Source organism: Dermabacter sp. Marseille-Q3180 (genome assembly GCF_940792985.1).
GTDB lineage: Bacteria > Actinomycetota > Actinomycetes > Actinomycetales > Dermabacteraceae > Dermabacter > Dermabacter vaginalis.
The window spans coordinates 172,648-230,318 of the sequence record NZ_CALNWU010000002.1 but is presented as its reverse complement, the minus strand read 5'-3'; the positions used below and the strand labels follow the sequence as shown (position 1 = coordinate 230,318).

Sequence of the window (57,671 nt, the reverse complement as noted above, 5' to 3'; positions counted from 1 at the left end):
AGCCCGGGCGGTGCCGCAAAGCTCGGCCCGCAGCCGTTCGACCACGAGGTCATTGCGAAGCTTCCACCGCAGGAGAATCCGCTCGAGGGCTGAGGCACCGTAAGATGAGGGAGTGAATACGCGCACTTCCCTCGTTTCGTCCCTGCCCGCCTTCCCCTGGGATTCGCTCGCCTCGGCGCGTGCGAAGGCCGAGAGCCACCCTGGTGGGATCGTCGATCTCTCCGTTGGCACTCCCGTCGATGAAACTCCGGACGTCGCACGAGAAGCGCTGGGCGCGGCTTCCGATGCCCACGGATATCCGACGGTTGCTGGCACGAGCGAGCTGCGTGAAGCGATCGCCGAGTTTTGCCGCACGCACCGCGGTGCTCCTTCCTCCTTTGACGTGAGCGGCGTGCTTCCGACCATCGGCTCGAAGGAACTCGTCGCGCACCTCCCATTCCAGCTCGGCATCGGGGCGGGCGACGCGGTCGCCTTCCCGCACATCGCCTACCCGACCTACGACCTCGGCGCACGGCTCGCGGGGGCCCAGCCAGTCCCGCTCGATGTGCGAGCGCTTGCACGCGAGGGGGAGGGGGCGCTCGGTTCCGACGTCTGCCTCGACTCGGTGCGGCTGCTGTGGCTCAATTCCCCTTCGAATCCAACCGGAGCCGTTCTTCGCATCTCGGAGATGCGTGCGCTCGTGGCGTGGGCGCGCGAACGCGACATCATCGTCGCCTCCGACGAGTGCTACGCGCCGCTCACGTGGGAGGTCGACGAGGCCCCCTCGATCCTCGACCCCCGTGTCAATGACGGCGATCTCACCGGGCTCCTTTGCGCGTACTCGCTCTCGAAACAGTCGAACCTCGCGGGCTACCGCGCGGCCTTCGTCGCAGGCGATCCGGCCCTCGTGGGGGAGCTCCTTCAGGTCCGCAAGCACGCCGGACTCATGATGCCCGCTCCCATCCAAAACGCAATGGTGGCGGCGCTCGGCGAGGAGGCGTCGGCCTCCCGCCAGCGCGAAACCTACCGCGCTCGCCGCGAGATTCTCGCCCCCGCTCTCGAAGCGTTCGGCGGGAGCATTGAGCATTCCGAGGCGGGCCTCTACCTGTGGACGACGTTCGGTGAGTCGAGCGAAGCGAGCATTGAGCACCTTGCAAAATTGGGAATCCTTGCTGCCCCCGGTACCTTTTACGGCGAGGCAGGTGCACGCCACGTACGCGTGTCCCTCACCGCTACGGACGAGCGGATCGCTAGCGCCGCCGAAAGGCTCCGAGCCGCCCGCTAAGAGCGCTGCGACAGACACGAAAGGAACGCGATGACCGCACACTTCAGTGTGAATGACCGAAGCCTGGATCTGCCGCTCGTCGAGCCGACCGAGGGGAACCTTGGTGTGTCGGTCGCGGGGCTGCGCAAGGAAACGGGGACGGTGACGTTTGACCCGGGGTTCATGAACACGGCTCCCACGACCTCCGCGATCACGTTCATCGACGGCGAGGCGGGAATCCTCCGTCACCGCGGCTACCCGATCGAACAGCTTGCTGAGCACTCGAGCTACCTCGAGGTGGCCTTCCTCTTGATCTATGGCGAGCTGCCCACGAAAGGGCAGCTCGACCAATTCGTGCATTCGATTGAGCAGCGCACACTTCTCGACGAGAACCTCAAACGCGTGTTTATCGCCCTGCCGCGCGATGCGGCGCCCATGGCGGTGCTCCAGGCGGGTGTGAGCGCACTGTCGACCTTCTACCAGGACTCCCTCGACCCGAGCGATCCAGAACAGGTGCACATCTCGACTCTGCGTTTGCTCGCGAAGATGCCCACGATGGCGGCGTACGCTCATCGTGTCGCGAACGGGCAGCCGCTCATGTACCCCGATAACTCGCTGAGCCTTGTGCAGAACTTCCTGCGGCTCATGTTCGCTTTTCCCGTCGAGGATTTCGTGGCGGACCCGGTTGTGGTGCGTGCACTCGAGCAGCTGTTTATTCTCCACGCCGATCACGAGCAGAACTGCTCGGCGACCGCGGTGCGCCTCGTCGGCTCGGCGGGAGCGGACCTCTTCTCCTCGATCTCGGCGGGCGTTGCGGCCCTGTCTGGGCCGGCGCACGGCGGCGCCAACACGCGCGTCATGCACATGCTCGACGACCTTCGAAAGTCGGGGCAGGATCCGCGAGTGTTCATGGAGAAAGTCAAGAGCAAGGACGATTCGACCCGCCTCATGGGCTTTGGACACCGGGTGTATAAGAACTACGATCCGCGTGCGAAGTTCGTGAAGGGCATTGCCGACACGGTGCTTGAGCGGCTTGGCATCCATGATGAGCGCCTCGAGCTCGCGATGAAGCTCGAGGAGATCGCGCTTCGCGACGAGTACTTCATCGAACGCCATCTCTACCCGAACATCGACTTTTACACGGGCATCATCTACAAGGCGATGGGTTTTCCCACGCACATGTTCACGGTGCTGTTCGCGATCGGGCGTCTGCCCGGGTGGATCGCCCAGTGGCAAGAAGCAATCAACGATCCCGACACGAAGATTATGCGGCCGCGGCAGATCTACACGGGCGAAGCCGAGCGCGCATACGTGCCGATCGAGGAGCGTACGGGCACTTCGGAGCTCCTGCTTCACGATCTTCGCGAGGAACTGAAGGCGCGAGAGAAGAAGGCCGAATAAGCGAGGCTGTGGCCGCGGCTCACGCCCCCTTCGCAAAGTAGATCACGATCGCGTCATCCTCGCCGCCTGCGCCGCCCGTTGCGTCGCTGTCCCACTGCGACGACGTCTGGGAGACGTGCCGTGAGCGGTCCCAGCGCTGGCCGCGGTAGTCGACCCCCACGATGTTGTCGTGTGCAGCGTGTGCAACGGCCCAGTTCGCGAGCGCCCAACCGCGCTTTTCGTCGGCCGTCTTGATGACGACGGTCGTCGCACCCGCGCCTTCCGGTGCGTTTGTTCCCGCGGCGCCGAGCGAGCTTTCCACCTCGCCTGACTCGCTCATCCGGGTGAACTCGCTCGCGAGGGACTCGCGAAGTTTCTCTGGATGCGCTGGACCGCCTGCAGCGGCGAGATCGCACTCGAGCTCGGGGCCGCTTTGCCCCGTCAAGGCCGAGGCGAAGAGGCGCCCCTCAACCTCGTGATCCGCGTAAGCATTGGGAAATGCCGAGCGTTGGACCTTTTGGGCTGCGACCGTGATCTCCATGTTTTCGTAGCCCTTAACCTTTGCGAGCTTCTCGTAAAAGGCCGTCGAGGCATACACGGGGTCCATAATTTGTTTTTCGGTGCCCCACCCCTGAGAGGGGCGCTGCTGGAAGAGTCCTACCGAATCGCGGTCGCCGTAGTCAATGTTCTTGAGCTTCGACTCCTGGTAGGCGGTCGCGAGGGCGATCGACGCGGCGCGCGGTGGAAGCCCCATGTCGATCGAGACCGCACTGATCGTGGCGGCATTGAGGGTTTGCTCGGTCGAGTACGAATGCGATGTCGAGAGCCCACTCGCGGTGCAGCGGCCCGTGCGCTGGCCGCCGTCAAAGAGAGTGAGCGCAGCGAAGCTCCCGCCCACGACCGCGAGAAAAACCGCGAGGAGCGTGAGCGGGATGACCACGCGAGACAGCGCGGGGCGTTTGGCCATGATTAGTTCGCGTGAAGATCGGAGTTCAGCTCAACGCGCTTGTTCGAGCGCGAGACGGCCTCGACGGCGCCCGATTGCGAATTACGGCGGAACAGGAGACTCGGCACCCCGGAGAGGTCACGAGCCTTGACGACGGAATGACTCTCGCCGTCGATGAGGGTGACCTTCGTGCCCGCGGTGACATACAGGCCGGCCTCGACGATGCAGTCATCGCCAAGGGCGATGCCGACGCCGGCCTCCGCTCCCACGAGGGAGCGCTCTCCAACGCTCACGCGCTCCGTGCCACCACCGGAAAGGGTGCCCATGGTGGACGCGCCACCGCCAATATCAGAGCCATCGCCCACGACGACGCCCTGCGAGATGCGACCCTCGATCATCGAGGTGCCAAGGGTGCCCGCGTTGAAGTTCACGAAGCCTTCGTGCATCACGGTTGTGCCGCTTGCGAGATGGGCCCCGAGGCGCAAACGATCAGCGTCGCCAATGCGAACGCCCTCGGGCACAACGTAATCGACCATGCGGGGGAACTTATCGATCGAATAGACCGTGGGGCGGCGGCCCTCGCTTATGAGGCGAAGGCGGGTGTCCTCGAAGCCTTCCACGGCGCACGGTCCCTCCGAGGTCCACACGACGTTCGCGAGAGTGCCGAAAAGCCCCTCGAGGTTCTGCTCGTTGGGTTTGACGAGGCGGTGGGAAAGGAGATGGAGGCGCAAGTACGCATCCGAGGCATCATGCGGGGGTTCGTCAAGGGAGATCACGCGCGTGACAACCTCCTGGCGCGTACCGCGTGCGGCATCATCGCGCGCGGCTTTTTTGAGTGCTTCGGAAAGGGGACTCTCGGCGAAGTTCTCGGGAGCATTGCCGAGTTCGGGGGCCGGGTACCACGTGTCGAGGGTCGTGCCGTTGCTCGCAATGGTCGCGAGACCGATTCCCCATGCGCTCTTGTTCTCAGTCATGGCCACAGGCTATAGGGCGCCGCTTCGCATTTCGTTAGAGCACGCCGAAAACCTCTAGGCTTGTGCGCATGACGAACTCAACACCCCTACCCCTCGAGGCGGGCCTCACCGAACTCGCGCGCGCGATTGTCGATACGGAGTCGGTCTCGGGAAATGAAACTGCGCTTGCGGACAAGGTGGAGACGACCCTTCGCGCCGCCGGTCATCTCGAGGTCATCCGTGATGGCGATACCGTGATCGCGCGCACGCATCTCGACCGCGCGGAACGGGTGATTCTCGCCGGGCACCTCGATACCGTTCCCGTCGCGGGCAATCTTCCGTCGTGCGTGCAGGTCGTGGACGGGCAGGAGCGGCTGATCGGCCGCGGTGCGTGCGATATGAAGGGCGGCGTTGCGGTATTCCTCGCGCTCGCGTGCGCCCTTGAGACGCCGCGCCACGACCTCACGTGGATCTTCTACGACCACGAGGAGGTCGACGCGAGCCTCAACTCGCTCACGCGCCTTGCGCGCGAGAGGCCGGAGCTTCTCGAGGCAGATTTTGCGATTCTGGGTGAGCCTTCGAACGGGGGAGTGGAGGCCGGGTGCAAGGGCACGATGCGCGTGCGTCTCACGGCTCGCGGCGTTGCGGCACACTCCGGGCGCGCCTGGATCGGGAAGAACGCGATTCACGGTCTCGCCGGGGCACTCACGCGCCTTGCGGAGTATGAGCCGAAGGACGTGGAGATTGACGGGCTCGTCTACCGCGAATGCCTTAACGCGGTGGCGATCGACGGGGGAATCGCCACGAACGTGATTCCCGACCGCGCCGAGATCCTTGTGAACTACCGTTTCGCGCCGAACGTGACCGAAAACGAAGCGCTCGCGCACGTGAAGCACGTTTTCGCGGGCCTTGACCTCGAGTTTGAGGTCACGGACTCCTCGGGTGGCGCACTCCCAGGCCTCACACGGCCTGCAGCACGGGATTTTCTTGCCGCTCTCGGTAACGACGTGAGTGTGGAAGCGAAGCAGGGCTGGACCGATGTGGCGCGTTTCAGCGCACTCGGCACCCCGGCCGTGAACTTTGGCCCGGGTGACCCGTTACTCGCTCATACGGATGGGGAATTCATTCCGACGGTTGCTCTCACTCAGTGTTACGAGTCTCTTGAGCGGTTCCTCCGCTAACGTGGAAATCATGAAAAAGCATCATCACGGCTCTGGGAGCGACTACCGAAAAGGCCCCGTGTTCCTCCGCGGCAAGCAGCGACCCACCGAAACTACCGATCAGCGCCTTCTCCAAAACGCGGAGAAGGGCGATTGGGTGCACACGGATCCCTGGCGGGTGATGCGCATCCAATCGGAGTTCGTGGAAGGTTTCGGCGCCCTTGCGGAACTGGGGCCGGCTGTCGCGCTCTTCGGGAGTGCACGCACGAAGCCTGAGCATCCGCACTATGAGCTTGCGCGCGAGGTCGCAAAGCGCATCGGTGAGATGGGCCTCGCGGTCATCACGGGCGGTGGCCCGGGCATCATGGAGGCCGGCAACCACGGCGCGGTCGAGGCCGGCACGACAAGCGTAGGGCTCGGTATCGAGCTCCCCTTCGAGCAGGGCATGAACGAGTACGTCGAACTCGGTGTGAACTTCCGATATTTCTTTACGCGTAAAACGTGCTTCGTGAAGTACTCACAAGCCTTCGTCGCGTTCCCCGGTGGTTTCGGGACGTTCGATGAACTGTTCGAGGCCCTATGCCTTATCCAGACCCACAAGATCAAGAAGTTCCCCCTCATCCTGGTGGGAAGCGAATACTGGAGCGGTCTCCTGACGTGGCTCGAGCACACCGTTCAGCAGGGCTACGGGTACATTTCTCCGGGCGATACCGATCTGATCCATATCGTCGATACTGCCGACGAGGTCATCGAGGTTCTGAGGCGAGAGATGGAGTAGCAGCTCAATGCGCGTGTTTTGCCCTCTCCCAGGATCAAGCGAATGGTAGTGGAAGAATAGAGGGGATAGATCCATTGCCAGAGAAAGGGCGAACGATCATGGCAGCGATGAAGCCTCGTACGGGCGACGGTCCCCTCGAAGTGGCCGAAGAGAGCCGGAGCCTCATCATGCGAGTTCCGCTTGAGGGCGGCGGTCGCCTGGTCGTCGAGATTTCGGCGGATGAAGCGCGCGAGTTGCGCGATGCTCTCAACAAGGTCGTTCCCGCCTAAGCCCCTCCGGAACTTCCCGGATTGCATCGAGGTTGTGGGGGCTATCTTTCCCTCACAACCTCGTGAAGCTGCAGCCTCACCGTTCGGAGAAGCTTTTCCTCACGGCGGTGAGCACACCGTCGCCTGCGGGTGACATCGCCAGCACGAGATCCTCGCGCTCCTTGAGTGCGGCCACCACGTCCCTAATGTGCACCGTCTGCGGATCACGTGCAGAAGCATCGCCGAGTCGGTCGTGGTGCATGACATTCATGATGAGGAGCGCCCCTCCCGGGCGCAGAACCTCGAGCGCCGCTTCGACGAGCGCGCCGAGTTCTCGTTCGCTCGCATTGACAATGATCATGTCGTAAGCGCCGCGCGTAAGACGGGTGAACACCTCGAGCGGGTGGGCGTTGATAGTGCGCACGCGCGCCTCGGGAATTTTTGCCTCCGCGCACGCGTCACGCACAAGCCTCACGTTTTCGGGCTCGGGATCGATCGCGGTGAGGGTGGCGTCGGACCCCATGGCGCTCGCGAGGTAAAGGCTGAGCGCTCCCGCCCCCGCTCCCACTTGCACGATCGCGCGCGCCCCGAGCAGGGCAACGACACTGCGGGCGTGTGCAGCCGAGCCTGCAAGAACCGGAGGGAGTCCGATCGCGCTCCCTCGCTCGCGCGCTCTCTCGCACACGCCGGGCACGGCGAAGAGCCGCTCCTCGTCGAGGAATTCCTCGCTGAGCGTCCAACTCGCCAACTTGCCCGTTGCCATTCCCGCTCCCTCTTTCCTCGTGAATTTCGTGGCACTCAAGCTTAGGCCACGACGCGCGAGTTTCCCACCCGTGCGTGCAATAATGGCGGAGCACCATTTTTACGAGCGGAACGAGACAAGGCAGGCACAGCGATGGGTCAAGAGTTCTTCCTCACCTTCGGAGGATGGGAACTCCTCATCATCGCCCTGCTCTTCGTGATCCTCGTGGGCCCGCAGCGCCTCCCGGAGTACACCCGGAAGGTGATTCACTGGGTTCGTGACCTGCGTAAATGGGCGGATGAATCGCGAGCGTCGATCGAAGACGAGATGGGTATCGCCGTCGATGACCTCAAGAAGTACGATCCTCGCCAGTACGATCCGCGCAAGATCATTCGTGAGGCGTGGGATTCGACCGGCCTCGAAGACGACGTCAACGATTTTCGCAATGCCGTGAAGAGCTCCACGAGCGCCACGTCGGCTGCGGTTGCGGGCGTCGGTGCAGCGGCCAAGGGCGGCTCGGGCAGCAAGGCGAGCGCGAGCAAAGCGGAGGAGAAGGTGCCCGACGGCACCCCGTTCGACCCCGAAGCCACATAGACCGGTGGGGCGCCGTACCTTCGCAGGTGCGCGTTAGGCGAGCGACAGCGGAAGCTTGCGGCCCGCGAGACCACGCGGCTTCGCGAGGTGCTCGGCGATGCGCATGAAGGCCTGAGAAGCCTCGCTCGAGGAATCGGAAGCGGTAAGAGGCTCACCGGCGTCGGACCCCTCGCGTACGCGGGGCGAAAGTGGAACCTGACCGAGAAGCGGAACTTCCGTGCCCTGATCTTCGCTCAGTTGGGACGCAACGCGCTCGCCGCCGCCGGTCCCGAAGATCTCAAGGCGCTCGCCGCCGTCGACGCTCAGCCAGCTCATGTTCTCGACGACCCCGATGATTCTCTGCTCGGTCGAGCGTGCGAGCGAGCCGATTCGTGAGGCAACGCCGCTCGCCGCCGAATCCGGAGTTGTCACGACAAGAAGTTCTGCCGTGGGCAACACCTGCGCAACGGAGATTGCGACGTCGCCCGTGCCTGGTGGGAGATCGAGGAGAAGAAAATCGAGATCGCCCCAGAACACGTCCGTTGCGAACTGTTCGATCGCGCGGTGCATCTTCGGGCCGCGCCACACGACTGCTTGGTGCTCGGGCACGAAAACGCCGATAGACATGACCTTGACCCCGTGCGCGATTGGCGGCATGAGCAGGTCGTTCACGCGCGTTGGTTGGGTGCTCACGCCGAACATTCCAGGCATCGAAAATCCGTGAATATCGGCATCGAGCACGCCCACGCTGTACCCGAGTCGAGTGAGGGCGAGGGCGAGGTTCGCGGTCACGGTGGACTTTCCGACGCCTCCCTTGCCCGAGCTGACCGCTATGACCCGCGTGAGAGAGCCCGGCTTATTGAAGGGCACCTCGCGGCGCTGAGCTCGCAACTCGTCGACGAGCGCGCGGCGCTGCTCCTCGCTCATCGTGCCTGACGTGACGCGCACCTCCGTGAGCCCAGCGACACGAGAAGCGGCCTCGGCGGCATCTTTTTCAATGCGCGAGCGCATGGGACACCCCTCGACAGTCATGACGAGGTGGATCAGGGCAACGCCTTCCGCCGTGACCTCAACCGACTCAACCATGCCCACATCGGTGATGGGACGGCCAAGATCAGGGTCGATCACGCGCGTGAGCGCAGAGCGGACCTGGGAGGAGAGGTCAGGATTCACCGTGGCTCACTTTGCTTCTTCTGCGCGCATCTGCTCGAGCTCTTCGCGGAGCACGGTGCGGATGTCCTCGCGAAGGAGCGAACGCAAGTGCGCATGGTCGCGCGAAGGCTCGAGGGGATTGGCGCCGTCATCGGTCTCGGCGGCCGGCACCAGATCGTCGTCGCCTGCCTGGATCTCCTCGAGCAGATCGCGAAGCTCGCCGCGCACATAATCGCGGGTCGCGACATCTGCCATGGCAATGCGGAGGCTCGCGATTTCACGCGTGATGAACTCCGTGGTGGCGTGCGCCTTTTCATTTGACTGGCGATCCTGCTCAGCCTGCACGCGGTCGCGATCGGCTTGGCGGTTATCCGAAAGGAGCAGGAGGGGAGCGGCGTACGACGCCTGGAGCGAGAGGATCAGCGTGAGAAGCGTGAAGTTGAGCGCTCGAGGATCGAACTGGATCGATTCGGGAAGGAAGGTGTTCCATCCGAGCCAGACGCCACAAAAGATCGTCATCCCCACGAGGAACGCGGGCGTACCCATGAAGCGCGCGATCGCCTCGGCCATGCGACCGAAACCGTCGTTGTTGTCGTCTTTCGGGCGTCGCCTCGAGAACATGCGCCACAGGCCACGTTTCTTCCGTGCCGGGTCGTCGAGCTGGGGGCGCTTCTTTTTGCTGCGTGCCATAGTGCTCACCCCTCCTGATCCGAAATGGCCTTCGCGATTCCCGTGAGATCAATCTGCCCCGTCGTTGTCGTCGCGACAGGTTCATCGCTCTCGCGCCAGTCCTCGGGGAGAACGTGGTCGAGAACATCATCGACGGTGACGGATCCTAAAAGCCGGGAGTCCTTATCCACCACGGGAAGTGACACAAGATTGTACGTCGCCATCTCGCGCGTGACGTCATGGAGATGGCTCGTGGGGGCCATCGTCACCTGGTCCTGGTCGATAATCTCTCCCACGGGCCTTTCAGGTCGCTCACGGAGGAGGTGCTGGAAGTGCACGCCGCCAAGGAGCTTCCCCGTGGGCGTTTCGAGCGGCTGGCGGCACACGTACACCATCGACGCGAGCGCGGGGGAGATCTCCTCGCGCGAAATGAGGGCGAGACAGTGCGCGACCGGGGTCTCGGGAGCCACGATGAGCGGCTCGGTCGTCATAAGGCCACCGGCGGTGTATTCGTCGTACGCGAGGAGACGGCGAACGTCTTCCGCTTCCTCGGGTTCCATGCGCGTGAGCAAGTCCTGGCCGAGTGGCTCGGGGAGTTCCTGGAGGAGGTCCGCGGCGTCATCCGGGTCCATCGCGTCAAGAATGTCCGCGGCGCGCTCCGACTCAAGGCCTTGCATGAGCTCGACGCGCGTGTCTTCAGGCAGCTCCTCGAGAACCCAGCCGAGACGCTCATTCGAGAGGTCGCGCACAATGTCGGCGCGACGCTTCGGTTCCATCTCTTGGATGAGGTCTGCGAGGTCAGCGGGCTTGAGATCCGAATAGGAGGCGAGCAGGATTTGAGCGGACTGCTCGGCTTGTGTACCGAATAAACCGCTCACATCGTCGACGCCCACCGTGAGGGTTTCATTCCGTCCGACGAGCTTGGAGAACGCGTTCTTCGCCTTTGCCCGGCGCACGTGAAGCTTCGAAATCTCCCATTCCTTGGAGATTTGATCCTGCTCGAGTGCCACGTCCTCGACGAAAGCGTTGCCCGTGCCATCGACGAGACTCACTTCGCGGTCGAGAAGATCACCGATCGCGAGAATCTCACTCTTGCGCATCTCGAACCGACGCATGTTGAGGGAGCCGTCGGAAATCACCTGGCCGGTCGAGATCGAGGTGACCTTTGTGATGGGCAAAAAGATGCGTTTCTTGCCCGGAACCTCGACCACGAGACCAACCGCGCGCGCGGTGTGGGTCTCCTGCGGGATGAGGACGACGTCTCGGACTTTGCCGATGCGATCGCCGAGCGGGTCGAAGAGACCCGTGCCCGCAAGGCGCGCGGCAAAAAAACGCTCGTGGGTGCTCACTTGAGCAGCTCCGCCATCCAGGCCTCGATCGCGTCAATTTCGCGGGGGAGTTCGCGCGAAAGGTTCTCAACGCCGTCCTTCGTGACGAGAACGTCGTCTTCGATCCGCACGCCGATGCCGCGCAGCTCTTCGGGAACGAGCAGGTCGTTTTCCTTGAAGTACAGGCCCGGCTCGATCGTGAAAATCATGCCCTCCTCGAGAGTGGCGTCAAGATACATTTCCCGGCGTGCCTGCGCGCAATCGTGGACATCCATGCCGAGGTGGTGGCTCGTGCCGTGCACCATCCAGCGGCGGTGGTACTGGCCCTCGGGCTTGAGGGACTCCTCGGCGCTCACGGGCAGAAGGCCCCACTTATCGAGACGATCCGCAATGACCTCCATCGCGGTCGCGTGCAGGTCGCGGAACTTCATGCCGGGCTTCGCGACGGCAAACACGGCGTCAGCGGCGTCGAGAACGGCCTGGTAGACCTTCTTCTGCGGCTCGGTAAATGTGCCCGTCACGGGGAGAGTACGCGTGACATCGGCAGTGTAGAGCGAATCCACCTCGCAGCCAGCGTCGATGAGGATCAGGTCGCCTTCCCTCACCGCGCCGTTATTACGCACCCAGTGCAGGGTGCACGCGTTCGGGCCCGAGGCGGCAATCGTGTCGTAGCCAACCCCGTTTCCGTCGGCGCGTGCCGTGCGGTTAAAGACAGTCTCCACAACGCGTTCGCCGCGCTCGTGGGCGATTGCTTCGGGGAAGTTCCTCACGACCTCGTGGAAGCCCTTGATCGTCGTCGCGACCGCGGTACGCATCTGCTCAACCTCCCACGCATCCTTCACGACGCGAGATTCGGAGGCGCTCTGCTGGAGGAAGTTATTGACGGCGTGGGCTTTTTCCCCGCCTTCGAGACCGTTTTGCTCGCGCAACTCTGCCACAAGCGAGTCGATGCGTTCATCGACGCCCTCGATCACAGCGAGATCGAGATTGTCGCCGAGGTCCTTCGCGAGCGCGTCGCGGAGGTCATCGATGTGGCGGCACGGCACTCCGATCTGCTCCTCGACTTCTTCGAGCGTGGGGCGGCGCCCCACCCACATCTCGCCGTAGCGAGAATCGGCGAAGAACTCGTGCGTTTCGGGGCCGGAGCGCGGCTTGAAAAAGTAGGTCGCGCGGCTCTTGCCGGGGTTGTCGGTATCGGGCTCCACCACGAATACCGAATCGGGCTCCTCATCGGTGCGAAGGCCCGAGTAGTAGGCGAACGACGTGTGGGGGCGGAACTGGTAGTCGCAATCGTTACTGCGGACCTTGAGACCGCCAGCGGGCAGCACCATGCGGGTTGCGGGCATCGTCTCCACGAGGGAGTCCCGCCTCGCGGGCGTGTAATCGGCGACGGCGCGACGGCCCGACGGTGGCAGGGTCTCATCCCATCCTTGGGTGAGGAAGTCGAGGAAGGCCTGGCTCGTGGGGCGCTGACTGCGGGTATCGCCCCTCGACTTCAGATCGTCGGTGGTGTCGGTGACGCTGGACTTTGAATTCTTGATCTCACTCACCCTTCGATATTCTCACGGGGGAGCCTCAAGAGCCACCCTGGCCACCAACTACGAGGTGTGAGAGGAAGAACGATGCACGCAATTGACCTTCATACCCACTCAGCAGTGTCCGATGGGACGGAAACGCCGACTGCCCTCGTTGAGCAGGCACGGGCCGCGGGCCTTGAGGTCATTGCCCTCACCGACCACGACACGGATCGCGGTATCGAGGAAGCACGCGAAGCCGCGGCGAGAGCGGGACTCGGGTTCCTTCCCGGAATGGAGGTCTCCGCGAAGCATCGCGGGCGCAGCATTCACCTCCTCGCGCTCGGCAATACCCCTGCCCCCGGCTCTCATTTTGCGCTGGCACTCGAAGAAGTGCGCGACTCGCGTGAAAAGCGCGCCCAGCGCATTGTCGAGCGGCTCAGTGAGGATTTCCCCATCTCATGGGAGGCGGTGCTCGAGATTGCGAGTGGGCGTGGTGTGAGCGTCGCAAGCGTCGGGCGCCCCCACATTGCCGACGCCCTCACCCGCGCCGGCGTCGTCGCGGACCGCTCAGAGGCCTTCCAACGCATGCTCGCACCCCACTCGCCCTACTACGTGCCCTACCGGGCCCTCGATGCCGCTGAGGCGATTGCGGGGATCCACGATTGCGGTGCGCTTGCGGTGGGGGCACACCTGATGACCGGCACGCGGGGCAAGGGACTCAGTTCCGACGCTTGCCTAGAACTCGTTGAATCCGGTCTTGACGGTCTCGAGGTCTACCACCGCGAGCACGGTGAGGCTGCGCGTGAGGCGCTCTTGACGATCGCGCGCGAGAAGGACCTCATCGTCACGGGCGGGAGCGATTATCACGGAAGCGGAAAACCCAATCGCCTTGGCGAGAACACCACGAGCGAAGAGAACCTTGAGCGGCTTCTCGAGTCGACCTCTGCAAGGTTGTGATGGGTAATGGTGAGCTCTCGTCGCGCGAGGCACACGGATGACCTCCGTGAAATGGTCCGGGTGATCATCGGCAAACCGTCGGTATCTATTCCCATGACCGTTGGAACCTTTGCGCTCATTGCCCTCGCTCTTACGGCAACGTCGAGCGTGTGGATTGGGTGGGGGCCAAGCGTCTTTGTGGCTACCCAAAACATTGCGTGTCTCATTGCGAGCGTGGCGGGGGCACTCGTGTTTGCCTGGCGAAGCCTTGCCGAGCGCGCCGACGAAGAAGCGAGAGAAAAGCAAAATTGGCTTCAGCGCGGGGCTGGGCGCGTATCCCGGCGAATCTCCCCCGCGTTCGTGATCGCCTCCATACTGTGGGGTGCACTTTTTACCTTTGTTCCGGCACTCGTGGTGTTTGCCTTGAGCCTCGCGTGGTGGGGCGTTGGTGATATGAGTGCCATCAATGTGCTCCTGTGGGTGCTGTGGAGCATCGGCACGTGGGCTTTTGTGTCGAGCCTGACGCTTGGCGGAGCCGTGCTCACACTGCGCATCAACAGTGCTTTCGCGATCTTGGCCGCGGGCGTGCTCGCGTATCTCCTTGCCTGGTGGACGCTCCTGTTTGGCGCCTCGGCCGCGCTTCCGGCGCTCGGCGGCTACGTGGATACGCCCTGGTTCTTCTATGAGCCGACGCTTACGAGCGCTGCGCTGCGAGCGCTTTTGTGGCTCGGCGTGGGCATCATCGTGCCGGCGATCGGCGAGCGGTCGCTCACGTGGGCGAGCGGGGGCGTGCTCGTGGCGGCTCTCGCGCTAGCTGGGGGGATCTCGAACGATGGTCGCGTGCAGCCCGTCAAGTCGGCTTTTGAGGCGAGTTGCGCGGGGGAGAACCCCAAAGTGTGTACGCCGCGCCCATTCGAGACCTCGCTTTCGAGGCTTCAGGCTCAGCTTGCGCCCGGGGTCGATCTCTTGCCGAGTGACATGATCCCGAGTGTTGTGGGCACGCACCGGTTCGTCGAGTCGGACGTCTCTACGGCGACGCTCCTCGTTGATCCAAGCGACCGCGAGGCCCTGCCCTCGAACAGGCCGAACCTCGTGCAAACCGCGGGGGCGCTCGGCATGAGCCAATTCATTTCCCCGTGCGGCGGTTTTGCCACGGCAAGCGAAACCAACCTCGCGGCTTACCTGGCGTTCTTGAGCCTTGCGACAGGCGGCGAGATCGATCTTGACAAGAGCGGTTCGGCACCGGCGTCGGTTGTGCCCCGCACCGAGGCGGTAAGTGCGGCCCTCCCCGACGCTCGTGAGAAGGCCGCGCTTAACCCGAGTGAGTTCACAGCGTGGCTCGCGAGTCACCGCACCGAGATCGCGAACTGCGGTTAGTCGCGTAGTGGCAGTGTGCGCTAGTCGTTCTTGCGCTCAACGACTTTGCCGTTGACACGGCGGGTGCGCGAGCGGCGGCGGCGCTTGCGAGGCGCCTTTTCGCCCTCGGTCTTCGCGGCGCGCTCGGTGGAGTTCCGCTCCGCGCGACCGCTTCCGCGGCCACCGCGACGGTTCCCACCGCGGTGACGGTGCTCGCTGCGTCGATTACGTGAATCGGGCCCGCCGAGATCCTCGATCTTTTCTGCCTCGAGCCCCGCGCGCGTGCGCTTGTCCTTCGGGAGCGTGCCCTTCGCTCCCTCGGGGATGTTGAGGTCGCTGAAAAGGTGCGGCGAGGTCGAGTAGGTCTCGCGCGCCTCGGTTGACTCGAGGCCGAGCTGGCGGGCGATGAGCGCCCAGCGTGCGAGGTCTTCCCAGTCGACGAACGTGACCGCCGTGCCGCGTTTGCCGGCGCGGCCCGTGCGGCCTGTGCGGTGAAGGAAGGTCTTGTCGTCTTCCGGCGCCGTGTAGTTGATGACGTGGGTGACGTCGTCGACGTCGATACCTCGCGCCGCGACGTCGGTCGCGATGAGCACGTCAATCTTGCCCGTGCGGAACGCGCGCAGTGCTTGCTCGCGCGCGCCTTGGCCGAGGTCGCCGTGCAGGGGAGCGGCGGCGAATCCGCGCGACTCGAGGTCGTGGGCCGTGCGATCGGCCTCGCGCTTGGTGCGCGTGAAGACGATGGTGAGCCCGCGGCCTTCCGCTTGGAGAATGCGCGCGAGGACCTCGATTTTGTCGAGTTGATGGGCGCGGTAGACGACCTGCGTGATGTCGGCCTTCGTGCGGGCCGTATCGCCTGGATCGTGGGCACGAATATGGGTGGGGTGCGACATGAAGCGACGCGCGAGCGCCATGATTTGCGCGGGCATCGTGGCCGAGAAGAGCATGGTCTGGCGTTTTGCGGGTGCGGCCTTGAGGATTTTTTCGACGTCCTCGAGGAAGCCGAGGTCGAGCATCTCATCGGCCTCGTCGAGAACCGCGACCTTCACGTGCGAAAGGTCGAGGTACTTCTGGCGCATGAGGTCAATAAGGCGCCCCGGGGTGCCCACGACGATGTCGACGCCCTTATTGAGGGCTTCGATCTGCGGCTCGTACGAGCGGCCGCCGTAGACCGTGAGCACACGAGCGCCGCCTCGCTTGCCCGCGGCCTGAATGTCGGTGCTCACCTGAACCGCGAGTTCGCGTGTGGGCACAACGATGAGGGCCTGCGGCTTACCGAATGCCGAGTCGTTCTCGGGAATATCGCGGTCCACCGTTTCGAGCGCGGGGATGCCGAAGCCGAGAGTCTTACCCGTGCCGGTCTTGGCCTGGCCGATGATGTCCCGCCCCTTCAGGGCGATCGGGAGGGTCATGGCCTGGATCGGGAAGGGGGTGGTAATGCCTATTTCCGCGAGCGAGGAGACGATGTCCTCACGCACGCCGAAGTCGGCGAAAGTTTGGTTGTCAGTCACGTTCCGGTACTACTTTCCGTTAGCCCAGGAAACCGACGCGGCGCGGCTCTTCGGTCGAGTATTCGACGTAGTTGATGCGCGCCCCGGGCACGAGAACCGTGCGACCCTTGGTGTCTTTGACCGTGAGGAGCGAGCTCTCGGCGATGGCCTTTTCCACGAGTGCGGAGAGATCCTCTGCGCTCATGTCGGTTTCGAGCGACAGTTCCCGCGACGAATGCGTGACGCCAATGCGAATTTCCATGGGGTGTCCTTTTCTCATGTGCGCACTGGGGCGCACGGTTTGCGAGCCGCACTCACCGCACGAACCTCGGTGAAATCGTGGCGAGGATCGGGGGCGCGGCAAAAGGTCAGCGGCGCTCGGCGGGCTGGCCGCGCAGCGCACACTGATCCCAGTGTATCGACCGTGGGCGAAAAAGAGTGCAGCGTTCGCTGAGAGCGGTTACTCGGGATTCTTGGTGAGTTCGTCGTTGCGCGGCTCGAATGCGCGGATGCCGCCCGTGAGCAGCTTCGCGAGTGACGACAGCATCAGTTCGCGGCGCTCATCCGAGGCGCCGTCCGCTTCGCGCGCGATCGCTTGCACCGACGTCACGAATGTACGCCCCACCACGACTGCCTGCTCGGGGGAGAGCTCGCGAGCACGGGCAAGGAGCGAACCGACTGATTCAGCGGCGCGCGAGGTCGCGCGCGTGACCTCCTCCTGTACGCGTTCGGTCACGTATTCGCTCCCGAAAAAGAGCTTAAGCATGCTTGAGCGCGTGTCGAACACACCGAAGAACACTTCGATGCCCTCGCGCACGCGGTCTTTGGTCGAAGCCCCCTCGAAAGCGAAGTCGTCGATACGAGCGCGAAGAGCTTCACCGATTTGCTCGATCACGGCGATGTAGAGATCCTCTTTAGAGTCGAAGTGCTGGTACAGCACGGGCTTTGTGACACCAGCGGCCTCGGCGATGTCGTCCATCGACGTGGGATGGTATCCGCGCTCACCGAAGCACGACGTGGCGACGTCGAGAAGCTGGGCGCGGCGTTCTGCGCGAGGAAGGCGGCGGCGCATGGTGTCTCCTGGTGGTTCGGGGAGGCGTTGGTGATCAACGCGATGGAATCTTATCTGGGTAGTTTAGTTGTCTCACCCCCATGATGGGATGAAATACCTCCACCTAGGCTGGTGGAAGCTCGGTCATGTGAGGGGAGAAGAATGCAGGAAAAGCCCGCGGGCCTGCGCCTTGCGTCGATGACTACCCCGTCAAAACTCGCGAATTTTACGAGGGACACTCCGGGCGTGGCGGCAGCGCACGTGCTCGAGTGCGTGGGGCGAGGGATTCCGACGTTCGCCTACGGTCCACCGAGAAGCGGGAAATCCTCCCTGTGCGCCCACGCTGCATGGGAAGCGATGCGTGAGGGAACTCAGGCCCGGTCCGTCGTGCTTCTCGCTCCCACGAGGGAGCGCGCCGCGCTTCTTCGCGACGAGCTTTCGCGTCGCGCCATGGCAGCCCATGGCAGGGGCGCTGAGCAGCGGCGTGAACTTCCCACCATCATGACGCCGCTCGCTTACGCGTTCGCCCTCGTGAGTGAGGAAGCGGCGCGGAACGGGCGCGCACAGCCGAGCCTTGTGACCGGTGCGGATCAGGACGCGCTTCTCGAAGAGCTCCTCGCGGAGATTCCTACGACGTGGCCAGAATCGATCGACCCGGCGGCCCTCTCTCTCGCGGGTTTTCGCGCGGAACTTCGCGACCTCGTGAGCCGTTGCACCGAGCGGGGCATGACACCCGCGCAGCTCGCCGCGCTCGGCGTGGAATTCAGACGCGAGGAATGGCAGGCGGCAGCAAGCGTTTTTGAGTCCTATCTCGACTCGCTCGCGCTGGAGAGCACTATGGCGATCGATGCCGGTGCTCGCCTCGATTCCGGGGTGCTCGTGGATCGCGCGTGCGCGGTGATCGAGGCGGCGGACGAGGTGGCTCTGCTTGCCGTGGATGACGCGCAGGATTTCACCGCGAGTGGCGTGCGAATCGTCACGGCGCTCGCCTCGAGTGCCGCCCGCGTGCTCGTGACGTCGAGCCCTGATACGACTGTCGAGGGGTTCCGCGGAGGCATGGCGGATGCGGCCTCGCGCATGGCGAATTCACCGGCGCTCGCGCACCGCGAATGCGCATCGCTCGTGCTTGACGGGGGACTCGATCAACACCCCGCGCTCGCCCGGGTCACAGCTTTACTCGCGTCGCGACTACCGCTCGCGGGGGCCCCGAGCGCGCTGCGGAGTGCAGCGCATGAAGAAAGCACCTCCGAGGCCTTCGCATTCGCGCTCGCCCCGAATGACGAGGGCGAGGCGCGCGACATCGCTACAGCTATCCGTCTTCTCGGGGCCGTACACGACGTCTCTCGCGACGATATCGCCGTCGTCTGCCGTTCCGCCTCGGCTGCACGCGCCCTTGCAGAGCGCCTCACACGCGTGGGAATCGACGCTGAGGCTCCTCTTCGCGCGAATCCGCTGAGAGACGAGCCCGTCATCCGCGACCTCTTCACGATCCTCGCGTGGGCTCTCGGGATGCAGCAGCTACGCGCCGAGCGACTCGTGGAGATCTTGCGTGGGCCCTGGGGCGGAATGGACGACGGCATGCTGCGTGAGCTGCGTCGCTGGGCCCTCGCACACGGCACGCACACCCTCGGGGATGCGGCGATCCTTGCGATCGTGGAGAACACGGACGCGCCGTTGCCGGATGCGACGAAAGAGAGCGACGGCACGGCACATAGCAGGGAGCGCTATCTCCGTGCGGTCACGGCGCCCCTTCGGCGACTGCGGCGCATGCGCGAGGCCATCGTGGCCGCTCGAGAGAACGGAATCCTCCCGCTCCTGTGGGCCGCGTGGGAGTCCTCGCACCTCGCTACTCGGTGGCAGAATGACGCGATCGCCCTGGCCTCAACCGTGCAGGCTCGCTCGCGCGCAAAGCTCGCCAACTCGCGTCTCGATTCTCTCGGAGCGCTCTTCACGGCCGCCGACCGCTACGAGGAACGCCGCGGAGGCGACGACATCGCCGTCTTCATGGCTCACATTGAAGCCCAGGCCGTCCCAGAAGATTCACTCAGCGCCCGTGGAAGGGTGAGCGGCATTGTTCGCGTGCTCACGCCTGCAGCCGTCGCGGGAGAGAGCTTCGATACCGTCATCCTTGCGGGCCTCAACGAGGGAGCCTGGCCGAATCTTCGCCTTCGCTCGGGAATTCTTGGAGCCGCCGATCTTGCGCTCCACCTCGATAACCCCGGCATCGCGCTCAACCGCGCCGAGCTGCGTGCACTTCGGCGAAGTGCAAACCTCAACGACGAGATCCGCCTCGCAGTTGCGGCACTTTCCCGCGCGCGAAACCGCATTCTTGTGACCGCGGTGGAGAGCGAGGACACGGCGCCCTCTGCTCTCTTCCGGGTGTTGTGCAACGACGCGCGAAGCACGGGGATGCCGTTCGGCTGGGTGGCGTCGGCCCTCGCGAGCGCGAACCCGGGGCCGTTCCCCGAAACCCGCCAGCTCGTTGCTGCACTCGCACGTGCGCTCGCGGTCGAGCCACGCGAAAGTCCCGGCAGAACCCACCTCGCTTCGCTCCTTGCTGCGCTCGAGCGTGAAGGTGTCGAAAGTGCGAACCCCGAAACCTGGTACCACCAGGCCCTCACGCGTACCGATGCCCCTTTCCCTTCAGGCAGTACGCTCACCCTTTCCCCGTCGAGCCTTGCGACGGCCTCGCAGTGCCCGCGTGCGTTCCTCCTCGAGAGCGCGGGCGCGCGTAACCCCGGTGGAGCAGCGCAAGAAATTGGCACACTCGTTCACGCGCTCGCCGAGGCCCATCCAAAGGCGGGCGCGGCAGAACTCGTCGCCGAGTTTGCCAAGAGTGAGCCCGCGGACGACGTGGAGAAGCAGAACTGGCGTACGCGAGCCGAGCGCGCGCGCCTCATCCGCATGCTCGAAAAACTTGGCGCGTATCAGAGCGCGCACCAAAACGTCGCCGCGGTCGAAAAGCGGTTCTCGGTAGCGCTCGGCGACGGGGTCGAGATCCGCGGCTCGATCGACCGGATCGAGCGGGAGACGAGCGGCCTTCGCGTGGTGGATTACAAGACGGGGAAAACCGCGAAGTCAAAAGCGGATGCGGAACGCGACCCGCAGCTTGCCGCCTACCAGTACGCGCTCGCGCATGGCGGAAGTGGGGAAAAGCTCGAAGGAGCGAGCCTCGTGTACGTTGGCACAGACGCAAAATCGAGTGCTGTACGGTACCAGCCGGCGCTCGGCGAAGGCGATGACCCCGAGTGGTTCGAGAAGCTTGTGCGAGACATTGACGCGCGCTTGCGCTCCGCCGGCGTGAGTCTGGTGCGCAACCCCCACTGCACGGTGTGCCCCGTCAAGCGCTCATGTCCGCTCTACCAGGAGGAAATGTGACCACGGTGCGTTTTCGCGCGCGCGAGGTCGCGCATCTTCTTGGCCAGCACGAGCCCACGCCTGAACAGGTGGCGGTCATCGAATCGCCTCTCGCCCCAGCCCTCGTCGTCGCGGGCGCGGGAAGCGGGAAAACTGAAACGATGTCGGCGAGGGTCGTGTGGCTCATCGCGAACGGTCTTGTGGAACCCCGACATGTGCTCGGGCTGACCTTCACGAAAAAGGCTGCCCATGAACTCGCCGAGCGCATTGACCGAAGGCTCGCGAGCCTCACCTCGGCGATGGTCTCGGCAGGTATCGAGCCGCCAGCAACACTTGCCGCGAGTACCGTGCAGCTCGGCGGACAATCGCCGCGCGTCGCGACCTACAACGGTTTTGCTCTCGATCTCGTTCACGAGCATGCGCTTCGCATCGGCATCGATCCGGACTTCACCGTGATTCCGCCCGCGGCCGCGTGGCAGATCGCCTACGACCTCGTTGAATCGTGGCAGGGCGAGCTTCCCTTCGACCACTCGAGCGGCACGGTCGCGAGCGCAGTGCTCTCGCTTTCGGGGGCGCTGAGCGATCACTTGCGTACCCCGCGAGAACTTGACGAGTACCTTCGCGAGATCGAGGTCGAGACCATGAATCTCCCGCTCCAGGGTGAAGGTGGGAAAAAGCGCATCGCTCCCGCGAGCGTGAAGCGCCTGTGGCGCGTCCTCGAGCAGCGCCGGTCTCTCGTGCCACTCCTCGACGCATTCGCGCGTGAGAAGCGCGAGCGGGGGGCGATTGATTTTTCCGATCAGGTGAGTCTTGCCGCTGCGATTGCCGAAGCGAGCAGCGAAGTGCGCGAGGATGCGCGTACGCAGCACCGGGTCGTGCTTCTCGACGAGTTCCAAGATACGTCAGTCGCGCAGCTCCAGCTTCTTGCTTCCCTCTTCGGCTCGGGGCACGCGACGTGCGCCGTGGGTGACCCAAACCAGGCGATCTATGGCTGGCGCGGTGCCTCAGCAGCCTCCCTCTCCTCGTTTGTCGAGCGGTGGGGAAGTGCGGAGTGTCCCGTGCGGCAGTACACGCTCAGCACGTCCTGGCGCAATGATGCGGCCCTGCTCACAGGGGCGAATGCCATCAGCAGGCCACTCGCGGGCAGCACGGCTGGCATCACCGTTCCGACGCTTGCCCCGCGCCCAGATGCGGGCCCCGGTGCGATCACCGTTGCCGCGCACGCGACCGAATTTGATGAGGCTACCGCGATCGCCGAGTGGATCTCGACTATCCGCACCGCGCACGAGGATGAAACCGAAGCCCTCGACGAGGCACCTCCGAGTGCCGCTGTGCTCGTGCGTTCGCGCTCACGAATTCCCGCTCTACAGTCAGCCCTCGAATCCGCGGGGCTGAGCGTGAGCGTTGCCGGCGGCGGTTCCCTCCTCGCACAGCGCGAGGTGAGCGACGTTCGCTCTCTGCTCGAGGTCATCAGTGACGCTTCGCGCTCCGATGCACTCGTGGAACTTCTCGAAGGGCCGAGATTCCGGCTCGCCCCTGCCGATATCGCCGCGCTTGGTGCGTGGCGCCGCGCACTCGAGCGGAGTGCGGGGCCGCGAGCGGCGCTCTCGGACCCCGGCGCCGCCTTCACCCTCGTCGATGCCGTGACCTCGCCGCCGCCCCCCGATTTTGTGAGCCCCGCGGGACAGCGCTTGAGCGCCTCCGCACGGGCGCGACTCGCCGGCCTCGCGCGGATCATAAGGGAGGTTCGCGGTGCCCAGGGGCTCGAGATCCCGGATCTCGTGACGGTAGCGGTGCGCGCCCTCGGCGTTGATATCGCGCTTGAATCGGATCCGAGTCGCGATCAGCAACACGCGCTCGCGAACATCGAGCGTCTGCGCGCGCATGCGGAGACCTACGCACGCACTGCAAGCGCACCGAGCCTCGAGGCTTTCCTTGCGCACCTCGACGTGTCCGAGACCGAGGAGCGGGGGCTCGAGGCTGCATCCACGCAAGCGAGCGACCCGAACGCCGTCGTCATCTCGACCGTCCACGCCGCGAAAGGGCTCGAATGGGACCACGTCGCGATCGCCTCGCTTACCGAAGGCAGCTTCCCTTCCTATACGCGCCAGAGCGCCGCGAAACCCGAAACCCCGGGGGAGTACCCCGCCCCGCGTGAGCCGGGATGGGTCAACGAGCTTTCGCTTGCGACCATCCCCGTTGAGCTTCGCGGCGACGGGGAAATCCTCTCCGAGCTTCGCTGGGCTGAGGCAGCAACGCAGGTGGAGCTTGAGGAGATGTTCGAGGAATTTCGCCTCGACAACGGTGCCGAGAGCCTCCGCGAGGAGCGTCGGCTTATGTACGTTGCCCTCACGCGCGCTAAAAAGAGTGCCCTTCTCACCCACTCAGCATGGATTGAGGGGGCGTCAAAGCCGCGCCAGCCCTCGCGTTTCGTGCACGAGATCAGCGCGCTCGACGGCGTAGAGCTCGTGCAGCGCGGAGGCGAGATCGGTACCGAGAACCCGCTTGAATCTGCCCCTCGCTTCGCCCAGTGGCCTACCGCCCCGCACACGCGGGAAAAAGACGTCAAGGAGGCGAAGGCAGCCGTCGGATGCGCCAGCGCGAGCGGGGTAAATGCCCTCGCTGATATCCGCGAGGAGCCTGACCTCGCCCTTTTCACCGAGGCCACGCGGCACGTGATCGCGAATCTCCGAGCCGAGCACGAAGCGCGCAGCGTGTACCTCCCGTCGCGTTTGAGCCCTTCGGATCTCGTAGCGCTCTCGGGTGCGAATGCGCCAGAGCGCGTGCGTGAACTCGTGCGGCCCATGCCCCGTAAGCCCTCCACGAGCGCGCGTCTCGGCACGCGTTTTCACGCCTGGGTTGAGGCGACACACACCCACGGTGCCCTTCTCGACGTGGACGACCTCTTGCTCGATCAGGAGGATGACGGCACGCGTGAAAGCTTGCAGGAGCTCAAGGCAAAATTCGATCGTTCGATTTTTGCGAACATGACGCCCCTTGCGCTCGAAATCCCCGTCTCACTCGCGCTCGAAAGAGGGTTCCTCTCGGGAGTAATCGATGCGGTCTACCCGAATCCGCAAGGCGAGGGCGTGTGGATTGTCGACTGGAAAACGGGGCGTGTGCCCTCGGGCGAGGAGCTCGCACGCAAGGCGCTTCAGCTCACCGTGTACCGCCTCGCGTGGCACCAGAAAACGGGTGTGCCGCTCGAGAACATTGAGACGAAGTTCCACTACGTCGCGGCTGAGCGCACGGTGGAGATCACGCAGCATCCACGTGAGGAAGAGCTGGTCGAGCTCCTCGCCCAGCTCGGGTAGGAGATCAGCGCTCCGGCGTGACCTCGGGGTCGTGCGAGGCGAGCTCATCGTACTCGTGCTCGGCTTCGCGCCGGGCGAGTTCCGCGAGATCATCATCGACGTCGCGCAGCATTTCGAGAGCGTCAGCCACGATCGCCTGATCGTTCGTGTCGCTGCCCGAAAGCAGCCACTCGAGCACGGCGAACTCGCCGACGAGTTGGGTGCGCTCCTCGAGGCGGGCGTCAGGGCGCACATCGAGGTTCGCGCAATAGGCCGTGAAGAATGCCTCGAAGGCGGGGGCGTCCAGGCCGTGGAGCATCCACGTGAGGTCGCGAGCAGGGTCGGCGACCTGTGCATTTTCCCATCCCGTGAAGCCCGAAACCTCAGTGCCAACGGCGAGGGCCGTATCCTCATTGATCGAGCCATGGGTGAAACGAGGAGTGAACTGCCACAGCGAATCCTCCGCGAGCAAGTGGTTCCAGCGCTGCGCAACGGCCGACGGAATCGGGTGCTCCGCGAGTGCACGTGCGACGCTTGCGCGGTAGTTCGCACGCACCTCTTCCGCCGTGAATTCCTCGACGCCCGACGCCTGGCACGCAGCCTTCGGCGCGTTGTGGATTGTGGCAACCGCGCGGCCAAGGTTCGCCGCGAGCACATGATCGTGGCTGACTTCATCGAGGTGCAGTGAAGTGCCCTCGAGCGCGAGTGCGATGGCTGCGCGTCCCCCCTCGGGAATCGACGCGAAACCCTGCGGAGCCTGCAAATACGGGGCGAGCTCGGTGCGAGAAAGCGCCTCGAGAACGCCGATCTCCTTCGCGAGACGCGCACCCGCCGTGGGCGTCGAGGGGGCGCTCACGACCCACAGGCGGTCCTGCGTGTCGCGCACGAGCGCAGTCTCGATCTCCTCGCCCTCGGGCGTGGTTGAGGAAGTGGCCACGGGAATCACACCGGGAATCCCGGCCGTGGCAAGGGCGGCCAGTGCATAGGAATTTCGTCTCACCCTCTAACCGTAACCATTTCGTGCGCGTTGGATACTGTGGGACACATGCATGCGCCCATGAATTTTCCTCACACGTACCTCACCTCTCATTTCTCGGCACCGGGCGACGCGCGAGGAATCCCCACCCCCGCGGAGGAGGAAATTGAAAAGCACGTGATCCTCGTGCGAGGCGACGAGGTCGCTGTGCACGAGGGCGAGGGCGAGGAACTGCACCTGTGGACCCTCGCGCGCACGGGCACCGTGTTCCTCGGCTCCTGGAAGGACGGCGAGGTATGGGCTCTTGACGCGGAAAGTTCCGCAGACAGTGCGAGAGCGGCACTTCCCGATGGCACCCGCATGCGTAGCCTCCGTGAGATCGCGCCGATGCTCGAGGAGCGTGAACGAAGCCTCGCGCTGAGCGCCGTGGGGATGCTGACGTGGCACCGCGACGCCCGCTACTGCACGCGTTGCGGTAGTGCCGTGCACGCCACTCGCGACGGCTGGTCCCAGACCTGCGAGGGCGGGCACGAAACCTTTCCGCGCACCGACCCCGCCGTCATCACCCTTGTACGCGACGGTCTCGATCGCGCGCTTCTCGCGAAAAACCACCGCTTCACGAACGGCATGGTGTCCGCGCTCGCGGGCTTCGTGGAGCCCGGCGAAGATCTCGAGGATGCCCTCAAACGTGAGGTTCACGAGGAAACTGGCCTCGTCGTGGGTGACCTCGAATACTTCGGTTCCCAGCCGTGGCCGTTCCCACGCTCGATCATGGTGGCGTTCACATCGCGCCTTGCGAACGGTGCCGAAACGGATATCACCCTCCAGCGCGAGGAGCTCGCGAGCGCCACGTGGTTTACGCGAGAGGAGCTGACCGAAGCTCTCGAACGGGGCGACGTGCGCTTGCCGCCCTCGACCTCAATCGCCCATTCGATGATTACCGCGTGGAGGAAGGGAGAGCTTTCGTGAACACCGCAGCGACCAGTGGGGCCGAGCGCATCCTCGAGGGGCTCGATCCTGAACAACGCCAGGTCGCTCAGTCGATTGGGGCGCCCCTGTGCGTTCTCGCGGGCGCTGGCACCGGCAAGACCCGAGCGATTACGCACCGCATCGCCTACGCGATCGCGAGCGGCGGCTACGCCCCGAACCACGTTCTCGCGCTCACCTACACCACCAAGGCAGCGGCCGAGATGCGCTCGCGCCTTCGCGACCTTGGGGTGCCGGCCGTCCAGGCGCGCACGTTCCACTCAGCGGCGCTCAGGCAGCTCACCTATTTCTGGCCCTCGACCGTTGGAGGCCCCGCGCCTGACCTCGTGGATCGAACTCTTCCACTCGTGGCTCAAGCGATGGGGCGCCTGCACATGCGCGCGGATCCCGCCGCGCTCCGCGACATTTCCGCCGAGCTCGAATGGGCAAAGTCCTCGATGATCTTGCCCGAAGAGTATCCACTTGCCGCAGCGCGCCTATCGCGCGAGGGCGTAGCGGGGTTCGAGTCGCGTACCCTGTCGCGGATCATGACCCAGTACGAGGACCTCAAGACCGAGCTGCACCTGATCGACTTTGCGGACGTTTTGCTGCTGACCGCCTCGATGATTCAGGAGCATCCGCACATGGCGCATGCCGTGCGCTCCCAATACCGTCACTTCACGGTCGATGAGTATCAGGACATCTCGCCCCTGCAGTTCCGGCTCCTGCGCGCGTGGCTCGGCAATGCGAGCGACGTGTGCGTCGTGGGCGATGCGGCGCAGACGATCTACTCCTATGCGGGTGCCGACTCGAGTTACCTCCTCGATTTCACGAAGGAATTCCCGCGCGCGAGTGTGATCCGCCTCGAGCGCAACTACCGCTCGAGCCCTCAGATCGTGCAGGTGGCGAACGCCGTGCTCGCGAGGGCTAAGGAGGGTCGGGATTCGCACGTGGAGCTTCGGGCGCAGCGATCCGACGCCACCCGGCCCCTCGTTGTGGGCTACCCCGATGAGACCGCTGAGGCGCGAGAGGTCGCGAAGTCGATTGCCGAGCTCATTCGTGGCGGGAGAAGCGCGAGCGAAATCGCGATTCTCTTGCGTGTCAACGCCCACAGCGAACGATTTGAGGACGCTCTTGACCGCGAGGGCATCGCGTATCAGGTGCGCGGCGGTCAAAAATTCTTTGAAAGGCGCGAGGTCCACGAGGCGATGAGCGCGCTTCGTGCGGCTCTCGGTGCAGGTGGCGGAAATGATCCCGATGTGAGCCGTATTGTGCGCGATGTGCTCTCCTCGCGGGGCTGGTCGGACAAGGCTCCCGAGGCACGCGGCGCGGTGTTCGAGAGGTGGGCGTCGCTCAACGCTCTCGTGCAGGTTGCCGATTCGATTGCCGAGCGCGAGGGCGCGAGCCTCAGGGACGTTGTTGCCGAGCTTGAGGAACGCCGCGAGGCGCAAAGTGCTCCCGTGAGTGAGGCCGTGACGATCGCGACCGTGCACGCCGCGAAGGGGCTCGAGTGGCCCGTGGTGTTCGTGGTCGGGGCGAGTGAAGGCACCTTCCCAATCTCCTACGCGAAAACGGACAGGGAGGTCGAGGAGGAACGGCGCCTGTTTTACGTCGCGATGACGCGCGCGCGCGACGTTCTCACGGTGACGTGGGCCGCGGCGCGCAGCGAAGGTGCGAAAGCGTCGAGGAAGGCCTCGCGGTTCATTGCGGGGAGCTTCGACCACCGTGACGAAGGTGCCGCTGAGCGAACGGCGATGAAACGTACGACCGGGCGGCGCGGCGCCCGCATTTTTACGACATGCAAAGGTTGCGGCGAAGCTCTCACAACTCCGGGCGAGCAGAAGGTCGGCCGCCACGCGGGCTGCGGGGGCGAGGAGAGCGCCGAACTCTTCGGAAAGCTACGGGCCTGGCGCCGTGAGCGTGCGAGCGAGCTCAAGCGACCCGCCTTTGCGGTGTTTACCGACTCGACCCTTCTGGCGATCGCAGATCGAGCCCCCGCGAGCCTCGAGGAGCTTCATCAGGTTCCCGGCGTGGGGCAGTCGAAGCTCACGCAGTTCGGCGAGGAGGTCCTCGCGATCATTGCCGAGGCACGCTAAGAAGGTAAAGAAGAACCGGTGCCGTGGCGGCACCGGTTCGTTCTTTCATGCATGTGCGGGGCGGGCACGGATGCACCCGCGTGCACTCACTTGCTGGGGAGGAAGCGGTTAAGCTTCGTGCCGCACTCGGGGCATTCAGCCTTCGCCGCACGGCGGCCCTTGTCGTTGACCTGGATGGTGCCGGTTGCTTCGTGCTTCGCGCGGCACTTCACGCAGTAGAACTCGCCCGTGTAGGTTTCGTCAGCCATGGTTGCTCCTAGGGATTGTGGTGAACTCTCTGTTCGTGGCCACTGTATAAGCATTTTCGAGTGCTTGAGAACTCAACACTCCGCGGAGGCGACGGAGAAACCGCACGTCAGAGGCGCTTTTGGGAATGGTTCGCAAATAAGGGTGTCAAAGAGGTGGTTTGGAGTGTCGGGCGATGGGGTGGAGCGGCATAAAAAAGGGCGATCCCCCGGGGACGCTTAATGCACGCGGGCCTTCCCCGCTCGCGAGCATTTGTTTTCCCGGAGGATCGCTTCTCCATCGAATGTAGTGGCCTGTTCGACCCCGGTCAAAGCGGCGACGGGCCGACATTGTGGATAACTTGGCGATTGTTGTGGACACCCCGTCAAGCTGTGTGGAAAGTGTGTGTGGATAATTGGCCGTAGGGGTCTAATGTGCTCAATGACCTGGGCATTTATCGTGTCGTGATGGTGAATATTAATTTTTTGCAACATGTGTTGCAGTCCTCATCGATGCGTCACAAGTGGGACGGAGGTCCTCATGTCGCCAGGCTTATCCACAACCTTGGGGTGCTTGTCAAGCCAGTTCCCCATTAGACTCGCACCGTGCCCCAGCGACGCCCCGAACGCGAAAAACTACTCCTCGATGGCATCTCCGAGCCCATCGAGGTGGTGCGCTCCACTCGCCGCCGAAAAACCATCACCGCACGTCGCAGAGGTGGAGTGTTTGAACTTCTCGTTCCCGCGAGACTTTCGGCACGTGAAACGCGCAAATGGGTGCGAGACATGTACGCGAAGCACGCAAACCGCTCCGAGAGCGCAACCGCAAGTGATGAGGAACTCATGGCGCTTGCCTTAGTGCTGAGAGAAAAGTACCTGCCGAGTGCTCCACCGCCTTCGAGCGTGCGGTGGGTCACGAACCAGGGCAAGCGCTGGGGCTCGTGCACGAGCGCCGATGGCTCAATTCGCCTCTCTCACCTTTTGAAAGACATGCCGAGCTACGTGATCGAATCCGTTCTTGTGCACGAGCTCGCCCATCTCCTCGAACCGAACCACTCGCGGGCCTTTCGCCAGCTCGAGGCCTCGTATCCCAAGCTTGAGCGGGCCAACGGTTTCCTCGAGGGGTACTCGTTTGCCGAGCAGCCCTAGCCAAGGGGCTCCTTAGGAGCGGAGCTTTGCGAGCGTAGGTTTAAGGTCGGGGACGACGCTTGCAGGAAGGGCCTCGAGCCGCCACCACCGAACGTCGTGGCTCTCCTCGCTCAAGGTGAGGGCGTCCGTGGGGGAGGCGGGCGTGACGGCCGCACGCATGAGGTATTGCACGTCCCAATGCTCGCTGCAGACCGCGAAATTCTTATTGAGGTTGTGCGCGTGCAGCGTGAACGGCGCGGCGCCCACGATCGCGAGCTCAGCGAGGCCCGATTCCTCGGCGACTTCTCGTCGAGCGGCCTCTTCGAAGCTCTCTTCACCTGCCTCGATGTGCCCGCCGAATTGGAGCCACGCGCCAACCTTGCGGTGGTGGTGAAGCGCAACGAACTGGCCGGAGGCATCGATCACGATCCCGCTCGCGGTGAAGTGCACGGGACCGCTCGATTTGAGGTGAGCTCTTTCGCTCGAGGTTGCGAGCGCAAGGAATCGCTGCCTCTCCCGAGAAGGCGCGCACGCCTCGAGCTCGGTGAGAAAGCTTCCGGGAAGGCTCACTGATCGTCGCCCGGCTTCCCATCGCCGTTGGGGGTGCCCCCGGGCTCTTCACCCCGATCGTCAAACTCACCGTCAAGCAACTTGCGAAGCTCCTCATCGAAATCGGGGGAGGCGGAGTTCATCGCGCCAAACTCGGGAAGATCGGGGAGCCCGTCACCGTCGGAATCCTTGGTGGGCACGGGCGCCTGAGGGGCCTGCGGACGCCCGCTCAGCACCTCGGGGCTCGGGAGAAGATCCGGGTGTGCCCAGACCTTTTCGCGGCCCTGCATCCCTTCGGTCGCGAGCACCGATTCCCACCACGCGTACGCTTCCTTGACCGAGCGTGGGTGTAGCTCGATGCCTACGAGATTCGTGAGGGTATCCAGAGCGCTACCGCCCGTTGCGCGTCGCCGCTGGACGAGTTCGCGCATCGCGTCGAGGCGGGGGAGTTTCTCGCGCAAGGCCTCTGTCACGACGAGGTCGACCCACGATTCGATGAGCGCGAGGGTCGTCGTGAGCTCCGTGAGGGCACGTTCCTGGTCGGCGGAGCGCGTGAAGGTGAAGATGTCTTCGGGGTTCGTGGCGCTCATCGCTGCGGGATTGTTGACGTCGAAGTCGCGAATCTTCTCCTCGAGAGCCCCCATGTCGAGGGTGATCCCTCGCGCGTATCCCTCAATCGCGGTGAAGAGATGCTCGGGGAGCCAGGGTGCGCTCTTGAAGAGGCTCTGGTGGGCGATCTCGCGCGCGGTGAAGAAAATGCGTGCCGCATCAACGTCGAGGTCGGTGCCCTCGAGAACGTCGGCGAGGTTCGCGGGCACGACCACGGGGGCGTAGAACGTCCACAGGGGGAGCGAAAGGTCGGTAACTCCGATGGCCTCACGTGCGATCGAGCCGATCGCATGCCCAAATTGGAGACCGAACATCGTGCCGCCCATTTTCTTCATCATCGAGCTCGGATCGCCGAGAGCCCCGCCCATGGCGCCGAGTGGCCCGGCGCCACCGAGCTGCTCGAGTCCACCGAGTTCCCCGAGCTGCTTCGCAAACGCGTCGCCGATGGCCTCGGCCATGTATTGCGCGACCGGTTCGACGATCTTTTGCCAGCGTGGCAGCGTGCGGTTCACCCACGTGCCGCGGCTCCAGCACTCGACCGCGTCGCTCACAACCGCGAAATCGGTCTTCTCCGCGAGCCACATCGCCGCCACGTTGCCGGCTTCACGCATCGCGTGCTCGTCGGCCTCGCTCACGTTTGGATCGCCGGCCGTGCCGATCGATGTGCCACCGATTTGGGGGAGCGCCCCCGTGGGAAGGAGCGTGACGTTACCCGATGCGACCTGGCGCGCCAGATCATGACCAAGCTTCCAGTTGACGGGCCCATCGCCTCCCGCGGCGAAAAGCGACTGCATTTGAAGCGCGGCCATGCGGAGCATCGCGGGATCGCTGGGAAGGCCCGCCCCCTTCGCGAGCTCGGAAAGGTCAAGACCCTCCAGTGCGCCCGGGGGGATTTGCCCCTGGAAAATCTCCTCGAGGAACTTACGGAGGTTTTCTTCGTTGGACTCGTCGCTCATGCGCGCTCCTTACGATTGAGGCGGCGGTGACCGCCGATCACGGATTCTCCAAGCGTAGCGAGAGCGAGGGGCGGGAGGTAGACGTTTCGCTTCCCGCGAAGGTATCTGCAAGCGAGAGAAATGATTGTCTGGGACAATAGCCACGTGGAAAAACCCCTCAAGAAACTCACGGCCACGCCGCCGAATATCACGAATCCTCGCTTATACAAGCGTCGCCTGTGGACGGTGTGCATCTCCGCCTTCGCACTCGTGGTGCTCACTGCGGTCGCCGCGGTGCTGCCCGCGCCGTACGTCGTTGAATCGCCCGGCCCCTCGCTCAACGTGCTCGGTGAATACGAGGGCAAGGACATCGTGAGCGTCGAGAATCGAGCTGACGGCCCGAGCGATGGCGAACTGCGGATGACGACCGTGTCGGTGCAGGGGTCGCCCGGATACGACATTCCGCTCGCGGGTGTGATGACCGCGTGGTTCGATCGGGATCGCTCGATTATTCCCGTCGAAGCGCTGTACCCCGACGATGCGGACGCAGAAGACAACAGCCTCATGAACACTGTCGAGATGAACGGTTCGCAGCAAGAGGCGATCGCGGCGGCCCTCACCAAGCAGGGGGTTTCCTATTCGACGACGACGATGGTCGCGGGTGTGCGAAGTGATGGTGGTGCCGCGAACCAGCTCCAGCCCGGGGACGTGGTGCTCGAGGTCAACGGCCAGAAGATCGAGAATGTTTCGGCGGCGGGCGAGGCGATCGGCGCTACTGCGCGCGGAGAGAAAGTCAAGGTGACCGTGCGGCGCGACGGGGCGGAAAAATCCTTCGCCCTCACCCCGCGCTACGAGGGGGATCGAGCGCTCCTCGGGATCGTGCTTGCCCGCGGCTTCGAATTCCCAGTCAAGGTGAACTTCGCGCTCGAGGGGATCGGTGGCCCGAGCGCCGGCATGATTTTCGCCCTCGCGATCTACGACGAAATGACCCCGGGCGATCTCACCGGTGGCAAGAAGATTGCGGGCACAGGCACGATTAACGAACAAGGCGCGGTGGGGCCGATCGGCGGTATTCGCCAGAAAATGATCGGGGCAAGGGCCGACGGTGCCGAGTTTTTCCTCGCTCCCGGTTCGAACTGTGAAGATGTCACAGGGCACATTCCCGAGGGGCTTCAGGTGGTCCGGGTCGATTCCCTCACCGAAGCGATTGAGGCCGTCGAACAGATCGCGAATCAAGGATCTATCGAGGGCCTTGCCACGTGCGGCTAGGCCCTGAGAACACGTTTTACTCGCTTTCGACACGAGGAACAGAGGAGGAGTCATGGCACGCGCGAGGCGCAAGTCGCAGGATCCGGTCACGCAGCTCACGGTGGTCTTTGATTTCGGTGGTGTGCTCGCCGCGCACCACCACCCCGTCCCCGTGATCCACCGCGAGGTGGGTGGCGATTACGAGGCTGTACGCGAGGTGTACTGGGGCGAGAGGAAAAAGCTCGATGGCGGCGAGATCTCGCTCGAGGACTATTGGCGAGCCGTGTGCGAGGCCGGTGCGATTGGTGAGCCCACGGCGGACGAAATCACCTACCTTGCCCATATGGATGATCGCTACTGGGGTGAAATCGCCCAGGGGAGCCGCGAGCTCATTCACGACCTTGCGCGCAACGAGGTGCGGCTCGCGATCCTGTCAAACACGAACGCGGCCTTTGGTGATTACCTGCGCAGGCAGGAGTGGTTCGAAGTATTCGAATTCGCGATCATCAGCGCCGAGGAAAGGGTGCAAAAGCCCGATCCCGAGATTTTCGAGATCCTTCTCGATGTGATCGCCCACGAGACCGGCGGGGTCGCGAGGCCCGGCAACGTGATCTTCTTCGACGACCTGCAGTCGAACGTCGACGCGGCCCGAAAGCTCGGCATCGATGCGCATTATTGGCCTCGTAATGACCGCACGCTAGCGTCGGACACCGCCGCCGAGCCCGACCGACCGGGCTGGGAAATCGCGCGTGAAATCCTTACCGCACGTGGGGTTCCGCTCGGCTGAAACGCAGGCGTCACCGTTAGACTGACACCATTGTGCCCGCCGCCGCGGCTCGAGCCGGCGGCATGGCGGGGAAACCAACCCACGAGTCAAATGGAGAGACATTGGCAGAGTTCATCTACACCATGTACAAGGCGCGCAAGCAAGTGGGCGACAAGGTCATCCTTGACGACGTCACCATGAGCTTTTTCCCGGGCGCCAAGATCGGCATGGTCGGCCCGAACGGCGCAGGTAAGTCGACGATCCTCAAGATCATGGCGGGCCTTGATGAGCCGAGCAACGGCGAGGCACGCCTGAGCCCCGGCTATAGCGTGGGCATTCTCCTGCAGGAGCCGCCCCTCAACGAAGAAAAGACCGTTCTCGAGAACGTCCAGGAAGGCATGGGCGACCTCTACGCGAAGGTGCAGCGCTTCAACGAGATCGGCGAGCTCATGGGTGAGCCCGATGCCGATTTCGACGCGCTCATGGCCGAAATGGGCACTCTTCAAACGGAGATCGACGCCGCGAACGGCTGGGATCTCGACTCGCAGCTCGAGCAGGCGATGGACGCCCTGCGCTGCCCGCCTGGCGACGAGCCCGTGACGCACCTTTCCGGTGGCGAGCGTCGCCGAGTAGCACTGTGCAAGCTCCTCCTCCAGAAGCCGGACTTGCTCCTTCTTGACGAGCCCACGAACCACCTCGATGCCGAGTCCGTGCTGTGGCTCGAGAAGCACCTGCAGAGCTACGAGGGTGCCGTTATCGCGATTACCCACGATCGCTACTTCCTCGATCACGTCGCCGAATGGATCGCCGAGGTCGACCGTGGCCACCTCTACCCGTACGAGGGCAACTACTCGACCTACCTCGAAAAGAAGCAGGAGCGCCTCGAGGTCCAGGGCAAGAAAGATCAAAAGCTCCAAAAGCGCCTCAAGGAAGAACTCGAATGGGTGCGCTCGAGCGCGAAGGGTCGCCAGGCGAAGTCCAAGGCGCGCCTCGCTCGCTACGAGGAGATGGCGAAGGAAGCCGAGTCGATGCGCAAGCTCGACTTCGAAGAAATCACGATCCCGCCGGGCCCGCGCCTCGGCAACGTCGTGATCGACGCGAAGAACCTCAAGAAGGGCTTCGGCGATCGTGTTCTCATCGATGGCCTGAGTTTCTCGCTCCCACCGAACGGCATCGTCGGCGTGATCGGTCCGAACGGCGTGGGCAAGACCACCCTCTTCAAGACCCTCGTGGGGCTCGAACCTCTCGACGAGGGCGAGCTCAAGGTCGGCGAGACCGTCAAGATCAGCTACGTTGACCAGAACCGCGAGAACATCGACCCCGAGAAGAACCTGTGGGAGGTCGTGAGCGACGGCCTCGACTTCATCGAGGTTGGCAAGGTGGAGATTCCCTCGCGTGCGTACGTGTCGCAGTTCGGCTTCAAGGGCCCGGACCAGCAGAAGAAGGCCGGTGTGCTCTCGGGCGGCGAGCGCAACCGCTTGAACCTCGCGCTCACGCTCAAGCAGGGCGGCAACCTGCTGCTCCTCGACGAGCCGACCAACGACCTCGATGTTCAAACCCTGAGCTCGCTCGAGAATGCGCTCTTGAACTTCCCCGGCTGCGCCGTGGTGGTCTCGCACGACCGCTGGTTCCTTGACCGAGTGGCGACCCACATCCTCGCCTACGAAGGCACCGAGGAGAACCCCTCGAACTGGTACTGGTTCGAGGGCAACTTCGAGTCGTACGAGAAGAACAAGGTTGAACGTCTTGGAGAGGACGCCGCGCGTCCGCATCGTGTGACGCATCGCCGCCTCACGAGGGACTGACCCACACGAGAACTCGTGCGTCGAGCCTGCCGCGAACCTTGAGCAAACTCCGCAAGAACATTTCATGCGGAAAAGCCATGGTGAGCGGCGGGCTCGGCTACCTTAAGGGGTATGAAGGCACTACGTACCCTTTCCGTCACGTCCGAACTTCCCGCTGAGCTCGAGGGGCTTCGCACTCTCGCCTATAACCTCCGGTGGACCTGGAACGCCGAAACTCGCGACCTTTTCGAGGCGCTTGACCCGCGCGCATTCGAGGAGAGCAACCGCAATCCCGTTGTGCAGCTTGGGATGGTTCCCGCGCGCCGCTACAGCGAGGTCGCTGCAGATCCGGAATTCCGCGCGGCTCTTGACGCGCGCCTCGCGGATCTCGAGAACTACATGAGTTCCGATCGCTGGTTCCAAAAGGAAGCGCCGGGATCTCCCGCGATTGCGTACTTCTCGATGGAATTCGGTATCTCGCCGACCCTCCCGATCTATTCCGGTGGCCTTGGCATCCTTGCGGGCGACCACCTCAAGTCGGCCTCTGATCTCGGCGTTGACCTCATCGGCGTGGGCCTGCTCTACCAGTGGGGCTACTTCTCGCAGTCGCTCAACCGGGAAGGCTGGCAGCAGGAAAACTACAAGCAGAACGTCACGGAAGATCTCGCGGTCGTGCCAGTGACGGATGCCGACGGTGACCAGGTGTGCGTCAATGTCACGTTCCCCGGCGAGCGCATCGTCACGATTGCACTGTGGAAAGCGCAGGTGGGCCGTATTTCGCTTCTCCTGCTCGACACGAATGTCGAGGGCAACGACAAGGGCGCCCGCCAGATTACTGACCGTCTTTATGGCGGCGACCACTTCCACCGCATTGAGCAAGAGATCGTTCTTGGCATTGGCGGCGTGCGCGCCGTTGAGCGCTTCACGGAGCTCGAGGGGCGCCGCGAACGCGATGTGTTCCACCTCAACGAAGGCCACGCGGGCTTCCTCGGCCTTGAACGGATCGGCCAGCTCATGGGCAAGGGGTTGAGCTTCGATGCCGCCCTCACGCAGACCCGCGCGGGCTCGGTGTTCACGACTCACACGCCCGTGCCCGCCGGCATCGACCGCTTTGACGCCGGTCAACTGCGCCACTTCCTCGATGCCGATGGCAACGGGATCTCGCGCCTCGTGCCGAACCTGCCGGTTGAAGCAGCGCTCGCGCTCGGCGTCGAGGATGGCGGCCACGTGTTCAACATGGCCCACATGGGCTTCCGGCTTTCCCAGCGGTCGAACGGCGTGGCGAAGCTCCACGGCGAGACGAGTCGCCGCATGTTTAAGGACCTCTACCCGGGCTTTGACGAGGCGGAAGTGCCGATCACGTCGATCACGAACGGTGTGCACCGCCGCACGTGGATTTCGCGCCCCATGGATGCGCTGTACAAGAGCGTGTTCGGTGACGTGGACCTTTCGGCGCTCAGCGATTGGTCTGCGCTTGGAACTTTGAGCGATGAGTCACTGTTGGAGGTGCGCAACACGCTTCGCACGAACCTTGTCGAGCGTGCGCGTGAAGACGTGCGTCGCTCGTGGGTGCACCGCGGTGCTCACCCAGGCGAGCTCGGTTGGGTCGATTCGGTTCTCGACCCGAACGTGCTCACGATTGGTTTTGCGCGCCGCGTCTCGACCTACAAGCGCCTCACGCTCATGCTGAGCCAGCCCGAGCGTTTGCGCAAGATTCTCCTCAACGAGGAGCGTCCGGTGCAGATCGTCGTGGCCGGTAAGGCACACCCCGCGGATTACCCGGGCAAGGAATTCATGCAGCGCCTCGTGCAGTTCGCAGACGATCACGGGGTGCGCCACCGCATCGTGTTCCTCGCGGATTACGACATTCGCATGGCGCAGTACCTCGTGTCGGGTTCGGACGTGTGGCTCAACAACCCGATCCGCCCCGAGGAGGCTTCGGGAACCTCGGGCATGAAGGTTGCGCTCAACGGCGGGCTCACGTTCTCGACGTCCGACGGTTGGTGGGACGAAATGGCGACCGACGATGCAGGCTGGACGATCGATACGGTCGACATCGAGGACCGTGCTGAGCGTGACCGCCTCGAAGCGGAGAGCCTCTACAACATTCTCGAAAACCGCATCGTTCCGCTGTTCTATGACCGCGACGAGAACGGCGTTCCGGCGAAGTGGTTGCAGATGGTGCGCAATTCCCTCGTGGAAATTGCGCCGAAGGTCACCGCGACCCGCATGGTGCGCGACTACGTCACTGAGCTGTATGCGCCGGCGTCGAAGGCGGTCGCGCAGTTCGCGAACGAGCCGGGCCTCGCGCACGAGTTTGCCGAATACAAGCAGCGCCTCGCGCAGGGCTGGGGCGGCGTGAATATTCACGACGTCGAAGACTCGGTCGAGGGTGACACCCTCGCGGTGAGCGCGAGCGTTGAGCTCGGCGCGATCCGTGCCGAAGATGTCGAGGTTCAGCTCATCGTGGGTTCTGTGAACGGCGAGGCTGAGCTTTCCGACACGGTCGTCGCGCCCATGACGCAGGGCATCGACGGTCGCTATGCGGCCTCGCGCCAGCTTGAGAGCCTCGGTGCAGTTGGCTACACCGTGCGCGTTGTGCCCGCACATCGCGTTCTTGCTCACACCGCTGAGCTTGGCCTTGTACGCGTTGCCCAGTGAGTGGGGTGTACGCTGGCATAGCTCATCGTTAGGCCGGGCATAAGCTCTGGCCTTAGTCAGGACAGAATCGGGTGGAAGGAGTCGAATTTATGATGCGGCTTCGCCACCCGATTCTTTCGTGGCTTTTCGTGCTTCCCGCCGCTATCGGCGTGTTCGCGTTTATTCTTCTCCCCGTCGTGGTGGCCTTCGGGCTTTCGTTGACGAATTGGGAGATCGTGGGCTCGCGCGACTTCATCGGTCTCGAGAACTACCAAATCCTGTTCAGCGGCAATGCGCTGTGGAATTCGCTCTTCGTGACGCTTCTGTTCACGCTCATGAGCGTGCCCCTGGGTATTGCCCTCGGGCTGCTCCTCGCGATTCAGCTCAACAAGATGTTCCCGGGGTCAACTCTGTTCAGGATCATCATCGTGATCCCGTGGGTCTGCGCCCCCGTGGCGATCGGCGTCGTGTGGAAGTGGATCTACCAGCCCACCTACGGCGCGTTGAACGCACTTCTCGGAACGCGAATCGAGTGGCTCACGTCGCACACGCTCGCCCTTCCGGCCGTGGCTTTCGTGGCGGTGTGGCAAGCCGTCGGATATAACGCGCTTTTCTATCAGGCCGGCCTTCAGAAGATCCCACCATCGATCTACGAGGCTGCGGAGCTCGACGGCGCGGGCACCGTGCGCCGTTTCTTCGCGATCACCCTTCCGCTTTTGAATCCCACGACGTTTTTCGTGGCCCTCACGCAAATGGTCGCGAGCTTCCAGGTGTTTGACACCGTGTATTCGCTGACCGGGGGAGGCCCCGGTAATAGCACTCAGGTGGTGGCCTCGCTCATCTACAACGAGGCGTTCGGTGCTGGGCGCCTTGGCCGCGCCGGGGCGGTGGCCGTGATTCTCTTCGTGATTCTCGCTGCCCTCTCGTTTATTCAGCAGCGGTTCTTCTCGAGCCGCATCACCTACGACATGTCCTGAGGGTGGTGTTCATGAAGAAAAAGTCGGTTCTTTCGGCGATCGTGGCCTACACGATCCTCATCATTGCTGCCGTGCTCACTCTCGCGCCGTTTTCGCTGTCGATCATGACGGCGCTGCGTGAGCCGAGTGACTTCCTTCGCCAGGGCCCCATCCACCTCCCGGATCCTGCGACGCTCGAGAACTTTACGGCGCTCTTCACGGGGCCGCACAGTTTTGTGACCCCATTTGCCGTGACGGCCCAAATGGTCGCGGTGATCCTCGTGGGGCAGATCATTTTTTCGATTCTTGCCGCATATGCGTTCGCATTTTTGGAGTTCCCCGGCCGCGATCTGCTGTTCTGGGCCTTCATCGCGACTCTGCTCGTGCCTCAAGTCGTGGTTGTCGTGCCGCTCTTCCTGGCATTCCAAGAGTTGGGGCTTCGCAATACGTTCTGGGCTCTCGTACTGCCGTTCATGTTTGGCAGCCCTTACGCCGTGTTCCTGCTGCGCGAGAACTTTCGTAGCGTTCCACAAGAGCTCCTCGATGCGATGCGCGTGGATGGCGCGGGGCACCTACGCTTGATTCGCAACCTTGTGGTGCCTCTCAACCGTCCGATCATCGTGACGCTCGTCGTTATCACGGTGGTGACCCACTGGAACTCCTTTATGTGGCCGCTCATTATTACCACGGGTGAGACGTGGCAAACCCTCACGGTTGCGACCTCAGCACTCAGCACCCAGTACAACAACAACTGGACGATGGTCATGGCGGCAACGACGCTTGCGATGATTCCGCTCATTCTTCTGTATCTCGTGTTCCAGAAGCAGGTGGCGCAATCGATCGGCGGAACCGAGCTGCGCTAAAGATCTCTTATGCCCCCCATAAATGTCGGGTATGCTTAGGTCTCAAGACATTGCGTGGCGCGTTTGTGTCCGCACGACCGCTGAAGAAAGGGCTTCCCATGGTTTCACGTCGCACAGTTCTCTCCGGTGGACTCGCCGCCTCCGCAGCCGCGGCACTCGCCGCGTGCTCGCCGTCAGGTTCGGGCTCGTCCGCGAAAAAGGGCTCGGGTCCCGACGCCAGGGCGCTGAAATTCCGCATTTGGGATGACACGGCGAAGGCAGCCTACGAGGAATCGCTCAAGAAATTCACCGAGGAATCGGGGATCAAGGTCGATGTCGAGGTTGTTCCGTGGGATGACTACTGGACGAAGCTCCCGCTCGATCTCTCCGACGGCGCTTCGGATAGCGCTCCCGATGTGTTCTGGCTGAACTCCGCGAGCTTCACCCAATTCCAGCAGGCCGGAGCGCTCGTCAACGTTTCGGAGGAACTCGGCGGATCCGTGAAGGACTGGGAGAAGGCCGTCGTTGACCTGTACACCCGCGACGGCTCGCTCTGGGGTGTTCCACAGGTTTGGGACTCGATCGCTCTCTTCTACAACAAGAACCTCACCGACGCTGCCGGTGTGGATCCCACCACTCTCGCCTTCGATCCGACCGCCGGCTCGGATGCCCTTCGCGATGCCGCGACTGCGCTCACGAAGGATGGCGTGTTCGGTTTCAACGCGGCGTGCGATCGCCAGTCCATCATCGGCCCCTTCCTGAGCTCGAACGGTGCCGAGTGGCAGGACAGCAACGACATGTACGCGTTCGACTCAGAGCAGGGCGTGCAGGTGTTCTCCTACCTCGCTGCGCTCGTCAACGAACTCAAGGTTGCGCCGTCGGCCGCTGACACCAATACGAACGGTGATTTCGCGCGTGACCTGTTTATCCAGGGCAAGCTCGGCCTCTTCCAGAGCGGCCCGTTTAGCCTCAAGACGATCCACGACTCGGTCGACGGCGCCTTCGAGTGGGCGATCGCCCCCATGGTGGCAGGCCCGAAGGGTGCGAAGTCGCTCGTGCACGGCGTGGTTGCCGCGGGTAACGCGAAGCGCGAGGACCAGGAGTCGGTTGTGAAGCTTCTCGAATGGCTCGGCTCGAAGGAGGGGCAGCTGCCCCTGGGTGAGCAGGGAATTTCGTTTCCCGGCCACGTGGATGCCCAGCAGTCGTTCGTGGACTTCTGGAAAGAGCAGGGCGTCGACGTCGAGCAGTTCATTGAAGCGGCGAAGAACCCCGGCCCCGCGGATACCGGCGCAAAGTCCCTCGCCGGCCTCAATGCCGTAATGCCCGTCTTCCAGGAGATCTTCGCGGGCAATCTCTCCGCCGAGGAAGGCGTCAAGAAGGCCCAGGAAGAGGGTAATGCCGCGATGGCCTGAGCCCCGCGGTTAGGCGAAACTTGCCTCGCTCCACCTCGTTGACTCGAGGCCGTGCTCTTTGGTGAGCGCTCCGGGCGCGAGGCGTGATGGCGAGCCCCACAGATATCGTTGCTGCGAAAGCGAACGGAGTGTGGGGCTCGCCAGCCCCGTTAAAGAGAGTGCCCAGGCCGGGATTGTGTGAATCTTCGGCTCGCTCACGTTCGCGCGGGCGGAGAGGGTGCGTGCAAGTTCTCGGAAATTGATTGGAGCGGGGGAGGGGGCGTTGAGCGTCACGCTCGAGTTGCTCGCGAAAACGCGCGTGTGCTCCCGCGCCACGTGGATCATGGCTTCGGCGAGATCCGATACGAACGTCATGGCGTGAGGGGTATCGGGGCTTCCGAATGTCCAGCACGCTTTACCGGCAAGGGTGGGGTTCACGATGCTCATCGTTGGCACCGATGCCTTCGCTGAGGCGCCCTTTCCCACGAGGTCGGCGGCGACGATGCTCGCGGTGTGCGCCGCGTGTGTCGCGCGAGCGTCGAGGAGTTCGGCGCGCACGTCCCCGAGGGGAGAGCACGGGTGTATCGGTGCGCCCTCGTGTAGATCGTGCGCCTGTGTCCCGAAGGCGTAGACGGATTCGGGGAAGATAACGGGGATTCCGAGGGTTGCGGCGACGTCCATGACTGCTTGCTCGCGGTGGGGCAGTTCTTTTCGCCAGGCCTGTGCAGTGTAGGGCGCGTGGATGCAGTGCATGATCGCGTCCGCGGCGCGCGCTTCGCGTTCGAGTAGAGCGCGTTCGCCTGCATCGCCAGAAATAACGCGCACACCTTCGATTGGGTGTGTGCTGCGCCGGATGACTGTCACATCATCGCCCGTTGCGCGCAGTGATCTGATGATTGCATTGCCGATTTGCCCGGCCCCCGTGATGAGAATCTTCATGACGCCTCTCAAAAGTGTGATCAGTGCTCTCGTTTGAAAAATATAGGTGCTCGCGCTCCTTAAAACAAGAGCACTGCTCTCGCTATCGAATTCGAGAATGTGAAATGCGAGGATGGACGCATGAATGAACGCCGAAGCCGCGCCGAGAATCGGCGGCGCATGGAAGCCGAGATCCTGCGCCTCGCCAAGCAGCAGCTTGAGGAGAAAGGCCCCGCAGACCTCTCGTTGCGGGAAATCTCCCGCGACATGTCGGTCGCGTCATCGGCCTTGTACCGATACGTTCGCGACCGCGATGAGCTGCTCACGCTACTCGTCGTCGACGCCTACACCGACCTTGCTGATGCCGTTGACGACGCCTTGGGTCTGGACCCAGAAGAGCGGTGCGGCGCAGAAAGCCCCGAGGATCTCGGAACGTTCGCGCGCGCCATGCGAGCATGGGCGCTCGCAAACACAGCGCGATGGGGCCTCGTGTACGGCACACCCGTTCCCGGCTATACCGCGCCAGCCGAACACACAATCGCACCGGGTACTCGGCTACTCGCCCGCCTCGCGCGAATCGTCGCGTCCGGCACTTCTGTCGGCGCAAACCCGAGCGACACGTATGCCGCTTTCCTCGAGGGTGGGTTGGAGGACGTGTTCGGGGCCGTTGGCCAGCACGCTCTCGACAACGCGGAGGCCGAGACAGGAGAAGACTGCGCAATAGACCGCGGCGAGGCCACTCGACGCGCGGCGACGACGATCGACCTCTGGTGCGCGCTACTCGGCACGATCAGCGCCGAGGTTTTCGGTCAGCTCGGTCCGGGCCTCGACGAAGTAGGCGGGGAGATTCTCGAGCGGCTCGTCGAATCGTGGACCGCGATGCTCTTTCCCGAGGCTGCAACGAGTAATCGCTAGGCGAAACTCCACGGCTCGCGCGTATTCGTGCGCAGCCGGTAGAGGCTCGTGGTAGCCGTGATGAACAGGTCTTGGCCGCTCTCACCGCCGAAACAGAGATTAGACACCACTTCTGGAACGGGCGCATGGGCGATAAGGCAACCGTCGGAATCGAACACGCTCACCCCGTCCCCGCCGGAGCACCACACGCGGTCCTCTTCGTCGACGGTGATGCCATCGGGAACCCCAGCCTCGGGGCAGGCAAACGGACGCCCGCTGCCCTTGACGACCGCGTTGTCGGCGTCAAGGTCGAAAGCCCAAATGTGGTGGCGGCCCGCGCTATCCGTGACGGATTCGGGGGCGTTCTCCTCGGGCTTATCGGGGTTGTCGGCGGTGTTCGTGACGTACAGGCGTTTACCGTCGCGGCTGAAAGCGATGCCGTTCGGGCGGCTCAGTTCGGTCACAACGGCCTCGAGGTCGCCGTGGTGATCGAGCTTGAACACGTATGAGCGACCGTACTCCATCTCGCCTGGCTGCCCCTGATCCGCGCTGAGGATCCCGTAGGGCGGGTCGGTGAACCAGATCGTGTGCTCGACCGGGTGCACGGCGACGTCGTTCGGGGAGTTGAGGCGCCCGCCTTCGAAGAAATCGATGAGCATTTCTGCGTCCATGAAGGGCACGAGGGGAGCCTTATCGAGCGAGCGCGTGCCGTGATTGCACTCCACCACTCCCAAATCGGGATGGTGCGCGCGGCCATTCGTGTAGTTGACGTTGCTCTTCCACACGATGGTTTCGCCCGTTGCCGGATCCAGCTGAATGATGCGGTTATTCGGGATGTCGCTAAAGCGCACCACTTTTTCGCGCGGGTACCACAGGGGGCCCTCGGCCCACCGCGCGCCGGTGGCGACTTTCTCTACGCGTGCACCTGGATCAAAGGGCGGGGTGGTCACTGTCTTTGAGCTCCTTGCGGATGCGGAACATCCCTTCTTGGTTCACGGTCGCCACGAGCTTCCCCTCGCGCGTGTAGATCTGGCCGACGCTGAGTGAGCGCCCTCCTGTTGCCGCGGGGGAGCGCTGCACGTACAGCAGCCAATCGTCGACGTTGACCTCCGAATGGAACCACATCGAATGATTGAGAGTCGCGACGCGCAGGCCCGGCGTGAGCCACGTGAGGCCCTGGCGGCGGATCGTCGGTTCGAACGGCGTGTAATCACTTGCGTACGTGAGAAACGCTTCGTGGGTGAGGGGGTCGCTTGTCCCCGTGGGGGTGAGCGCGCGCATCCACACGGCCTGCTCGGCTCGCTTGTCGGGGTCGGGCGTGAAGTACAGCGAGCCGGTGGCGTTACGGATGTCCACGGGCCGCTGGTACGCCATGAACTGCGCGAGCGGGTGGTTGACCTGGCCCAGTTCGTCGCGCGTGCTCGGGAGCTGTTCGGGCGCGCTTTCCGACGCCACCTCGTCCACATGGTGCACACCTTCTTGGCGTTCCTGGAACGAGCCATTCACGATGAGCACGAGGTTTCCGCGCTGCGTGACGTCCACGGTGCGACTTGAGAACGAGCCGCCATCGCGAAGGGTGCGCACTGTGAAGTGCAGCGGTTCATTCGCGCGAGCTGGCTCGAGGAACGTCGCGTACGTCGAGTGCACGCGGCGCCCTTCTGGCACGGTGCGCGCCATGGCGATGAGTGCCTGCGCCATCATTTGCCCGCCGAATACGTGCCCACCGGGCTGGGGGAGTGATGAACCCTCAAAGGTTCTCTCAGGACCCTCGACCTCCCGAATCTCAAAGAGGTCGAGGAGGCTTCGGGTTACGGCTTCTGGCTCTGGAGTCGACATGCGCCCATCTTAACGAAGGGCGTATGAACGCCTTCCTAATAAAAATTGAGGGTATCGACCACGTTCGTGAGTGGCTCGCCGTCGAGGAGCGCCGTCGCGTTGCGTGACACGATCGTCGCGATGCGCCTACCTTCTTGCGCACTCAGTGCCGCGGAGTGGGGGCTGAGGAGAATCTTCTCGTGATCCCACAGCGGGCTATCGCCGGGTAGTGGCTCGTGCTCCACCACGTCGAGTGCGGCGAAATCGACCGTGCCGTTATCGAGGGCTTCGAGCAACGCCTCTTCATCAATCACGCTTCCACGACCCACGTTCGCAAGAAGCATGCCCCTCTTCATCGCGGCGAATGCCTGACGACCGAGCATGTGCCGTGTTTCGTCCGTACCGGGAAGCGTGACCACGATCGCGTCGACCTTCGACAGTGCGTCGTGAAGATCGGCGAGCGGCACGATGCGGTCTATGTTCTCGACAGTGCGGCCCGAGCGCGAGGTTCCCCAGACCTCGGTGCCGAAAGCCTTGAGCCTCGCGGCAACAGCCTTACCGATACCGCCTAGACCGAGCACGAGAACCGTCATTTCATCGAGGTGCCGCGGATGCACGCGAATGATCGGCCACTCATGTGCCAACTGGTCGCGCTCGAGGCCGCGCAAATTCTTCGCGCCCGCGAGAAGCCCAAAGATCGCGAACTCTGCAAGAGTGCTGCCGTGCACGCCAGCCGAGGTTGTGAAGGTCACGCGCGTGAGCTCCTCCTCGCTCAGGTTCGCGGCTTTCACCTGGGCGCCCCCGCCCGCAGCCATCGTATGGACCCAGCGAAGCTTCGGATTGCTCCGCACGAGAGCGGCGAGTTTTTGCGGGTCATCATCGGGAAGTCCCACAACGGCATCGGCACTCTCGAGGATCTCGCGGTAGCGGCGCTCGTCGCCTTCGGACCGTGTGAAATGAGGATCGCCCACCCAGTCGGAGTTATAGCGACGCGGCCGCGCGAGAGATCCCGTGGGAACGACATTCACGCGAGGCTCGCGCTCGCGGATCAAGGCGCACTCTTTTTCGGGAAGGTCAACGGCAATCGCAAGGGTGAGGTTGTGGGTGCTCGAAGCAGGCATGGCGTTCCTTTCGTTCTCTTAATCCTAGAGGGGCGCATCCTGATGGATCCTCTAGAGTGGAAGGCAGATTTTTGCCGCCCACAGTCAAAAAGGAGACGCGTCGTGAGCCAAACCCCGCTCATCATCATGGGCGTGCAGGGCACGGGGAAGTCCACCGTCGGAAGAGCCCTCGCCGAACGGTTGGGCCTTGCGTTCATTGACGGGGACGACCTGCACCCGGCCGCGAACAAAGAGAAGATGGCCTCCGGCACGCCGCTCACCGACGACGACCGTGCCCCGTGGCTTGACGCTATTGGCCGCACGATTGCGAGTGAACGCGAGAAGGGGGTGACGTGCGCGATCGTGTGCTCGGCCCTGAAACGCTGCTACCGCGATCAGCTCCGCTCCTACGCACCCGATCTCACGTTCGTCCACCTTGCAGGAAGCCAAGAACTCATCGCCGGGCGTATTGCGCACCGTCACCACGAGTACATGCCTGCCTCGCTACTCGATTCCCAGTTCGCGACCCTCGAACAGCTTGGCGATGACGAAGCCGGGATTATCGCGAGCATCGAGCCGCCCGCGAGAGACGTTGTGGAGAACATCGTCGCTGGCCTTAGCGCTGGTTCGCGCACCTGCTGAAACGCCAGCAAGGCCACGTACAGGGTCGAGGGTTAAGGTGAGGGCATGATCTTCATCAACGTGAAATACCAGGTCAAGCCCGAAGAGACTGCCACCTTCCTCGATAAGCTCGCAGAGTACACGAATGCCTGCCGCGCGGAGGAGGGCTGCCTCTTCTTCGAGTGGTACCGCAGCACGGAGCGCGAGAACGAGTTCCTTCTCGTGGAGATGTACCGCGACGGCGAAGCGGGCGAGAAGCACGTCAACTCCCCGCACTTCCAGGCCGGCCTGGATGCCATGCGTCCGCTCGTCTCAGAAACTCCCGAGATCATCTCGAAGGAGATCGAAGGTGAAGGCTGGGGCCCCATGGGTGAACTCGCGGACTAAGTCCCGTTCGGTGCTCCGCGTTACCTGAACATGACGTAGGTGCCTTCGCGCGTGGTACCGTGACTCGTTTCCTCATATCACCGAGACGAGTCAAAGGATGTGAACCATGAGCGCGTGGGATGTCTTTACCGACCTCGGCTGGATGGGCCTCTTGATCCTCATCGGCGTGCTTTTGCGCGCCTGGGTCAAGCCCATCCAGTCTCTCTTTTTGCCCGCCGGTCTAATCGCCGGCCTCCTCGGCCTGATTCTGGGCCCCAATGTCCTCAATATCATTCCGTTCAGCAGTTCCGTTCCGATCTACTCGTCGATCCTCATTGCGGTCGTGTTTGCCGCATTGCCGTTCACGTCAAAGATCGCGGGGCTCGGCAACGTTTTTCGCGCCGTGCGCACGATGTGGTCGGTCTCCCAGGCGATCTCGGTGTTGCAGTGGGGCTTTGGTCTCCTTTTCACGCTCGGGATCTTGAGCTTCTTTTTCACCGATCTGCCTGACGGCTTCGGGCTCCTCCTCGCTGCCGGCTTCATGGGCGGGCACGGCACCGCAGCTGCCATCGCCGACGGTTTCGGGGACACATGGCCAGAGGCACTTTCCCTTGGCATGACGTCCGCCACGATCGGCATCGTCCTCTCAGTTGTAGGCGGCATTGCAATCATCAAAGTCGAATCGATGCGCGGCAACACGGCGTACCTCAAGGACTTCAAGTCCCTCCCGAAGGATCTGCGCACCGGCATCATCGCCGAGGAAAATCGCGAATCGATCGGCGTTTCCCCCGTGTCCGCGACGAGCCTTGACCCGATCACCTACCACCTGGGCCTGCTCTTCATGATCGCGGCCTTCGCGTACATGTTCACGTCGTGGGCGAATAGCCAGGTCGAGTGGCTCTCCGTGCCCACGTTCAGCGTGTCCTTCCTCCTTGGTTACGTTGTGCTCTTCATTCTCAAGGCCTTTAAGGCCGAAAACGCATTCGAGGGGAAAATTTTCGAACGCGGAAGCGGCATGTCGACCGATCTCCTGGTCGCCTTCGGTGTTGCTTCGATCGACCCGAAGGTCGTCGCCTCCTATTGGCAGCCGCTTCTCATCCTCATTGTCGCGGGTGCACTGTTCGTACTTGCCTACTATGTTTTCGTATCGAAGCAGCTGTTCGCCGAACACAAGGTTGAGCAGGGCATTTTCACATGGGGCTGGAACACCGGCACTGCCGGCATGGGCATGGCGCTCCTTCGCATCGTCGACCCTGACATGAAGTCGAAGACCCTCGACTACTACGGAATCGCATACATTCCGATCGGGTTCGTCGATATCCTCACGATCGCGACGCTTCCGGCGCTCGTCATGGCAGGCGCTTCGTGGTGGGTCGCGCTCGCGCTCACACTTGCGGGAGCGGTCATCATCGCCCTTGCCTTCCGCCACCGCGAACCAAACCCGACGACCGGCGTGATCCAAAGCGTCGGCGTGCATGGAACGTTCGACCACAGGCCCTAAGCGCAGCCGAGCGTCGTGCCGTTTCTCGACATTCCCGTACCCGTCAGGTGGAGTGACCTCGACGGGTACGGGCACGTGAACAACACCGCGTATCTGCGGCTCCTCGAAGAAGCCCGCACGAGGGCTTTTTGGCAACCGTCGGAAACTGAACTCGCGAACGGTGCGCCTGCCTACCCAACGGCGCTCGAGGAGCTCTCTCCGGGCGGACCGTTCAAGACACTCGTGGCGGCCCACACAATCGAGTACATGCGCCCACTTGGCTATCGCCGTGATGGTGTCATCGTGCGCATGTGGGTATCGAAGATCGGCGGTGCGTCCCTCGACCTCGACTACGAGATTCACACGGCCGAGGAGCCCGAGCACCCTTACGCCAAGGCACGCACCGTGATCGTGATCGTCGAGGCGCCAACGGGAAAGGCCGTGCGCATGCCGGAACGGCTACGCACGGCTCTCGAGAGAGTCACAGGCGCGCCGCTGGCATTCCGGCGCGCGTAGCGAGTTCTTCTACGCCGACTCCTGGAAGCGGGGGAGCGCAAATTTGATGCCCCGCTTATCGAACTCGACGCGAAGGCGCTTGCGGATCTCGCGCTCGACATCCCACTGTTTGCCGGGGATGGTGTCGGCAGTAATTCGGCGCTGATAGCGAGCACCGTCCACCGAAAGAATTCCGGTAGCCTGGGGCGCGCCGACAATGAGCTTCGACCACTTGTGGTCGGCCTTGAGCGCATCGAACACGGCGTGGATCGCCTCCGTCACCGCAGCATCGTCGGCGCCGCTCGCGATATCGAGCATGACAAACGCGGTTCCGAGGCCTCGAGAGTAATTGCCGAGCGAAATAATTTCACCGTTGCGCACCGTCCATAGGACGCCGTTGAGGCCGCGCACCTGGGTGACGCGCAAATTCACGTTTTCGACGGTTCCCTCTGCGAATTGAAGGTCGACGTAATCGCCAACGGCCACCAGATCCTCGAACAGCATGATCACGCCCGCAAGGACGTCCTTAATGAGCGTTTGAGCGCCGATACCGGCGGCCAGGCCGGCGACACCAAGCGAGGCGATGATCGGCGCGATGTTGACGCCCACTTGAGAGAGGATCATGACGAACGCGATCGACCAAATCACGACGCTCGCCACGTTTTTCGACGCCGTCGAGAGCGTGTCGGCGCGCTGCCTGCGCCTTTCTTCGTTGGCCGCCGCGAGGCCCGCATCGGGGTTCTTCTTCACGACAACGTTGGTCATGCGGGAGATCCGCGAACCCGATTGGTACATCGTCGTGAACACGCGGTTGATGAGCGCACCAACCACGAACCTTACGATGAGGGCCACAAGGATGATCACGAGGATCGTGACCCCGTTCGAAAGAAGCCACTCACCCGCGCGGTCCATGAGCGAGAAGGCTTCTTCGGTCGTCGTCTCTGCCAAAAGGTTCATGCCCCAACCGTAGGCCCGTGACCTTGAGTGTGCATAAAGAAAACGGCCTCACGCAAGGTGAGGCCGCCTTCATTTCCGACGGTTGCCGCGCGCTCAGCGCAGCCCCGTAAGCCGATTACTTATCGGCGTTTTGCACACGCACCGCGCGGGCCACAGAGTCGCGGCCTTCGAGAACGGGACGGCGCATGCCGTAGATCGCGTCCTTATGCGAAGCGAGCCACTCATCGGCTTTCGCAACGATCTCTTCACTCGGGTACTGACCCGGGAAGTAGCCCTGGATGAGACGGTTCGCGATCTCGCTCGAGCGCGAAGCCCATGCCTTTTCGATCATCTCGAAGTACGGCTCGATGTACGGTGCACGAAGCTCCTCGCTCGCGCGGTTGAAGCCGATCACCACCGAGGAGAGGTGCTCGTTGGCGAGCGTATCCTCCTCGACGGTCTTCTTCCACGCTGCGGTCTTCGCCTCGGCGGTCGGGATCGCCGCCTTTGCCGTGAGGGCGCTCTTGCGACCGTTTTGCGTATCGTCGCTCTTGAGAACCTCGTCGATGCCCGCTTCATCAATTCCACCGAGTGCGGCAAGGGCGATCGTGATCTGCCACGTGAGGTCGGTGTCGATCTCGCGGTCCTTGAGGGTGACCGAGCCGTCGAAGAGGCCCTTCACGGTGTCGAGGTCGGCTTCGCCAGCGAACTGGAGGTACGACTCGAGGAACTGGAGCTGCTGATCGCTGCCACCGTCGGCCCCCTGCGTGAGCTTCCACAGTGCCGAGGCGACCTTCTTCTCGCGCTCCTTGCGGTCGTCCGGAGCCGCGTAGCGCGTGCCCACGAGGTCGAGGCGACCGAGCAGGGTGCGCAGAACCGAGGAATCCTTTTCGCGGTCGATGTTCTTGAGCAGAAGCTCGAGGTAGCGGCGGCTCGGGAGCTCGGCGTCGCGAGTCATATCCCACGTCGCGCTCCACACGAGGGTGCGGGCGAGCTCATCATCGATGTCGCGGAGGTGTTCGAGAGCAAACGCGAGCGAGTCATCGTCGAGGCGCACCTTGGCGTAGGTGAGGTCCTCGTCGTTGATGAGCCACAGGTCGGCCTTCTTGCCCGCGAGATCCGCGATCTCGGTGCGCTCCCCGTCGATGTCGGTCTCGACGCTCACGGTGCGGGTCACGACGCCGCCCTCGAGGCTGTAGCCACCGATCTTGAGGCGGTGCGGGCGGATCGTGGGGTGTTCACCGGCGGCGGACTGAAGGACCGCGAACGATGTCACGGTGCCGCCGTCATTGCGCTCAATTTCGGGGCGGAGCGTGTTGACGCCGGTCGTCTCGAGCCACAGCTTGCTCCACGAGCGAAGATCGCGACCGCTCGTGGCTTCGAGCTCATCGAGAAGGTCGTTGAGGGTCGTGTTCTGCCACTCGTATTTCTTGAAGTACGCGCGAAGGCCCTCGAAGAATGCGTCCTCGCCCACGTAGGCAACGAGCTGACGCAGAACCGAGGCGCCCTTCGCGTACGTGATGCCGTCGAAGTTCGTTTCGACAGCATCGAAGTCCACCATGTCGGCAACGATCGGGTGCGTCGAGGGGAGTTGGTCCTGGCTGTAGGCCCATGCCTTTTCAGAGCCTGCGAAGGTCGTCCACGCGTTCGTCCAGCGGGTTGCTCGCGCCGAGGAAAGGGTCGAGGCGAACTCGGCGAAGGACTCGTTGAGCCACAGGTCATCCCACCACTTCATCGTCACGAGGTCGCCGAACCACATGTGGGCGAGCTCGTGGAGAATAGTGAGATCACGGCGCTCGCGGATGGCGTCGGAAACGGCACTGCGGAATACGTAGCGCTCCACGAATGTCACCGCGCCCGGATGCTCCATTGCGCCCATGTTGTATTCGGGCACGAAAATCTGGTCGTAGGTCGGGAACGGGTAGTCGTAGTCGAAGAGGTTTTCGTAGAACTCGAAGCCTTGCTGCGCGACCGAGACGATGTACTCGCCATCGAGGTGCTCGGCGAGCGAGGCGCGCGCGTACACGCCCGCGGGGATCTCGCGGCCGTTGCGGGACTTGATCGTGCCGTCGTAGCCCTCGTACTTACCGGCGATGAGCGCCGTGAGATAGGTCGAGATCTTCGGTGTTCTCTCGAAGCTCCACGTGGCGATCGGCTGGCCGTCGGAATCCTCTCCGGCCGGGACTGGCTCGGGGCTCGGGGCAATCGAGATGACGCGCCAGTGGGCCGGGGCCGTGATCGTGAAGGCGAACGTGGCCTTGAGGTCGGGTTGCTCGAAGTTCGCGTACATGCGGCGTGCGTCGGATACCTCGAACTGGGTGTAGAGGTACACCTCGTCGTCGACGGGGTCGACCATGCGGTGCAGGCCTTCGCCCGTGTTCATGTAGGCGCCGTTCGCGCGGATGGTGATGATGTTTTCGCCGACCTTGAGGGCCGGCAGTTGGACGCGAGCGCCGTCGAAGCGCTCCGCGGGGTTGTCGAGAGTCTCCCCGTTGAGGGTGATCTCGAGGACCTCGGGGGCGATGAGGTCCACGAAGGTTTCACGTTCCTCGGTCGAGTTCACGTAAATGGTGGATTCGGTGAGGAATGTCTTGGGGCCTTGCGTGAGGTCGAGTCGCACGTCGTAGTGCGTGGTCTCGAGGAACGAGGAGCGTTCCTGTGCCTCGGCGCGCGTGAGATTTTCGGAGGTCATTCTCGAAGTCTCCTTGGGTTGAGGGTCCGCTTCGTGCGCGGGTCTCTTCCATCTTCGCACTCGAGTGCGGGAGTGCGCGGGGGAGTGGGGAGAGCGGAGGGGCGAGCGAGCCGGGCGTGTCCGGGCGGCCGGGTGGCTGCCGGGGTCCGACACCTGCCGGTTTTTGCAACGATGAAGTTTCGAAAAGTGGGCTGTGACCAGGGTTTCTTTTACTGCGCACCCTGGTAAGGTTGTGCCATGGCATCACTAAATCCTCTTAATTGGCCTGTGCTGAGGCAGGCCAAGTCTCGCGATGTGTTGGGGCTCGGCCCCACCTCCCAGTCGCCCACGTATCAAGACCTCAAGGCGCGCACCACCACCGCCGACAAGGTCGTCGAGAGCGTGTGCCCCTACTGTGCTGTTGGCTGTGGCCAGCGCATTTACGTCAAAGACAATAAAGTCATTCAGATCGAAGGCGATCCAAATTCGCCAGTCTCGCGTGGCCGCCTGTGCCCGAAGGGATCGGCGAGCGAGCAGCTCGTCAACGCACCTGGCCGAGTGACCGACATCCTCTATCGCGCTCCCAAGTCGAAAGAGTGGGTCAAGCTCGATCGCGAGACCGCGATGTCGATGATCACCGAGCGCTACCTCGAGGCTCGCAAGAAGCACTGGCAGGATACCGACGAGCACGGCCGCCCCGTGCGCCGCACGCTCGGTATCGCCTCGCTCGGCGGCGCGACCATCGATAACGAGGAAAACTACCTCATCAAGAAGCTGTTTACCGCCACGGGCGCTATTCAGATCGAGAATCAAGCCCGCATATGACACAGCGCCACGGTTCCCAGTTTGGGATCCTCGTTTGGGCGCGGCGGAGCCACGCAGCCGGTGCAGGACCTCGCGAATGCGGACTGCATCATCATCCAAGGCTCCAACATGGCCGAGTGTCACCCGGTTGCTTTCCAGTGGGTTATTGAAGCAAAGCTTCGTGGAGCGCGCGTGATTCACGTGGATCCACGCTTCTCGCGCACCTCGGCCCTCGCGGACAAGTACGTTTCCACTCGCGCGGGTGGCGACATCGTTCTGCTCGGTGCTCTCATCAACCACGTCCTCGAGAACAACCTGTTCTTCGAGGAGTACGTGAAGCACTACACGAACGCTTCGACGCTCATCAGTGAGGACTATCAGGATCCCGAGGATCTCGATGGCTTCTTCTCGGGCTTCGATCCCGAGACTGGCGCGTACGATCCGTCGAGCTGGCAGTACGAAATGGACGAGGAGAAGAACCTCCCCGTTCGCGACGAAACCCTGCAGCACCCGCGTACCGTCTTCCAAATCCTCAAGCGCCACTTCAAGCGCTACACCCCCGAGGTTGTGGAGAAGGTTTGTGGCGTGAGCCAGGAAGACTTCGCGTACATCGCCGAGTCGATTGTGAAGAACTCGGGTCGCGACAAGACGACCGCGTTCTGCTACGCCGTGGGCTGGACCCAGCACACAGGCGGCGCGCAGTTCATCCGCACAGCCTCGATTCTCCAGCTGCTCATGGGCAACGTGGGCCGCCCCGGTTCGGGCATTCTCGCGCTTCGCGGGCACGCCAACATTCAGGGCGCGACCGACATCCCGGCCCTCTTCCATATCCTTCCCGGCTACCTTCCGATGCCGAAGGCAGGCGTGACGGACACGTGGGAGACCTATCTCGACTCGGTCGGCACGAAGAAGCAAAAGGGCTTCTGGGCGAAGTCGGAGGAATTCACCGCAAGCCTTCTTAAGGCGTGGTGGGGCGAGTCCGCGACTAAGGAGAACAACTTCCACTTCGACTACCTGCCGCGACTCACCGGTGCGCACGGCACCTACCAGACCCTGCAGCTCATGCTCCAGGACAAGGTGGACGGCTACTTCGTGCTCGGCCAGAACCCCGCGGTCGGGAGCTCGAACGGTCGCTTGCACCGCAAGGCGCTGAGCCACCTCAAGTGGCTTGTCGTTCGCGACTTCAACATGATCGAAACGGCCACGTTCTGGAAGAACGGCCCCGAGATCGAAACGGGCGAGTTGAAGACTGAAGACATCGACACCGAAGTGTTCTTCATGCCCGCCGCGAACCACACGGAGAAAGCCGGTTCGTTCACGCAAACCCAGCGCATGGTGCAGTGGCGCCACCAGGCGGTCACGCCGCCGGGCGATGCCGAAAGCGAGCTGCAGTTCTTCTTCGATCTCGGCAACCGTATTCGCGAAGCCCTCAAGGATTCGGACGATCCCCGTGATCGGCCCGTGCTTGACATGACGTGGGACTACCCGCTCGACGAACACGGCGAGGTTGACGCCGAAGCTGTGATTCGCGAGATCAACGGGTATTACACCGAGGGTGAGAACAAGGGCAAGCCCCTTGCGAAGTTCGTTGATATGAAGGCTGACGGTTCCACCGCCGGTGGCTGCTGGATCTACGCCGGTGTGTATGCCGACGGCATCAACCATGCCGCGGTTCGCGAGCCCGCCGATGGCCGCCCCTACACCGAAAGGGAATGGGGCTGGGTGTGGCCAGCCAACCGCAAGATCCTTTACAACCGCGCTTCCGCGGACCCCGAGGGCAAGCCTTGGAGCCCGGAGAAGGCATGGATCTGGTGGGACGAAGACCAGGAGAAGTGGGTCGGTCACGACGTTCCCGACTTCCCCGTGGGCCTCAACCCGAAGGCGTGCCCGGATGCGACCGTGGGTGGTCCCGCTGCGCTCGCGGGCGATGATGCGTTCATCATGCAGCCTGACGGCAAGGGGTGGCTGTTCGCGCCCAAGGGCATGATCGATGGCCCGATCCCGACTCACTACGAGCCCGTGGAATCGAAGCTGCCGAACATCATGTACCCGCAGCAGAACCAGCCGACTCGCGTGGTCATGCCTCGCGAAGAGAACCTCACCGCGCCCGGTTACGGCGAGCCTCTGCAAGAGGTGTACCCGTATGTGTTCACGACGTACCGCCTCACCGAGCACCACACGGCGGGCGGCATGAGCCGCTGGCTTCCGTACCTCGCCGAGCTCCAGCCGGAGATGTTCGCGGAGATTTCTCCCGAACTCGCTGAGGAGGTTGGCGTGAAGAACGGTGAGTGGGCAACGCTCATCTCGCCGCGTGCCGCGATCGAAGCACGAGTGCTTGTGACGAAGCGTTTTAAGCCGCTGACTGTCAACGGCCACACCGTGCACCAGATTGGTTTGCCATACCACTGGGGTGTGGGCGAAGACGCGATCATCTCGGGCGACGGCGCGAACGACCTGCTCGGTATCACGATGGACCCGAACACCGGCATCCAGGATTCGAAGTACTCCTCGGTGGCGATGATTCCGGGCCGCAGGCCGCGTGGCCCCGAGCTCGTGGACCTCGTGGAGAAGTACCAGCGCGAGGCTGGTATCACCCTCGAGACCGGCATGCAGCGCGTGACCGTTCCCGCGAAGGATGCCGGCATCTCCGAAACGAGCGCAGAACAAGACGCGAAGGTCGCCGAAGAAACGACCCGCGGCTCGAACAACGCTGGCTTCACGGGGATTGCCGCGTCGAAGCCGGGCTCGAAGGAAGCTCAGCGCCGTGCCGACAAGGTCGACGAGGACACGGACACTGGGTCCGACGGTCAAGACGGCGAGACCGGCCGCACGAGCATGGTCAACGACAACTCGCAAGCGTCCCACGATGAGAATGGAGGTGTGTGATGAGTCTTCTCAACACGACCGCTGATCCCATCTCCGTTTCGGGATGGGAGCACACGCACGACCGCAAGGGCTTCTTCACCGACACATCGATCTGTATTGGCTGTAAGGCCTGTGAGGTCGCGTGTAAGGAATGGAACCGCAACCCCCAGGACGGCAACTTCGAGCTGCTTGGCTCGTCGTTCGACAACACGGGTTCACTCGGTGCGAATACGTGGCGTCACGTCGCCTTTATCGAGCAGTCTGAGAAGCGCATCGAGCAGGCCCGCGAATCGGGTCGCCAGCTCGTGAATCTCGGCATGCCGAAGATCGGGCAGAAGCCACCGAGCGAGCAGCAGCCGAAGCACACGGAAGAGTTCCGCTGGCTCATGGCCTCGGATGTGTGCAAGCACTGCACGCGCGCGGGCTGCCTTGATGCGTGCCCCACGGGTGCCCTGTTCCGCACGGAGTTCGGCACGGTTGTTGTGCAGGCCGATGTGTGTAATGGCTGCGGTACGTGCGTGTACACGTGCCCGTTCGGCGTGATCGAGCGTCGTGACGACGGCACGGTTTCACCGAAGACCGACCGCGACGATCGCCCGCATCTCGACCAGGACATCCCGAACAAGGGCACGGCGAATAAGTGCACGCTGTGCTACGACCGCCTCAAGGACGGTCAGCAGCCGGCATGCGCGCAGACCTGCCCGACGACGTCGATCAAGTTTGGCGATCGCGACGAGATGGTCGCGAAGGCCAAGCAACGCGTGAAGAAGCTCCACGAGGAGGGCATGACCGAGGCTCGCCTCTACGGCGCCAACCCGAACGATGGCGTTGGCGGCCTCGGCTCAGTGTTCCTGCTTCTCGACGAACCCGAGGTGTACGGTCTTCCGCCGGACCCGCGTGTGGGCACGATGGATCTGCCGAAGATGTACGGCCGCGCGGCCCTCGCCGCAGGGGCAATGATCGCGACGACCGCCCTCATGTTCGTGGGAGGTAAGAGGAAATGAGCCAGAACGAGTTCGACAGTTACCGCCCGCCGCAGCCGATGCGCCGCAAGCGTCGGCCCGAAGCGACCAAGTATGACGGCGCCCGTAAACGCGGCCAGAACCGTATGGGTGAAGTGTCGATGGTCGAGGACGTCCAGTTCACGAGCTACTACGGTCGTCAGATCGTCAAGGCGCCGCCGTGGGAGTACCCGATCGGCGTGTACCTGTTCCTCGGTGGTGTGGCCGGCTCCTCGGGCCTGATCGCTCTTGCTGCTGAGTCGACGGGGCGCGAAACACTGCGTCGCAATGCGCGTGTCGGGTCGATCATTGCGCTCGGCATCGGCACCGTGAGCCTGATCGAGGACCTCGGTCGCCCTGAGCGCTTCCTCAACATGATGCGCACTTTCAAGCCGACGAGCCCCATGAACCTCGGCACGTGGATCA

General features: G+C 63.4%; 48 protein-coding genes and 1 pseudogene (2 of these 49 only partly in view). 29 read left to right on the top strand and 20 right to left on the bottom strand.

What is annotated here, in order from left to right; translation table 11 throughout:
- The 3 genes in view from fdxA to NBW56_RS07650 are tightly spaced (at most 30 nt apart) and all read left to right on the top strand, a layout consistent with a single transcriptional unit that may run on beyond the window.
- A protein-coding gene (gene fdxA / locus NBW56_RS07660) for a ferredoxin (protein WP_250258725.1) crosses the window boundary here: on the top strand, nt 1-93 show its 3' end. It extends 240 nt beyond the left edge of the window; only the last 93 of its 333 coding nucleotides appear in the window; the start codon falls outside the window, past its left edge; its stop codon occupies nt 91-93.
- Between the two features lie 19 nt (nt 94-112).
- Nucleotides 113-1,264, top strand: a complete 1,152-nt coding sequence (gene dapC / locus NBW56_RS07655; protein WP_250258724.1) for a succinyldiaminopimelate transaminase — start codon at nt 113-115, stop codon at nt 1,262-1,264.
- A 30-nt stretch (nt 1,265-1,294) separates the two neighbouring features.
- A complete protein-coding gene (locus NBW56_RS07650) occupies nt 1,295-2,644 on the top strand; it encodes a citrate synthase (RefSeq protein ID WP_250258723.1) in 1,350 nt (449 codons plus the stop codon).
- A gap of 19 nt (nt 2,645-2,663) precedes the next feature.
- Here NBW56_RS07650 and NBW56_RS07645 read toward each other — a convergent pair whose 3' ends face one another.
- Both NBW56_RS07645 and dapD read right to left on the bottom strand, forming a co-directional pair.
- Entirely contained in the window at nt 2,664-3,590 is a 927-nt protein-coding gene (locus NBW56_RS07645; RefSeq protein WP_250258722.1) for a hypothetical protein, read from the bottom strand.
- A gap of 2 nt (nt 3,591-3,592) precedes the next feature.
- Nucleotides 3,593-4,543 (bottom strand): 2,3,4,5-tetrahydropyridine-2,6-dicarboxylate N-succinyltransferase, encoded by a 951-nt coding sequence (gene dapD / locus NBW56_RS07640; protein ID WP_250258721.1) that lies wholly within the window; start codon nt 4,541-4,543, stop codon nt 3,593-3,595.
- A 68-nt stretch (nt 4,544-4,611) separates the two neighbouring features.
- Between dapD and dapE the strand changes: the two genes are divergently transcribed.
- The 3 genes from dapE to NBW56_RS07625 all read left to right on the top strand — a co-directional run bounded on the left by dapE (nt 4,612) and on the right by NBW56_RS07625 (nt 6,729).
- Entirely contained in the window at nt 4,612-5,703 is a 1,092-nt protein-coding gene (gene dapE, locus NBW56_RS07635; protein ID WP_250258720.1) for a succinyl-diaminopimelate desuccinylase, read from the top strand.
- Between the two features lie 10 nt (nt 5,704-5,713).
- Nucleotides 5,714-6,460, top strand: coding sequence for an LOG family protein (locus NBW56_RS07630; RefSeq protein ID WP_250258719.1), 747 nt, complete (start codon nt 5,714-5,716; stop codon nt 6,458-6,460).
- 98 nt (nt 6,461-6,558) lie between these two features.
- Nucleotides 6,559-6,729: a DUF3117 domain-containing protein gene (locus tag NBW56_RS07625; protein WP_065247510.1), complete on the top strand. Its 171-nt coding sequence runs from the start codon at nt 6,559-6,561 to the stop codon at nt 6,727-6,729.
- Between the two features lie 76 nt (nt 6,730-6,805).
- Here the strand turns inward: NBW56_RS07625 and NBW56_RS07620 are convergent, their stop codons facing one another.
- A complete protein-coding gene (locus NBW56_RS07620) occupies nt 6,806-7,471 on the bottom strand; it encodes an O-methyltransferase (RefSeq protein WP_250258718.1) in 666 nt (221 codons plus the stop codon).
- A gap of 132 nt (nt 7,472-7,603) precedes the next feature.
- On the opposite strand from NBW56_RS07620, the gene NBW56_RS07615 reads away from it, so the two are divergent.
- Nucleotides 7,604-8,044, top strand: a complete 441-nt coding sequence (locus tag NBW56_RS07615; protein WP_074297344.1) for a twin-arginine translocase TatA/TatE family subunit — start codon at nt 7,604-7,606, stop codon at nt 8,042-8,044.
- A 33-nt stretch (nt 8,045-8,077) separates the two neighbouring features.
- Here NBW56_RS07615 and NBW56_RS07610 read toward each other — a convergent pair whose 3' ends face one another.
- Genes NBW56_RS07610 through NBW56_RS07595 form a run of 4 tightly spaced genes read right to left on the bottom strand, consistent with a single transcriptional unit; the run spans nt 8,078 to nt 12,722 of the window.
- Entirely contained in the window at nt 8,078-9,196 is a 1,119-nt protein-coding gene (locus NBW56_RS07610; RefSeq protein WP_250258717.1) for an Mrp/NBP35 family ATP-binding protein, read from the bottom strand.
- 6 nt (nt 9,197-9,202) lie between these two features.
- A complete protein-coding gene (locus tag NBW56_RS07605; protein ID WP_502799333.1) occupies nt 9,203-9,865 on the bottom strand; it encodes a DUF1003 domain-containing protein in 663 nt (220 codons plus the stop codon).
- A gap of 5 nt (nt 9,866-9,870) precedes the next feature.
- Nucleotides 9,871-11,193, bottom strand: a complete 1,323-nt coding sequence (locus NBW56_RS07600) for a magnesium transporter MgtE N-terminal domain-containing protein (RefSeq protein WP_065247515.1) — start codon at nt 11,191-11,193, stop codon at nt 9,871-9,873.
- Entirely contained in the window at nt 11,190-12,722 is a 1,533-nt protein-coding gene (locus NBW56_RS07595; RefSeq protein ID WP_250258716.1) for an aminopeptidase P family protein, read from the bottom strand. The genes NBW56_RS07600 and NBW56_RS07595 overlap by 4 nt, the downstream gene beginning before the upstream one ends.
- A 72-nt stretch (nt 12,723-12,794) precedes the next feature.
- Here NBW56_RS07595 and NBW56_RS07590 point away from each other — a divergent pair, with 72 nt between their 5' ends.
- Together NBW56_RS07590 and NBW56_RS07585 are read left to right on the top strand one after the other, a co-directional pair.
- A complete protein-coding gene (locus tag NBW56_RS07590; RefSeq protein WP_250258715.1) occupies nt 12,795-13,646 on the top strand; it encodes a PHP domain-containing protein in 852 nt (283 codons plus the stop codon).
- 6 nt (nt 13,647-13,652) lie between these two features.
- Nucleotides 13,653-15,002 (top strand): hypothetical protein, encoded by a 1,350-nt coding sequence (locus NBW56_RS07585; RefSeq protein WP_250258714.1) that lies wholly within the window; start codon nt 13,653-13,655, stop codon nt 15,000-15,002.
- 20 nt (nt 15,003-15,022) lie between these two features.
- On the opposite strand, the gene NBW56_RS07580 is transcribed toward NBW56_RS07585, so the two are convergent.
- From NBW56_RS07580 to NBW56_RS07570, 3 genes are all read right to left on the bottom strand, one after another.
- Complete coding sequence (locus NBW56_RS07580) at nt 15,023-16,489, bottom strand: DEAD/DEAH box helicase (RefSeq protein WP_250258713.1); 1,467 nt, start codon at nt 16,487-16,489, stop codon at nt 15,023-15,025.
- A gap of 19 nt (nt 16,490-16,508) precedes the next feature.
- Nucleotides 16,509-16,730 (bottom strand): DUF3107 domain-containing protein, encoded by a 222-nt coding sequence (locus tag NBW56_RS07575; protein ID WP_065247520.1) that lies wholly within the window; start codon nt 16,728-16,730, stop codon nt 16,509-16,511.
- Nucleotides 16,731-16,928: 198 nt separating this feature from the next.
- Nucleotides 16,929-17,540, bottom strand: a complete 612-nt coding sequence (locus NBW56_RS07570) for a TetR/AcrR family transcriptional regulator (protein ID WP_250258712.1) — start codon at nt 17,538-17,540, stop codon at nt 16,929-16,931.
- Between the two features lie 141 nt (nt 17,541-17,681).
- Between NBW56_RS07570 and NBW56_RS07565 the strand changes: the two genes are divergently transcribed.
- Both NBW56_RS07565 and NBW56_RS07560 read left to right on the top strand, forming a co-directional pair.
- Nucleotides 17,682-20,897, top strand: coding sequence for a PD-(D/E)XK nuclease family protein (locus NBW56_RS07565; RefSeq protein WP_250258711.1), 3,216 nt, complete (start codon nt 17,682-17,684; stop codon nt 20,895-20,897).
- On the top strand, nt 20,894-24,190 hold the full coding sequence (locus tag NBW56_RS07560) for an ATP-dependent helicase (protein WP_250258710.1): 3,297 nt from the start codon (nt 20,894-20,896) through the stop codon (nt 24,188-24,190). Before NBW56_RS07565 ends, NBW56_RS07560 begins: the two co-directional genes overlap by 4 nt.
- 4 nt (nt 24,191-24,194) lie before the next feature.
- Here the strand turns inward: NBW56_RS07560 and NBW56_RS07555 are convergent, their stop codons facing one another.
- Entirely contained in the window at nt 24,195-25,169 is a 975-nt protein-coding gene (locus tag NBW56_RS07555; protein ID WP_250258709.1) for a phosphotransferase, read from the bottom strand.
- 57 nt (nt 25,170-25,226) lie between these two features.
- On the opposite strand from NBW56_RS07555, the gene nudC reads away from it, so the two are divergent.
- The gene (gene nudC / locus NBW56_RS07550; protein ID WP_250258708.1) at nt 25,227-26,114 is read left to right on the top strand and encodes an NAD(+) diphosphatase; all 888 of its coding nucleotides are present in this window, start codon (nt 25,227-25,229) and stop codon (nt 26,112-26,114) included.
- A complete protein-coding gene (locus NBW56_RS07545) occupies nt 26,111-28,207 on the top strand; it encodes an ATP-dependent DNA helicase UvrD2 (RefSeq protein ID WP_250258707.1) in 2,097 nt (698 codons plus the stop codon). The genes nudC and NBW56_RS07545 overlap by 4 nt, the downstream gene beginning before the upstream one ends.
- Nucleotides 28,208-28,293: 86 nt before the next feature.
- On the opposite strand, the gene NBW56_RS07540 is transcribed toward NBW56_RS07545, so the two are convergent.
- Nucleotides 28,294-28,455: a DUF5679 domain-containing protein gene (locus tag NBW56_RS07540; protein ID WP_016664205.1), complete on the bottom strand. Its 162-nt coding sequence runs from the start codon at nt 28,453-28,455 to the stop codon at nt 28,294-28,296.
- A 582-nt stretch (nt 28,456-29,037) separates the two neighbouring features.
- On the opposite strand from NBW56_RS07540, the gene NBW56_RS07535 reads away from it, so the two are divergent.
- Entirely contained in the window at nt 29,038-29,580 is a 543-nt protein-coding gene (locus NBW56_RS07535; RefSeq protein WP_250258706.1) for a M48 family metallopeptidase, read from the top strand.
- Nucleotides 29,581-29,592: 12 nt separating this feature from the next.
- On the opposite strand, the gene NBW56_RS07530 is transcribed toward NBW56_RS07535, so the two are convergent.
- Both NBW56_RS07530 and NBW56_RS07525 read right to left on the bottom strand, forming a co-directional pair.
- Nucleotides 29,593-30,129, bottom strand: a complete 537-nt coding sequence (locus NBW56_RS07530) for an NUDIX hydrolase (RefSeq protein ID WP_065247527.1) — start codon at nt 30,127-30,129, stop codon at nt 29,593-29,595.
- Entirely contained in the window at nt 30,126-31,673 is a 1,548-nt protein-coding gene (locus tag NBW56_RS07525) for a zinc-dependent metalloprotease (RefSeq protein WP_250258705.1), read from the bottom strand. Before NBW56_RS07525 ends, NBW56_RS07530 begins: the two co-directional genes overlap by 4 nt.
- A 144-nt stretch (nt 31,674-31,817) precedes the next feature.
- Between NBW56_RS07525 and NBW56_RS07520 the strand changes: the two genes are divergently transcribed.
- The 7 genes from NBW56_RS07520 to NBW56_RS07490 all read left to right on the top strand — a co-directional run bounded on the left by NBW56_RS07520 (nt 31,818) and on the right by NBW56_RS07490 (nt 41,300).
- A complete protein-coding gene (locus tag NBW56_RS07520) occupies nt 31,818-32,921 on the top strand; it encodes a YlbL family protein (RefSeq protein WP_250258704.1) in 1,104 nt (367 codons plus the stop codon).
- A 52-nt stretch (nt 32,922-32,973) separates the two neighbouring features.
- Nucleotides 32,974-33,687 (top strand): HAD family hydrolase, encoded by a 714-nt coding sequence (locus tag NBW56_RS07515; RefSeq protein ID WP_250258703.1) that lies wholly within the window; start codon nt 32,974-32,976, stop codon nt 33,685-33,687.
- Between the two features lie 101 nt (nt 33,688-33,788).
- On the top strand, nt 33,789-35,471 hold the full coding sequence (gene ettA / locus NBW56_RS07510) for an energy-dependent translational throttle protein EttA (protein WP_065247530.1): 1,683 nt from the start codon (nt 33,789-33,791) through the stop codon (nt 35,469-35,471).
- A 111-nt stretch (nt 35,472-35,582) separates the two neighbouring features.
- The gene (glgP, locus tag NBW56_RS07505) at nt 35,583-38,111 is read left to right on the top strand and encodes an alpha-glucan family phosphorylase (protein WP_250258702.1); all 2,529 of its coding nucleotides are present in this window, start codon (nt 35,583-35,585) and stop codon (nt 38,109-38,111) included.
- An 89-nt stretch (nt 38,112-38,200) separates the two neighbouring features.
- Entirely contained in the window at nt 38,201-39,067 is an 867-nt protein-coding gene (locus tag NBW56_RS07500; RefSeq protein ID WP_250258701.1) for a carbohydrate ABC transporter permease, read from the top strand.
- A gap of 11 nt (nt 39,068-39,078) precedes the next feature.
- Nucleotides 39,079-39,909, top strand: a complete 831-nt coding sequence (locus tag NBW56_RS07495; protein WP_126847681.1) for a carbohydrate ABC transporter permease — start codon at nt 39,079-39,081, stop codon at nt 39,907-39,909.
- 98 nt (nt 39,910-40,007) lie between these two features.
- Nucleotides 40,008-41,300: an ABC transporter substrate-binding protein gene (locus NBW56_RS07490; RefSeq protein WP_250258699.1), complete on the top strand. Its 1,293-nt coding sequence runs from the start codon at nt 40,008-40,010 to the stop codon at nt 41,298-41,300.
- A 9-nt stretch (nt 41,301-41,309) separates the two neighbouring features.
- On the opposite strand, the gene NBW56_RS07485 is transcribed toward NBW56_RS07490, so the two are convergent.
- Entirely contained in the window at nt 41,310-42,218 is a 909-nt protein-coding gene (locus tag NBW56_RS07485) for an NAD-dependent epimerase/dehydratase family protein (RefSeq protein WP_250258698.1), read from the bottom strand.
- Between the two features lie 120 nt (nt 42,219-42,338).
- Here NBW56_RS07485 and NBW56_RS07480 point away from each other — a divergent pair, with 120 nt between their 5' ends.
- Complete coding sequence (locus NBW56_RS07480) at nt 42,339-43,112, top strand: TetR/AcrR family transcriptional regulator (RefSeq protein WP_250258697.1); 774 nt, start codon at nt 42,339-42,341, stop codon at nt 43,110-43,112.
- Here NBW56_RS07480 and NBW56_RS07475 read toward each other — a convergent pair.
- The 3 genes from NBW56_RS07475 to NBW56_RS07465 are packed head-to-tail and all read right to left on the bottom strand — an operon-like array spanning nt 43,109 to nt 46,027.
- Nucleotides 43,109-44,041, bottom strand: a complete 933-nt coding sequence (locus NBW56_RS07475; protein WP_250258696.1) for an SMP-30/gluconolactonase/LRE family protein — start codon at nt 44,039-44,041, stop codon at nt 43,109-43,111. The two genes, NBW56_RS07480 and NBW56_RS07475, sit on opposite strands and share 4 nt — an antisense overlap.
- Nucleotides 44,022-44,927 carry an acyl-CoA thioesterase gene (locus NBW56_RS07470; protein ID WP_250258694.1) on the bottom strand — a complete coding sequence of 302 codons (906 nt, stop codon included), beginning with the start codon at nt 44,925-44,927 and terminating at the stop codon, nt 44,022-44,024. The genes NBW56_RS07475 and NBW56_RS07470 overlap by 20 nt, the downstream gene beginning before the upstream one ends.
- 35 nt (nt 44,928-44,962) lie before the next feature.
- Nucleotides 44,963-46,027 carry a D-2-hydroxyacid dehydrogenase gene (locus tag NBW56_RS07465; protein WP_250258693.1) on the bottom strand — a complete coding sequence of 355 codons (1,065 nt, stop codon included), beginning with the start codon at nt 46,025-46,027 and terminating at the stop codon, nt 44,963-44,965.
- A gap of 102 nt (nt 46,028-46,129) precedes the next feature.
- Between NBW56_RS07465 and NBW56_RS07460 the strand changes: the two genes are divergently transcribed.
- The 4 genes from NBW56_RS07460 (at nt 46,130) to NBW56_RS07445 (ending at nt 48,989) form a co-directional block, all read left to right on the top strand.
- Complete coding sequence (locus tag NBW56_RS07460; RefSeq protein ID WP_250258692.1) at nt 46,130-46,648, top strand: gluconokinase; 519 nt, start codon at nt 46,130-46,132, stop codon at nt 46,646-46,648.
- Between the two features lie 45 nt (nt 46,649-46,693).
- Entirely contained in the window at nt 46,694-47,014 is a 321-nt protein-coding gene (locus NBW56_RS07455; protein ID WP_250258690.1) for a putative quinol monooxygenase, read from the top strand.
- Between the two features lie 106 nt (nt 47,015-47,120).
- Nucleotides 47,121-48,494, top strand: a complete 1,374-nt coding sequence (locus NBW56_RS07450; RefSeq protein WP_250258688.1) for a sodium/glutamate symporter — start codon at nt 47,121-47,123, stop codon at nt 48,492-48,494.
- Nucleotides 48,495-48,509: 15 nt separating this feature from the next.
- Entirely contained in the window at nt 48,510-48,989 is a 480-nt protein-coding gene (locus tag NBW56_RS07445) for an acyl-CoA thioesterase (RefSeq protein WP_250258687.1), read from the top strand.
- 9 nt (nt 48,990-48,998) lie between these two features.
- Here NBW56_RS07445 and NBW56_RS07440 read toward each other — a convergent pair whose 3' ends face one another.
- Together NBW56_RS07440 and pepN are read right to left on the bottom strand one after the other, a co-directional pair.
- Entirely contained in the window at nt 48,999-49,925 is a 927-nt protein-coding gene (locus tag NBW56_RS07440) for a mechanosensitive ion channel family protein (protein ID WP_250258685.1), read from the bottom strand.
- Between the two features lie 115 nt (nt 49,926-50,040).
- Nucleotides 50,041-52,596 carry an aminopeptidase N gene (gene pepN, locus NBW56_RS07435; protein ID WP_250258684.1) on the bottom strand — a complete coding sequence of 852 codons (2,556 nt, stop codon included), beginning with the start codon at nt 52,594-52,596 and terminating at the stop codon, nt 50,041-50,043.
- A gap of 237 nt (nt 52,597-52,833) precedes the next feature.
- Here pepN and fdnG point away from each other — a divergent pair.
- The 3 genes and pseudogenes from fdnG to nrfD form a co-directional block, all read left to right on the top strand.
- Nucleotides 52,834-56,022: pseudogene (gene fdnG, locus NBW56_RS07430) on the top strand (formate dehydrogenase-N subunit alpha); the annotation flags it as partial.
- A 242-nt stretch (nt 56,023-56,264) separates the two neighbouring features.
- On the top strand, nt 56,265-57,248 hold the full coding sequence (locus NBW56_RS07425; RefSeq protein ID WP_239378895.1) for a 4Fe-4S dicluster domain-containing protein: 984 nt from the start codon (nt 56,265-56,267) through the stop codon (nt 57,246-57,248).
- Nucleotides 57,245-57,671, top strand: partial view of an NrfD/PsrC family molybdoenzyme membrane anchor subunit gene (gene nrfD, locus NBW56_RS07420; protein ID WP_250258682.1) — the 5' portion only. It continues 677 nt past the right edge of the window; only the first 427 of its 1,104 coding nucleotides appear in the window; it begins with the start codon at nt 57,245-57,247; its stop codon lies off the right edge, out of view. Before NBW56_RS07425 ends, nrfD begins: the two co-directional genes overlap by 4 nt.

Bases quoted from the DNA above. Each gene is read 5' to 3' on its own strand.
- NBW56_RS07585 (WP_250258714.1), top strand. From the start codon at position 13,653: ATGGTGAGCTCTCGTCGCGCGAGGCACACGGATGACCTCCGTGAAATG.
- NBW56_RS07440 (WP_250258685.1), bottom strand. From the start codon at position 49,925: ATGAACCTTTTGGCAGAGACGACGACCGAAGAAGCCTTCTCGCTCATG.
- NBW56_RS07570 (WP_250258712.1), bottom strand. From the start codon at position 17,540: ATGCGCCGCCGCCTTCCTCGCGCAGAACGCCGCGCCCAGCTTCTCGAC.
- NBW56_RS07495 (WP_126847681.1), top strand. From the start codon at position 39,079: ATGAAGAAAAAGTCGGTTCTTTCGGCGATCGTGGCCTACACGATCCTC.
- NBW56_RS07540 (WP_016664205.1), bottom strand. From the start codon at position 28,455: ATGGCTGACGAAACCTACACGGGCGAGTTCTACTGCGTGAAGTGCCGC.
- NBW56_RS07485 (WP_250258698.1), bottom strand. From the start codon at position 42,218: ATGAAGATTCTCATCACGGGGGCCGGGCAAATCGGCAATGCAATCATC.
- NBW56_RS07575 (WP_065247520.1), bottom strand. From the start codon at position 16,730: ATGGAAATTCGCATTGGCGTCACGCATTCGTCGCGGGAACTGTCGCTC.
- dapD (WP_250258721.1), bottom strand. From the start codon at position 4,543: ATGACTGAGAACAAGAGCGCATGGGGAATCGGTCTCGCGACCATTGCG.
- NBW56_RS07630 (WP_250258719.1), top strand. From the start codon at position 5,714: ATGAAAAAGCATCATCACGGCTCTGGGAGCGACTACCGAAAAGGCCCC.
- NBW56_RS07615 (WP_074297344.1), top strand. From the start codon at position 7,604: ATGGGTCAAGAGTTCTTCCTCACCTTCGGAGGATGGGAACTCCTCATC.
- pepN (WP_250258684.1), bottom strand. From the start codon at position 52,596: ATGACCTCCGAAAATCTCACGCGCGCCGAGGCACAGGAACGCTCCTCG.
- NBW56_RS07525 (WP_250258705.1), bottom strand. From the start codon at position 31,673: ATGAGCGACGAGTCCAACGAAGAAAACCTCCGTAAGTTCCTCGAGGAG.
- NBW56_RS07650 (WP_250258723.1), top strand. From the start codon at position 1,295: ATGACCGCACACTTCAGTGTGAATGACCGAAGCCTGGATCTGCCGCTC.
- nudC (WP_250258708.1), top strand. From the start codon at position 25,227: ATGAATTTTCCTCACACGTACCTCACCTCTCATTTCTCGGCACCGGGC.
- NBW56_RS07645 (WP_250258722.1), bottom strand. From the start codon at position 3,590: ATGGCCAAACGCCCCGCGCTGTCTCGCGTGGTCATCCCGCTCACGCTC.
- NBW56_RS07455 (WP_250258690.1), top strand. From the start codon at position 46,694: ATGATCTTCATCAACGTGAAATACCAGGTCAAGCCCGAAGAGACTGCC.
- NBW56_RS07480 (WP_250258697.1), top strand. From the start codon at position 42,339: ATGAATGAACGCCGAAGCCGCGCCGAGAATCGGCGGCGCATGGAAGCC.
- glgP (WP_250258702.1), top strand. From the start codon at position 35,583: ATGAAGGCACTACGTACCCTTTCCGTCACGTCCGAACTTCCCGCTGAG.
- NBW56_RS07625 (WP_065247510.1), top strand. From the start codon at position 6,559: ATGGCAGCGATGAAGCCTCGTACGGGCGACGGTCCCCTCGAAGTGGCC.
- NBW56_RS07500 (WP_250258701.1), top strand. From the start codon at position 38,201: ATGATGCGGCTTCGCCACCCGATTCTTTCGTGGCTTTTCGTGCTTCCC.
- NBW56_RS07620 (WP_250258718.1), bottom strand. From the start codon at position 7,471: ATGGCAACGGGCAAGTTGGCGAGTTGGACGCTCAGCGAGGAATTCCTC.
- NBW56_RS07470 (WP_250258694.1), bottom strand. From the start codon at position 44,927: ATGTCGACTCCAGAGCCAGAAGCCGTAACCCGAAGCCTCCTCGACCTC.
- NBW56_RS07590 (WP_250258715.1), top strand. From the start codon at position 12,795: ATGCACGCAATTGACCTTCATACCCACTCAGCAGTGTCCGATGGGACG.
- dapE (WP_250258720.1), top strand. From the start codon at position 4,612: ATGACGAACTCAACACCCCTACCCCTCGAGGCGGGCCTCACCGAACTC.
- NBW56_RS07465 (WP_250258693.1), bottom strand. From the start codon at position 46,027: ATGCCTGCTTCGAGCACCCACAACCTCACCCTTGCGATTGCCGTTGAC.
- NBW56_RS07605 (WP_502799333.1), bottom strand. From the start codon at position 9,865: ATGGCACGCAGCAAAAAGAAGCGCCCCCAGCTCGACGACCCGGCACGG.
- NBW56_RS07565 (WP_250258711.1), top strand. From the start codon at position 17,682: ATGCAGGAAAAGCCCGCGGGCCTGCGCCTTGCGTCGATGACTACCCCG.
- NBW56_RS07450 (WP_250258688.1), top strand. From the start codon at position 47,121: ATGAGCGCGTGGGATGTCTTTACCGACCTCGGCTGGATGGGCCTCTTG.
- NBW56_RS07490 (WP_250258699.1), top strand. From the start codon at position 40,008: ATGGTTTCACGTCGCACAGTTCTCTCCGGTGGACTCGCCGCCTCCGCA.
- NBW56_RS07515 (WP_250258703.1), top strand. From the start codon at position 32,974: ATGGCACGCGCGAGGCGCAAGTCGCAGGATCCGGTCACGCAGCTCACG.
- NBW56_RS07425 (WP_239378895.1), top strand. From the start codon at position 56,265: ATGAGTCTTCTCAACACGACCGCTGATCCCATCTCCGTTTCGGGATGG.